This is a genomic window from Streptomyces sp. NBC_01176 (assembly GCF_045039825.1).
Classification (GTDB): domain Bacteria; phylum Actinomycetota; class Actinomycetes; order Streptomycetales; family Streptomycetaceae; genus Streptomyces.
Genome location: NZ_CP108600.1, coordinates 9308247 through 9365917, shown reverse-complemented (window position 1 = coordinate 9365917; position 57671 = coordinate 9308247). Strand labels below are relative to the sequence as shown.

Here is a 57671-nt window from a genome sequence, read left to right as displayed (position 1 = left end):
ACGCGCCGACGGGGTCGAGGAGTTGCGCCGGCGCGGTCTGATCCGCCGTTCGGAGCTGCTCGCGATGGGCGTACGGCCGCCGGCCGACCCGGTCGCCGGGGAATGGCTGGCGGACCCGGCCCACTGGTCGGCTCTGCGCGATCGCCTCGGCGACGCGGTCGAGGAACACGCCGCCCGCAACCCCCTGGATCCCGGCATGCCCCTGGAGGCGGCGCGCCAGCTGCTCGGCCTGCCCGAACGCAGCCTGGTGGACGCGCTGTTGGCACAGTCGCCGGGGTTGCGGCACGGCGACGGCCGTGTCTACGGCAGCCACGCTCGTCCCACACTCCCACCCCGGGCCGAGGCAGCCGTCGAGGCCGTGCGAGCGGACCTCACCCGTGCTCCGTTCCGCGCCCCTGAGGCCGAAAGGCTGCGCGAACTCGGCCTCACACCCAAGCTGTTGGCCGCCGCCGAGGCCGCTGGAGCTCTGCTGCGGATCGGCGACGGCATCGTGCTGATGCCGGGGGCGGACGCGCAGGCGGCTGCCGTCCTCGCGCGGCTGGAACAGCCGTTCACCACGAGCCGGGCGCGCCAGGCGCTGGACACCACGCGCCGGGTCGCCGTCCCGCTGCTCGAGTACCTGGACGAGCACGGCCGGACCGTTCGCCTGGACGGAGCGCTGCGCCGCTGCCTCGACGCTGACTCGGACGCCCAGTGAAGGGGACGGGACCCGTCGCTCGGCGGAGACGGACGGGAATCGAACCCGCCTGCCCGAGTTGCTCGGACACCTCGGTTTTGAAGACCGGGAGGGCCACCAGGCACCCTTACGTCTCCCCGCCGGCCGTCACTGGGGCGATGCCCCGGCCATCCGGCCATGGAACCGTCGTCTCACCCCGCAAGTCAACGCGCCACACGGCGCTCCCCCTCACCTGCAAGGATCGATGAAGCCATGACGAGCACGCGGACCGGCGTCCAGCAGGCACAGGGGAAGGAGACCGTGCGGCTCACGCAGTACGCACACGGTGGCGGCTGCGCCTGCAAGATTCCGCCGGGCGAACTCGAGGAGCTCGTGGCGGGACTGGCATCCCCGGGAGCGGTCGGTGGCGGCGACCTGCTCGTGGGCCTGGACCACGGCGACGACGCCGCGGTCGTCCGTCTGCCGGGCGGCCCCGGTGCGCTCGCCGCCGTCGCCACCGCGGACTTCTTCACGCCGGTGGTCGACGACCCCTACGACTGGGGCCGCATCGCCGCAGCGAACGCGCTCTCCGACGTCTACGCCATGGGCGGCACCCCGCTCGTGGCGGTCAACCTGCTGTGCTGGCCCCGCGACGTGCTGCCGTTCGAGCTGGCGCGGGAGGTGCTGCGTGGCGGAATGGACGTCGCGGCGACGGCGGGCTGCGTGGTGGCGGGCGGCCACAGCGTCGACGACCCGGAACCCAAGTACGGCATGGCGGTGACCGGCACCGTCGATCCGGCGCGGCTGCTGCGCAACGACGCGGGGCGGCCGGGGACGCCGCTGTCGCTGACCAAGCCGCTGGGCCTCGGAGTGCTCAACAACCGGCACAAGACGACGGGCGAGATCTTCCCCCAGGCGGTGGAGACGATGGCCGCGCTCAACCGTGACGCGGCGCGGGCCGCACTGGCCGCGGGAGCGGTCTGCGCCACCGACGTCACCGGCTTCGGGCTGCTGGGCCATCTGTACAAGCTGGCGCGCGCCTCGGGGGTGACCGCCGTCGTCGACTCGGCCGCGGTGCCGTTCCTGGACGGCGCCCGGGACGCCGCCCGCGCCGGGCACATCAGCGGCGGCACCCGCCGCAACCTCGCATGGGTCGCCCCGTTCACGGATTTCGGCCGCACCGACGAACTGACCCGGCTCCTCCTCGCCGACGCCCAGACCTCCGGTGGCCTCCTCGTCGCGGGCGAGGTTCCGGGCGCCGCGGTGATCGGGGAACTGGTGCCGGCGGGACCGTGCCGATTGGTCGTGCGCTGACCGGAATTGCTGTGCCGAGCGGCACTTCTCCGGGCGGTCCCGGCAGGTCGGCCGCTGACGACGACGGGGCGGTTTCCATGTGGGCACGTGTGGACGGCAGGCGGTCCTTCGAGCTCGGCACGGCCGACGCGATGCGGACCAGGCTCAACCGGTTGGTCCTGTCGGGCAGGAAGACCGCGTCCACCGGGCTGCTGGCGGTCTACGCGGAAGAGGCCGAGGGCGTCGAATATCCCGGCGGGACGCCGGCCCTGCTGGACGAGCAGGGTGCCGCCGTCGCACTGATCGAGGTGACCAGGGTGGCGTTGATGCCGTTCGACGAGGTGACGTGGGAGCACGTGGAGGCCGAGGGCGAAGGTCATGCCTCGGTGGACGAGTGGCGTGCGGGCCATCGTCGGTACTGGGACCGCATGGGCACTCCCGTCGACGACCGCACGATGGTCGTGTGCGTGGGGTTCCGGCTGATCGAGGGCTCGGGCATGTCGGACACCGCGGGTTCGGCCGCCTGAGTCCCCGCTTCCGCGGATTCTGCTTCTACGGCTGCGCGGGCGGACCGAGCGACGACCGGACGCGCGGCCTCGGCGGGACACGATGGCTCACGGCCGCGCAATTGTGTCGTGCACAACTTACTTGCGCACAAGAATATTGCTCGCTATGTTTCTCCTGTCGCCACGGGCCGGAACGCCCAGGTCGACCGACCGATGTCCAGCGCCACGCCCCAAAGGGGAGTCACCATGAACCTCAAGACCGCGATCCGTCCCACCCGCAGGCGCGCCGCTGTGCTGGGAGCCGTCGCCGGTGCGGCGGCACTCACCCTGACCGCCGCCACGGGCCCGGCGAGCGCGGCCAGGGCCGAGCACCGTCCCTCCGAGGCGAAGCCCACGGTCGTGCTGGTGCACGGCGCCTTCGCGGACTCCTCCAGCTGGAACGGCGTGATCGAGCGTCTGCGGCGCGACGGGTATCCGGTGATCGCCGCCGCGAACCCGTTGCGCGGGCCGGCCAGTGACGCCGCGTACGTCCACAGCGTGCTGAAGCGCGTGACCGGACCGGTCGTTCTCGTCGGCCACTCCTACGGCGGCTCGGTGATCAGCGAGGCCGCCGCAGACTCCCCCCAGGTCAAGGCGCTGGTCTACGTCGCCGCCTTCGCCCCCGACAAGGGCGAGAGCGCGCTGGAACTGTCCGACAAGTTCCCCGGCAGCACCCTCGGTGCCGCCCTCGACCCGGTGCCCTTCCCGCTCCCCGGCGGCGGCACCGGCACCGACCTGTACATCAAGGCCGACAAGTTCCACCACCAGTTCGCCGCCGACGTGCCCAAGCCGGTCACCGACCTGATGGCCGCCACCCAGCGCCCGGTCGCCGCCTCCGCCCTGGACGAGAAGGCCACCACGGCCGCCTGGAAGACCATCCCCTCCTGGGACCTCGTCACCACCCAGGACTACAACATCCCGCCGGCCGCGCAGCGCTTCATGGCCCGGCGCGCCCACGCGCACACCGTCGAGATCAAGGCGTCCCACGCGGTCTCGGTCTCCCACCCGGGCGCCGTCACCCGCCTGATAGAGCAGGCCGCCCGGACCACCACCCACTGAGACCGGCCCTCCCCCTGACAACGCCCGTGGGCGACCCGGCAGGACCGGATCGCCCACAGGCAGAAGAGGGCGCGGCGCCGCTCAGCAGTAGAGGTTGTTGCCCGGAGCGACCCCGAGGATCGCCGTGAACTGCTGGTACGCGCTCACCCGGCTCTGCACCTGCGCGGGGTTGCGGCCGTCGCACTCCAGCGAGCCGTTGATGGAGCGGATCGTCTGGCCGAAGCCCGCCTGGTTCACCATGGCGTTGTGCGGCGTCATCGAGCCGGGCCCCGACTGCGTGTTCCAGTACCAGAGCCCGGTCTTCCAGGCGACGGCCGCGTCCTGCTCGACCCGCCACGGGTTGCCCAGCAGGTCGATGCCGAGGGCGTCACCGGCGGCCTTGTAGTTGAAGTTCCAGCTGAGCTGGATCGGGCCGCGGCCGTAGTACGCGGCCTGCCCGGCCGGGCAGCCGTAGGGCTGACCGGGGTCGCAGTAGTGCGGGTAGTTGGCGGTGTTCTGTTCCACCACGTAGACCAGCCCGCCGGTCTCGTGGTTGACGTTGGCGAGGAAGGCCGCGGCCTCCTGCTTCTTGACCGTGTCGCTCCCGCTGTTCGCGAACCCCGGGTAGGAACTCAGCGCCTGGACGAGACCGCTGTAGGTGTAGAAGCCGTTCCGGCCCGGGAACATCTGGTTGAACTGCGCCTCGCTGACGACGAACCCGGACGGGTTGGTGCCGCCACCGCCACTCGCGGGGGCGTTCCACTTCTGGTTGGCCGCGCCCGTGCAGGTCCATATCTGCAGCCGGCTGCCGTTCGCGGAGTTGTTGTCGCGGACGTCCAGACACTTGTTGGCCGCGGGGTTGACGATGTCGTGGGCCGCGGTGACCACCCACTGCTGGTTGGCGCCGCCGGAGCAGTCCCACAGCTGGACCGCGGCGCCGTCCGCGGTGCCGCGGTCGACGACGTCGAGGCACTTCCCGAGCGCCCGCAGGGTCCCGTCGCCGGAGTTCGACCAGCTCTGCGCGCCGGTCCCGTTGCAGTCGTAGAGCTGTATCGCGGTGCCGTTGGCGCTGTTCGCGGCGGCCACGTCCACGCATTTCCCGGCGAGCCCGGAGATCTGGCCACTGGCCGCGTGCGCGGGCGGCGCGGCGAGGAACAGTGCGGAGAGGATCACCGTGAGGAGGGCTGTCACCAGGGAACGACCCACGGTGACCCGTCTGAAGGAGAAGTGTCCGGCAGGGCTGATGAGCATCGGGGCATCGCTCCTAATACGGCCGGAGGCCGCGGCGGTGGGGAGGGAGCTGTGCGGGAAGGTGCCGCGCCCGGAGCGGACTCCGGACGCGGCACCTCATCAGGTCTAGACCATGACAGGCTGACGGGACCACGTCAACAATCGTGCGCGGGCCCCTTTCCGAGACACCGTCAAGGCCGCCTCGGAGCACCCCGGATGACCGGCCATCAGGTGATCACGGTCGGGCAGGGTGACGATCCTCGCCGTCCGCGGCGGTCGAGAGCCACACGCACGCGTCCACCGGCAATGTGCCACGGTCCGGCAGTGCCGTGCTCGCCAGCACCGGCCGGCCGAGCAGCCCCAGCCGGCCCAAGTCGAGAGCTTCGGAACCGAGGTTGACCACGCAGGTCAACTCGCCCCGGGAGAAGGCCAGGTAAGGTGCATCGGCCGGCGAGTGCCAGCGCAGGGTGCCGTGCGCGGCGACCGGGTGCTCCCGGCGCAGCCGAAGGGCTCGCCGGTAGAGGGACATGGTGGAGTCCGGGTCCTCACGCTGGGCGGCAACGGTGTACCGGCTCCAGCCCTCGGGCTGCGGCAGCCAGCAGACATCGGGCGCGGCCGTGGTGAACCCGTACGGCGGCCGGTCTCCGCTCCAGGGGATCGGCACACGGGCGCCGTCGCGTCCTCGGTCCGTGCCGCCGGAGCGGTGCCACAGCGGGTCCCGGATGCGGTCGTCGGGCAGCTGAGCCTGCGGCAGTCCCAGCTCCTCCCCCTGATAGAGGTAGACGGCGCCGGGCAGGGCGAGCATCAGCAAGGCGGCCGATCCGGCGCGCAGTTCACTGCCCAGGCGAGTCGCGGGCCGTGGAGCGTCGTGGCTGGACATCACCCAGGTCACGGGGGCGTCGACGGCGGCAGTCGCGGCGAGCGAATCGTCGATCACCCGGCGCAGCTCGGATGCCCCCCAAGGCGCCTCCAGGAAAGCGAAGTTGAAGGCCTGCTGCATCTCGTCCGCGCGCACGTACCGGGCCAGGCGGGCGGGTTCGAAGACCGCGGACTCCGCGACGAGCACACGCTCCCCTGGGGCCACCGCGCCCGGCGGGGCGGGGTGGGTGTCGAGCAGGGTGCGCCACTCCCGGTACAGGGGATGCAGTTCCTCCTGGTCGTAGTACGGCATCAGGTGGTTGCGCGCGGGGTCCTGGTGCTGTCCGGGCCCGGCGTCGGGCAGGCCCTCCGCCTTGAACAGGGCGTGGGCCACGTCGATACGGAAGCCGTCCACGCCCTGGTCGAGCCAGAAGCGCAGGACCCTGGAGAACTCGGCACGCACATGGGGGTCGCGCCAGTTGAAGTCGGGTTGCTCCGGCGCGTGGAGATGGAGGTACCACTGGCCGTCGGGCACCCGGGTCCAGGCCGGCCCGCCGAAGGCCGACTCCCAGTCGTTGGGCGGTTCGGCACCGTCCGGGCCCTTGCCGCTACGGAAGAGGTACCGCTCGCGCGCCGCGGATCCGGGGCCGGCCGCCAGTGCCTCACGGAACCAGGGATGGGCGTCCGAACTGTGGTTGGGCACCACGTCGACGATGACCTTGAGGCCCAGGGCGTGGGCGCGCACCGTGAGGGCCGTGAAGTCCGCCAGGGTCCCGAGGTCTTCGGCGACGGCCGTGTGGTCGGCGATGTCGTAGCCGCCGTCGGCCAGCGGCGACGGGTAGAAGGGCGTGATCCAGATCGCGTCCGCCCCGAGGTCCCTGACGTGGTCGAGGTGGCCGGTGATGCCCGGCAGATCCCCGGTCCCGTCGCCGTCGCTGTCGGCGAAGGAGCGGGGATACACCTCGTAACAGACGGCGTCGCGCCACCAGTTCATGCCGTACGACTCCGTTCTCCCCCTGTGACGACCCGCTGGGTGCGCCCGCTGACCGTCGCCGTCGTGGCGGCCTCGGCGACCGCGACGGCGCTCACTCCCGCACGCGCGTCGGCGACCGGTGTGCCGCCGGTCTCGGCACACCGCACCAGATCCGCCATGGCCGCGCGCACGCTCTCGGCGTAGACGTACGGTTTGCGTTCCTCGCCGCCCAGATCCACGACCACGTCGACGCGGTGCGGCACCGCACGACTGACGCCTCTGCCCCGGGCGGGTGCCGCTCCCCCGACGTCGCGGTGCACCGTGACGGACACGCGGTCGTCCGGGTGCGGCCTGAAGCCGGGAACGTGCAGCAACTCGGTCGACCTGACGGGAAGTTGTTCCCAGACCTGGACACCGGCATCGTCCGTCCAGGCCGTGATCACGGCGTGTGTCGGGATCCACCCGGTGATGCGCGACTCGGCGAAGCCGTGGTCCAGGCGCATCAGTTGACGCTCGCAGCGATGGGCGTGGGTGAAGGAGTGCAGGTGCGTGGCGAGGACGCCACCCGGGTGCACCACGTCCGCGACGACCATGTCGACCGGGCCGCCCGGACGTCGTACCGCCGTGGCCCTCACCTCCTGCGGCTCGCTCCCGACCAGGGCCCGGGCCGCGTCGAAGAAGTGGACGCCGTGCTCGACGAAGATGCCGCCGCTGCGTTCCGGATCCCAGAACCAGTGGTCGACGTCGAGATCCTCGTCGGCGGCGTCGTTCTCGAACAGGAAGCGCCGCGGGCTGTCCAACAGGCCCTCGGAGATGAGCTGTTGGACAGCGCGCAGCAGTGGGTTGTAGCGCAGGACGTGGTCCACCACGAGTGTGCCGACCGCGCGCGACGCCTCCTCCCCCACTCGCTCGGCGTCCTGTGCGGTGGTCGCCAGGGGCTTCTCGCAGAAGACGTGCCGGCCCGCGCGCAGCGCGGCGATCGACAACTCGGCGTGGGTGGCGGGCGGAGTCGCCACTGCCACGATGTCGACGTCCGGGCGGCGCAGGAGTGCGTCCGGATCCGGGCAGGGCGTGGCACGGTGGCGCCGGGCGAGGGCGTCCGCGCGCGCCGGGTCGGCGTCGGCCACGGCCGTGACACGCAGCCCCGGCAGGCCGGCCACGGCGTCCAGGACGTACGCCCCGAACGCGCCGCAGCCGATCAGTCCGAGCCCCAGTTCCGCCGTCACGCCGTGCGTTCCAGCAGGGCGACGCCGATGTGCGCGTCGGCCATGCCGTAGAAGACGAACAGCTTGCCGTCGACCTCTTCGATGGCGGTCGGGAAGACGACGTTCGGCACCGTGCCGGAGCGCTCCTCCTCGGTCTCCGGCGCCATCAGCGGCTCCGTCGAGCGGGCCAGGACCCGCGAGGGGTCGGCCGGGTCGAGAATCATGGCGCCCGCCGCGTAGGAGACGTTCTGGTTCTGGACCCAGGGGTCCTCGATGGTGCCGGAGACACCGTGGTGGATGAGCAGCCAGCCCTCGTCGACGCGGATCGGCGCGGGGCCGCCCCCGATCTTCAGGTCTTCCCAGGGGTACGCGGACAGCGCGACGAGCTTGTGGTGGCGCGGACGGGTCAGTGCGCTGATGTCCCGCTCCACCTCGGCCACGGGCACGTACGAGATCCAGATGCCCGGACGTTCGTCCGTCAGCCCCGCCGGCAGGTGGACGCCCTCGCCGGGCCGGAACCAGCCCAGGTCCCACATCGGCCGGTGCAGCATGGCGTACGACGGCTCGCCGCCGGGTCCGGGGACCGGCTCGGGGAAGTGGACGACGTCCTTGTTCGGGAAGAGATTGAGGTCCGTGTCGAGATCGGGCTGGTAGGCGAACTGGACGGGACCCAGGCGGGTCCAGTCGGTGAGGTCCGTGGAGACGGCGAGGGCCGGCTTCGGGCCGAGCGGTCCGTAGGCGACGTACGACATGACGTAGCGGCCCAGGCTGGGGATCCAGGTGACCCGGGGGTCCTCGACGCCGGCGTTGTTCTTGCCTCGCTCCCAGCCCTCGTCGGGCGCGAGGACGACGCCGCGCCGCTCGACGCCGCAGGGGACGCCCTCCTCGTCGAAGAGGACCTTCGCCAGGCCGACGCGCGAGACGTTGCCCTCCGCGACCAGGCGGGGCAGCAGGTGCAGTGTGCCGTCGGGGGTACGGCCGGAGGCCGGGTTGAGGACGCCCTCCGTCTCGTACGGCTGACCGGGCAGGGGCGACATCACCATGCCCTTGCGGACGAGGCGGTACGGGATGGGGTTGTGCGGCGCGGGGTGGTTCATGCGGGGTTCAGCCCTTTACTCCGGAGTCGATGTTGGTGTGGGTGAAATGACGCTGGAACACGAGGAACAGCGCCACGGCGGGGAGAGCCAGTACGCAGGCGCCGGCCAGCAGCGCACCGGTCGGATTGGCGACGGTGCCCTGCAGGTTGGACAGGAAGCCCGCGAGCGAGACGGCCAGCGGCTGCATATCGGTGTTCTTGGTGACGAGGAACGGCCACAGGAACTCGTTCCACGGACCGATGAACGTCAGCAGGACTCCGGTGAGGAGCGCCGGGCGGGCCATGGGCAGTGCGATCGTCCACAGGATGCGCAGTTCGCTCGCGCCGTCGATGCGCGCCGCCTCGAAGAGCGAGGCCGGCAGCTGCAGGAAGAACTGACGGAAGAGGAACACCGCGGTCGAGTTGATCGCGAAGGGCAGGATCATGCCCAGATAGCTGTCACCGAGGCCGTAGTTGCGCACGACCAGCGCGTACAGCGGCAGCATCAGCAGCTGGAACGGGATGGTCTGGACGAGCAGCAGCGTGGCGAACACGGTGCCGCGGCCGCGGAAGGTGAGCCGGGCGAGCGCGTATCCCGCGAGCACGCCGAAGACCAGCGTGCACAGCAGTACTCCACCGGTGACGATGCCGGAGTTCAGCAGTGAACGGCCCAGCGAGATCGCGCCGTTGATCGCCCGGTAGTTGGCGGTGGTGAAGCCACCGGGCATGGCGCCCGACACGTCGCCGGTGGTCGTCTTCTTCAACGAGCCGACGACCATGTAGTAGAAGGGGAAGAGGAAGGCGACCGCTCCGAGCGACAGGGCGGTCAGCTGCAGTATGCGGCCGGTCCGGGCTCTGCCGGTCGTGTGGCTCGGTGTCTGCCGGGTCGCCGGTGCAGGGGTGGCGGACTCGGTGAGGTCGGTGGGGGTGCTCATGGCGTCAGTCGCCCCTCTCGGAGATCTTTCGGGCCAGCAGGGAGACGGCGAGCACGAACACCATGAGGACGATGCCCAGGGCGGCCGCGAAGTCGGGGTGTCCCTGTTCGATGCCCTTCTGGTACATGAGGAGCACGGGCGAGACCGAGGCGTGGTCCGGGCCGCCGCCTCCGGTGAGCAGATAGGGCTCGCTGAACAGGTTGGCGCCCGTGATGATCGCGTAGATCAGGACCAGCGTGGTGGCGGGGCGGACGCCGGGAACGGTGATCGAGAAGAACCGGCGCACGCTTCCCGCGCCGTCCACGGCGGCCGCCTCGTACAGCTCCCGGCTGACGTTCTGGAGTGCGGCCAGGTAGAGCATCACGAAGAAGCCGAGCTGCTTCCAGGTGACGAAGAAGGCGATCATCGGCATCGCCAGATGGGTGTTGACGAGCCAGGAGGGGTCGGGGGCCAGGCCACCGAGTGCGTGGTTGACCAGTCCGTCCGAGCCGAAGAGGAAGGCCCACACGGCGACGAGCGCGACGCTGGCGGTGACGTAGGGCACGTAGTAGGCGGCCCGGAAGAAGGAGCGGAAGGGCAGCTTGGCGTTGAGCGCGGCCGCCAGGACCAGCGAAAGACCCACGGTCAACGGGACGTTGATCACGAGGAAGATCAGGATGTTGAGGAAGGCGCGGCCCACCACGGGATCGGTGAAGACGTCCCGGTAGTTGCTCAGGCCGACCCAGGGCGAGTCCACGCCCGCGCCGGGCGCGGTGAAGTAGAACCGGTGGAAGGAGATCCACACCGTGTAGCCCAGGGGTACGGCGAACACGGCCAGGACGAACAGGACGTAGGGTGCGGCGAACAGGGCACCGATCCGCGAAGTACCGCGCCGGCCGGACCCGTTGGTGTGTGAGAGTGTCATGACGGGACCTCAGTACTCGGCGAGGATTTCGGAGATCTTGCCCGCGGCGTCGCGCAGGGCGGAGTCGACGGGCTGGCGGCCGAAGACGACGGACTTCGTCCAGGCGTCGCGGAACGCCTGCCACATGTCGATGGAACCCGCGACGTTGGGCACGTCGACGACCCGACGCGTCTGATCGGCGAACACCTTGTAGCCGGGATTCTTGGCGAACCAGCTCGCGTAGGTGTCGGTCAGGTCGGGCCGCAGCGGCATCTGGCCGGTCGCGGCGAGGAACTTGCCGTCCTGGGACCGCGAGGTGGCGAACTTCATCACGTCCCAGGCGGTCGCGCGGTTCTTGCAGGCGGTGAACATCGCGACGGACTTGAGGTCGCTGAAGGTGTGCACCGCGGAGGCGGGACGGCCGTCGGAGGTGGGTACGGGGACGACGCCCCAGTCGACGCTGTCCTTGTACGTGGCGATCGCCCACGGCCCGACGGTGGCCATCGCCGCCTTCCCGTCACCGAACGCGTCGCCGGGGTACGCCTCCTGCGGCGCCAGCTTCTGCGCGTACAGGCTGCGCCAGAACGCGGCGGCCTTGCGGCCCGCCGGGGAGTCGAACTGCGGCTTGCCGTTCTCGACCAGGGGCTTGCCGCCGCTCTCGGAGATGAAGGCGGGGTAGAAGTCGAACCAGGACTGGAAGAACTCGCTGCTCGGGGCCGGCCAGATGGCCGCCTTCGCCGCCCCGCTGTGGACCAGGGTGCGGGAGGTGTCCAGGAACTGGTCGTAGGTCGCGAGCTTCGGGTGCTCGGGGTCGAGTCCGGCCTGTTCGAAGAGCTTCTTGTTGTAGAGGATCATCACCGGGTTGCTCTTCCAGGGCAGTTGGCGGAACGCCCCGTCCTCGGACCGGTACTGGTCGGCCAGCGAGCCGCTGCGTGACTCGATGTAGCTCTTCGCGCCGGGGAAGTCGTCGAGATCGACGAGCCCGGCCTGTTTCTGGAACTGCGGGACGGACGCGGGCGAGGTGTTGAACACCAGACACGCCGTGTTGCCCGCGATCACCGAGGCGCTGATGGCCTCCTCGGAGGTCTTGCCCGCGGGAATGTTCTGCGCGGTGACGTGCTGATCGGGGTGCAGCTTGTTCCAGTCCGCGACCATCTGTCTGCCCCAGGTCGCCTCCTGGGCGTTGTTGGACAGCCAGACGGTGATGGGCCCATGCGCCTCGGCCGCCGCCGCGGCGTCGGGTCCGGACCGGGCGCAGGCCGCGAGTGCGCCCGCCATCGCCAGCGCGAGCAGCGCGGACGCCGTTCTCCTGAACATGATCTCTCCGTACTCTTCGCGTCCGGCCCCGTTGCCGGACGCGGTCCCCGTGGGGCGCCCCGCTCCTCCGCTACGCGGTCGGGGCCGGGCCCACAGATCCCCGGGGCAGGAACTCGGCGGGCGGCAGCACGACGTCGGGCGCGCTGCCGTCCCTGACAACCAGATCAAGGGCCCTGGCCGCCGCGATGCCCCAGCCCTCGGCGTTCGCGCGGGCGGAGGACAGCGGTGGGTGCGTGAAGCGGGCCAGTGGTGTGTCGTCGTAGCCGATCACCGACAGGTCGCCGGGCACGGACACCCCCAGCTCCTGCGCCACGGCGAGACCGGCGGTGGCCGCCAGATCGTTGGCGAAGACGATCGCCGTCGGCGGCTCGGGCAGGGCGAGCAGATCGCGGGTGGCCGCGGCACCGCCCTGCGCCGTGAAGCCGCCGGAACGCACCAGGTCGGTCACCAGCCCGTGCGCGGACATCGCGTCCTGCCATGCGCGGCGGCGCCGCTGGGCATGACGGAACTCCGACGGTCCCTCCACATGGGCGATACGACGGTGCCCCAGTGCGGCGAGGTGCCCCACGGCCGTCTCGAACGCCGGAAGGTCGTCCAGTTCCACCGCGCACAGTCCCTCGGCCCATTCGGGACGCCCGAGCACCACGGCGGGCAGACCGACGGCCCGCACCAGGGCGGGGCGCGGGTCGCCGACCCGCAGGTCGGTGACGAACACGCCGTCGACCCTGCGGTCGGCGGCCAGCCGCTCGTACACGGCCTGCTCGCGGCTCAGGTCGGTGACGTGCAGGACGAGCCCGTCACCCCGTTCCGACAGCACGGACTCGATCCCGGCGATGAAGGCCGGGAAGAACGGGTCGGCGCCGAGCAGCCCGGGCTCGCGGGTCACGACCAGTCCCAGCGCGCCCGCCTTGCCGCGGGAGAGCGCCTGGGCGGGCCGGCTCGGCCGCCAGCCGAGCTCGTCGATGGCGGCGCGGATCCTCGCGGTGGTTTCCGCCGAGAGCCCGGGGCGGTCGTTGAGCACGAACGACACGGCGCTGCGGGAGACACCGGCCCGCCGAGCGACGTCGGCGATGGTGGGGCGGTGGGCCATGGCTCCTCCAGACAGCGTCTAAACCGATTTAAATTGCTGTGCGGCGAAATTAAACCGGTTTAGGTGGGAGGTCAAGAGTTCTGGGCGGCAGATCTCGGAACGACGTGCGAGGGGCTGGGGGCGGCCTCTCCGGGGCGGGCGGCGCTCGGCGGGTGCGCGGGGCGGTCCGGTACCGGGTTCCGGGTTCGGGCTAGCGGCGGGGCACCAGATTCGCCGGGGTGCGATGTGCCGGAGTGCCGGCGGTGCCGGAGTGCCGGGGTGCCGGCGGTGCCGGAGTGCCGGGGTGCCGGAGTGCCGGGGTGCCGGAGTGCCGGAGTGCCGGAGTGCCGGAGTGCCGGAGTGCCGGAGTGCCGGGGTGCCGGGGTGCCGGGGTGCCGGGGTGCCGGGGTGCCGGCGGCGCCAGGTTCGCAGGGGCGCCGGGCCGCGATCACCGGCCGCCGGGGCGAACGGCGGCAGGGCCCGGCTCGAAGGTCCCACGAAGGAGCTCGACCACGCGGGACAAAGCGCGCCAGGTGGCGCAAGCCGAGGGAACCGGGCCGAACACGTCAAGTGATGAAGGAGCACCGCGACTTGAGCTCGCCCGATCGGTCGGAGTCCGAACGGGCCTGAATGCGCGGTACGTGTCGCTGTCGCCGCTGCCAGCGTCGCTCCGCCCTCGACCCGTGAACTCCGTTGATTTCGGCTTCAGTTGTTGACGTCGGACAGAGGTGGGGATACAACCCGAGAGAGCGCTCTCACGCCTGCAGTTGCTCCAACCCCCACGCACGCCGGCTCGGCCTGAGGAGATCCCGTGCAGACTTCCGCCAGCGCACTCGCCACCAGACCACCCACCGGTGTCCTACGTTCCCGCACCGCTCTCGGTCTGGTCATCGCCCTGCTCGTCGCCTGCGTCGCCGCCCTGACGCCGACGTCCGCGCACGCCGCCGACCAGCTCCTGTCCCAGGGGCGCCCCGCCACGGCCTCCTCGACGGAGAACGGCTCCTTCCCCGCGTCGGCCGCGGTCGACGGCAACCCCGACACGCGCTGGTCCTCGGCGTTCGCGGACCCGCAATGGCTCCAGGTCGACCTCGGCTCCGTCCAGCAGATCACCCGCGTCGCTCTCAACTGGGAGGCCGCCTACGCCAAGGCCTACCAGATCCAGACCTCCACGGACGCGAACACCTGGACCACCGTCTACTCCACCACCACCTCCACCGGCGGCGCCCAGAATCTCGGCGTCACCGGGAGCGGCCGCTATGTGCGTGTCTCCGGAACCGTGCGAGCCACCCCGTACGGCTACTCCCTGTGGGAGTTCCAGGTCTACGGGCCCGGCAGCACCACCCCGCCGGACAGCTTCTGGGGCAGCACCAGCGACATCCCCCCGGCGAGCAACGCCGTCGAAGTGAAGATCCTCAACCGCACCAACGGCAAGTACCCCGACAGCCAGGTGTACTGGAGCTTCAACGGGCAGGTCCACTCCATCGCCGAACAGCCCTACCTCGACATGCCGGCGAACTCGGCGGGCCGCATGTACTTCTACCTCGGGTCGCCCAACGGCCCCTACTACGACTTCATCGAGTTCACCGTTGGCAACAACGTCTTCAACGGCAACACCACCCGGGTCGACGCCTTCGGCCTCAAGCTGGCCATGCGTCTGCACGCCAAGGACGGCTACGACGTCGAGGTCGGCGAGAACCGGCAGACCTTCGCCGAGGACCGCGCCACGACCATACAGCGCTTCACCGACGCGGTTCCGGACCAGTTCAAGGTGCTGGCCCGGACCCAGGCTCCGTACCGGATCATCGCGCCCGGCAGCGATCCGAGCTTCCGCGCGGGCGGCGTCAACGCCAACTACTTCACGTCCTACGCCCAGTCCGTCGGCGTCAACGCGGCCACCTCCGACATCTTCGGCTGCGCCGCCTCCCTCGCCGCCAATCCCGACATGTGCGCCGCCCTCAACCGTCACGTGGCTACGCTGCCGGCCTCCCAACAGTCCGACCCCGCCCAGTACTACAAGGCGGCACCCGCGAACTACTACGCCAAGTTCTGGCACGACAACGCCATCAACCACCTCGCCTACGGCTTCCCCTACGACGACGTGGCGGGCCAGTCCTCCTTCGTCTCCCACGGAAACCCGCAATGGCTTCTGGTCGCCGTCGGCTGGTAGCCGCCCCGGTGGCATGTCGGTCGTCCGCACCCGCCTGACGGCGTGACCCTTCCTCGGCTCCGACGGATCCGGCCCCCGGTTCCCGCTCAGTTGAACGCGGCCGCGAACATGCCGGGTTCGTAGGAACCTCCCCGCTGGTGCACGATCACGGCGAGCCGGTTGGCCGCGTTGATCAGGGCGACCAGGGAGACCAGCGCGGCGAGCTGGTCGTCGTCGTAGTGCTCGCGCACCCCGGCCCAGGTCTCGTCGGACACGCCGTGGTGGGCGTCGCCGAGCCGGGTGCCCTCCTCGGCGAGCGCCAACGCGGCCCGCTCCGCCTCGGTGAACACGGTGGATTCGCGCCAGGCGGCGACCAGGTGGAGCCGTACGGCGCTTTCACCGGCGGCCGTGGCCTCCTTGGTGTGCAGGTCGACGCACCAACCGCAGCCGTTGATCTGGCTGGCGCGCAACGAGACCAGTTCCTGCGTGGACTTCGGCAGGGGCGACTGGTGGATCACCAGGGCCGCGTTGGCGAACCGCTTGCCGAACTTGGCGGCGATCTCGTTGTCGAACATGTTGAATCGGGCGTCCATGATGTTGTCCTCACTCGTGGCGATGCACTGAACGAACACGAGATGCCGACGGCCCGATCCCTGTGACGGGACATTTGTGTGACGTGCGCCACCCCTCGGGGATGTCACAGAGCCACGGAGTCCGGTGTCTTGTGTGCGTGGCACCACCACGAGGACCAACAACAGGCGGGAGCAGCCGGTGCGGAGCGAGCGAAGCGGACCCACGGACGACACGGGCGAACAGCCGGCCGGCGGCGGACGGGCGGACCTCGCCACCGAGACGTTCGTCGCCCATCGCAACCTGCTGTTCACCGTCGCCTACGAGATGCTCGGCTCGGCCGCCGACGCGGAGGACGTCCTGCAGGAAACCTGGCTGCGGTGGGCGGGTGTCGATCTGGGCACGGTGCGGGACCAGCGTGCGTACCTGGTCCGGATCACCACACGGCAGGCGCTGAGCCGACTGCGTACGCTGGGCCGTCGCAAGGAGTCCTACGTCGGCCCGTGGCTGCCCGCGCCCCTGCTCACCGCACCCGACGTGGCCGAGGACGTCGAACTGGCCGACAGCGTCTCGATGGCGATGCTGCTGGTGATGGAGACGCTGACGCCCACCGAGCGGGCGGTGTTCGTGCTGCGCGAGGTCTTCGACCTCGGATACGACGAGATCGCCGAGGCCGTCGACAAGAGTCCGGCCGCGGTGCGCCAGGTCGCGCACCGGGCACGGACACACGTCGCGGAGCGCAGGCCGCGTGAGATCGTCTCCCCGGCCGCGACCAGGGACGCGCTCGACGCCTTCCAACGGGCGACGGAGACGGGCGACCTGCAGAGGCTGCTCGACATCCTCGCGCCGGACGTGGTCTTCCTCGGCGACGGCGGCGGAGTGAAGCAGGCTGTCCTGCGCCCCGTCGTAGGCGCCGAGAAGGTGGCCCGCCTGCTGACCGCCGGAGGGAGCAGGACCGCCGTGGCATCGCTGCGACCGGCGCAGGTCAACGCCTATCCGGCGCTGATCCTGCGGCTCGACGGCGCGATCGACACGGTCTTGGCGGTGCGCATCGACGACGGCCTCATCACCGGTCTGTACGCCGTGCGCAATCCCGAGAAGCTGTCGCACATGCAGCAGGAGACGTTCCTGCGCCGCTGAGCGCAGACGGGAAGGATCAGCCAGCCCTCAGGGCGGGAATCGGTCACTGGCCGACACACAGGCTTGCTACGTTCTTGATCGGCTTTCGCAGGCGGCGGTCGGTGACTTGGAGGTTTCGGTGGAGGGTGCTGCGCCGTTGGACCTGGTCGGGGTCGACGCGGAGGCGGAGAGGGCCTATCGCCACCTGCTGTCGCGCGGTGGCGGCACCGTCGACGACGTGACGACGGCGCTCGGGGTGACGTACCAGGAAGGGCTGGCACTGGTCGAACGGCTGCACCGCTTCGGACTGGTCACCCGGCGCACCTCGGGAGAGTTCCTCACCGTGGATCCGCGGCACGCACTGCGGGCGCTGGTGGAGTCACGCGAACGGCAACTCGCCTCCGTGCGCGATGCGGCGGGCTCCCTCGGGGCGATCTTCGACAGCGCGAGACGGGCCAGGAACGGTGGTCACGGGACCCTGGTGATCAGCGGACCTGAAGCGGTGGGCGACCGCTACTACCGGTTGAAGCAGGCCGCGCGCGCCGAGATCTGCTCCCTCGACCGTCCTCCGTTCCTGCTGGCCCCGAACGGACCGCTCGACGAGGCGGTGGTGGGCCGTGGGGTCCGGGTTCGCGCCGTCTACGCGGCCTCCAGCTTCGTCGCCGACGGCGGGTGGCCGGAACTGGGCAGTCTGGTGTCGAGGGGGGAGGAAGCCAGGATCACGCCGACGCTGCCGATCAAGCTCTCGATGGCCGACCGCTCGGCCGCGATGGTGTCCCTCAGTCTCGCCGCCGGGAACACCGAGTGCCTCTACACCGAGGCGCCTCCATTGCTGGAGGCGCTCGCGGAACTCTTCGAGCGCTACTGGGCGGCCGCGTCCCCGCTGGCACGCGACGCCGGTCCCGATGCGCCGCTGCCGCCGCCGGCCGGTCCCCCGGAGGAGGACCGCGAACCCACGGACGAGGAACGGAATCTCCTGGCCCTGTTCGCGGCCGGCGTCAAGGACGAGGCGATCGCCCGCCAGTTCGGGATATCGTCACGGACGCTGCGAAGGCGCATACAGGACCTCTACGCGGAATTGGGCACGACCAGTCGGTTCGGCGCCGGCGTCGCGGCGGCGCGCCGCAACTGGGTCTGACCGCACGGTTGTCCTCTCACCCACACTCGGACGAACCCTCCAGGTGATAAATCAACCAGCTTTCCACAGGGAATTGACGGCACGTCAATGTGCCTGAAAAGGGGCCCGGACCCTGTGGGAGAGGTGGCCGCCCGACGGTGTCCTCCCGGCGAATTCCCTTGATTGCGCCGCCACTTGTCCACTTGAGGACAATGGCACTCAAGGGACATGGCGAGTTCTTTACAGCGAGGCGGATGAATGACTGACTACGGACATCTTTCGCACGCCTAGCTCTTGAGGTTCCCTTGCGCATACCTCCGTCGCCCAGACGCGGGCTGACCGTCGCGGTCGCCGTGCTCGTGGCACTGACGACCACCGGTCCGGCCGTGTCGGCCGAGACGCCCCTCTCTTCCACCACATCCGCCGCCGGACGTCCGCAGGCCACGGGTACCGTCACGCTGATCACCGGTGACAAGGTCGCGGTGACCGTCAGCAACGGCCGTACCAGCGCGACCGTTACCGATCCGCGGGGCAGGCCCGGCGGAGCCCATGTCATGTCGGTCGGCTCCGACACCTACGTGTACCCCGACGCGGCGCTGCCCTACATCGCGTCAGGAGTGCTCGACGAGCGGCTGTTCAACGTCGACGAACTGCTCAGGGACGGCTACGACGACAGCCACAGCGACCGACTGCCGCTGATCGTCACCTACACCGACGCCGCCGCCCGCTCCCGCAGCGCCAAGACCCCGGACGGCGCGCGCAGGACCCTGACGCTGAGCAGCATCCAGGGCGCCGCGATATCCGCCGAGCACGCGCGGACGGAGGACTTCTGGGCCTCCCTCACCGGCACCGCGGGGACCCGGTCGGCAGCGCGCTCGGCCGCGGACACGCGACCGTCCGGGCGGCTGACGGACGGGATCGCCAAGGTGTGGCTGGACGGCAAGGCCAAGGCGACGCTGTCCGACACCACCGCGCAGATCGGCGCGCCCGAGGTCTGGGCGGGCGGGGACACCGGTCAGGGCGTGGACGTCGCCGTGCTGGACACGGGAATCGACGCCGCGCACCCCGACTTCGCGGGACGGATCGCCGCGTCGGAGAGCTTCGTGCCCGGGCAGGACGTCACCGACCGGCACGGCCACGGCACCCACGTCGCCTCGACCGTCGCCGGCACGGGCGCCGCGTCCGGCGGCAAGGAGAAGGGCGTCGCCCCGGGCGCCTCGCTGCACATCGGCAAGGTCCTGGACAACGATGGCAGCGGCCAGGACTCCTGGATCCTGGCCGGCATGGAGTGGGCGGCCCGCGACCAGCACGCGAAGGTCGTCAGCATGAGCCTCGGCGGTGATCCCACCGACGGCACCGACCCACTGAGCGAGGCCGTCAACCGGCTCAGCGAGGAGACCGGGGCGTTGTTCGTCATCGCCGCGGGCAACTCCGGCCCCGAGGCGTACACCATCGGGGCGCCCGGTGCGGCGGACGCCGCGCTGACGGTCGGCGCGGTGAACGGTCCTGGCAAGGGTGTGGACCAGCTGGCGGAGTTCTCCAGCCGCGGGCCGCGCGTCGGCGACAACGCCGTCAAGCCCGACCTGACCGCCCCCGGCGTCGACATTCTCGCGGCCCGTTCGCAGTACGCTCCGGAGGGTGAGGGCGCCTATCAGACCATGAGCGGCACCTCCATGGCGACGCCCCATGTCGCGGGCGCCGCCGCCCTGTTGGCGGCGAAGCACCCGGACTGGAACGGGCGGCGGCTCAAGGACGCGTTGGTCAGCACCACCGCCAGTACACGGCAGTCCAGCCCCTACCAGGGCGGCAGCGGGCGGCTCGACATCGCCGCGGCCGTGAAGGCCACCGTGGTCGCCTCCGGTTCCGCGTTCGCCCAGGTCCACTACCCGTACACGCCCGGCCAGACGGTGCGCAGGGACGTCACCTACAGCAACGTCGCGGCCGAGCCGGTCACCCTGGATCTGGGTCTCGTCGCGGACGACATCCCCGACGGGCTGTTCACCCTGACCGACTCCCGGCTGACGGTGCCCGCGCACGGCACCGCGACCGTCGGGGTGCTCACCCACCTCGACCAGGCCGCGGACAACGGCGCCTACACCAGTCAGCTCACCGCCGGCGGCCCCGACGGCACGGTTCTCGCCCGCACCCCGGTCGGCGTGAACAAGGAGGGCCGGCGCGTCAAGCTGTCGGTCACGGCGAAGGACCGCAAGGGCAAGGGGCTGCCGGGCACCCTCGTGCTCAAGGACATCGACCGCAACACCGTTCCCAAGGTGTACACCGTCGACTCCTCCGGCGCCCTCGACCTCAGCCTGGTGCCGAGCACCTACGCGGCCTGGATGTACGCCGATGTCCCCGGTATCGACGGCACGCACACACTGGGCCTCGGCCTGTTCTCCGCACCGCAGGTCGACCTCGGCAACGACCGGTCGCTCCACTTCGACGCCGCCGACCTCCACCGGGCCGCGGCGCTCACCCCGCAGCCGACCTCGAACAGCTTCATGCGGGTGGACCAGTACCGGGCGAACGGCGACGTGCTCCCGTTCCTGGACAGCTACATGCCCGAGTACTGGCGCTATGACAGCCTCTGGGCGGCCCCGACGCCCAAGGTGACGCGGGGCTCGTACACCTTCGCGACGCGCTGGCGGCAGATCCAGCGGCCACTCACGTTCTCCCTGGGCTCCCAGACGTACGAGAGCGCCGTCGTGCAGAGCATGTCCCCCGTGCTGCCCGAGGGCAGCACCACGTACCGGGCCGTCTGGGCCGGGGACGGTTCGACCGCGGACTTCCGCAAACTCAGGATCCGCGGCCAGGTGGCGGTCGTCCGCCGCAGCGACACCGTGTCCGCCCCGGACCAGGCCGCGGCCGCGGCGAAGGCCGGAGCCAAGCTGCTGCTGGTCCTCAACGACGGCTACGGAAAGCTGGATCCGTGGGCCGACCTGCCCGACGCCGCGCCGCTGCCGGTGGCCTCGCTCGGCACCGACGACAGTATCCGTCTGCGGAGCGGGCTCCACTGGCCCGGAGTGGGACTGCTGAAGGTGGTTTCGCACCCTCAACCGCACTACCTGTACGACCTGGTGCGGCACTACGACGGCGCGGTTCCCCGGAGTCTGACCTACCGGCCGGGTCCGGGCGAACTCGCCAGGATCGACGAGTCGTTCCGCGACACCAAGCAGGGCAAGGCCGTGCAGGTACGGTACGACCTGACCGTCGACTCCGGTCTGCCGTTGAACAGCAATGCCACCCCCGTCCCCGCCCAGGGCACCCTCACCTCGTGGGTGACAGCGGATCCCGGCGTCTCATGGGTGACCCAGGCCGCGGTCAGCGACCTCGGCCAGCAGGGACCGCCACACTCGTACAAGGGGCGCGGCACGTCCCGGGAGGTCTGGCTCTCCCCCGTCCAGCACCCGCGGCTCCTCGACGACAGCGCCCACCGCGCCCCCTTCAGGATCGGTGACGTCATCAGCACGTCGTCGATCACCGCGTGGGGGGACTCCGACAGCCACGCGGGCGTCGTCTGGGCCGACGGGGACACCTCGAAGGTCTCCCTGTACCAGGGTGACCAACTGCTCGGCGAAGACGCCAACGAACGGATCGTCACCGTCGAAGGCGTGCCGACGGATCCGCTGCCGTACCGGATCGTGGTGGAGGGGAAGCGCGACCTGCCGGGCCGGCCGTACTCGACCCGGACCCGTACCGAATGGGGATTCACCTCCGGCACCACGGACCACAGGGTCCTCAGCCCCCTGCCGCTCATCCAGCTGGACTACGCGGTGGCCACCGACCTCTCCGGCCGGGCGAGCCGACGGAGCACGCTGGCCGTCACTCCCTCGCACTTCAAGGGCGCGACGGGCGCCGCCCCGGTCCGCACCGTGAGCCTGGAGGTCTCCTACGACGACGGCGCCACTTGGCACCGGACGACGCCGCGCCACTCGGGCGCGGACTGGAAGACGTCGATCGACGCGCCCTCCAAGGCGAGGTTCGCCAGCCTGCGTACGACAGCGCGGGACGCGGGCGGCAACAGCGTCAGCCAGACCGTGATCCGCGCCTTCGGCCTCAAGTAGGCGAGCGGGGCGGCCGGCACGACCTGTGGGGCCCCTGTTCGCGCCTCCGCGAACAGGGGCTCCTCGGCGTCGATGTCCGGCACCGTGACGCCGCCACCCCCTGAGTCCTGCTCGTGAAGCGCCGGTGTGACGGTCGCGCTCGACGGGAACTGCATCCATACGACTGAATCGCCACCCGGCCGGGAACATCGGGGTCGAGGGCGCGGTTGATCACAGTATGGCTTCTGAGACACGCGCGGAATTCGGCCGGATCGGCATCTGGAGCGGTGCTCTGCACCGGTCGCGGGTCGACGACGCGGGCAGGGAAGCGATCGCGGAAGCGGTCGCCGAGCTCGAAGACCTGGGGTACGGCACTCTCTGGCTCGGCGGCAGCCCCTCACCCGACGACGCCGCCGCTGTCGTCGACGCCACCCGCACGGTCACCGTGGCCACCGGCATCCTGAGCATCTGGGAGCACACGGCCGAGGAGGTCACGGCTCGGATCGCGGAGCTCGACGCCAGCGCACGTGGACGGTTCGTCCTCGGCCTGGGCGTCAGCCACGGTCAGTTGGCCCCGCGCTACGCGAAGCCGTACAGCGCGATGGTGGCCTACCTGGACGCCCTCGACGCCGCCACCCCGCCCGTGGATCGTGGTCGCCGGATCCTGGCGGCGCTCGGCCCGAAGATGCTGAAGCTCGCGGCCGACCGGTCCCTGGGTGCGCACCCCTATCTCGTCACCACCGAGCACACGGCGGAGGCGCGCGAGGCACTCGGTCCCGGCGCGCTGCTCGCCCCGGAACTGTCGGTCGTGCTCGACACCGACCTCGACCGGGCACGTACCACCGCGCGGACCATGCTGGCGAGGTACCTCCAACTGCCCAACTACACCAATAACATGCTGCGCCTGGGGTTCACGGAGAGCGACTTCGAGGACGGTGGAAGCACACGGCTCCTGGACTCCCTCTTCGCCTTGGGCGACGCCGAGCGCGTGCGAGCCCGGACCCGGGAGTACTTCGACGCCGGCGCCGACCACATCGCTCTCCAGGTACTGACCGCCGATGAGAGCGGAGCCGGTCTGCCGCGGGCCGAGTGGCGTGAGCTGGCCGCGGTGTTCGCCGACGAGCTGTAGAGAGCGGTTCGCACGGGCGGGAGGGACGCTGGTCCCGCTCCCGCCCGTGCGTGCCGGAAGGCCGCGGAGCAACTGATCACGTCGACGCCGTCTCCCGTGCGAGCGGCATCTCGTGCTTCCTGTGTCTGCGGTGATCTTGCCCTACTCGATCCAGCCCGCGGCGCCATCCATCGGCGAGCGTTGACACGGTCGAGTCCTGACGGGTTCGCCATGCGGACGGGCACTTGCCCTCCCGGACATACTCGGTATACATACTGAGTATGTCGATCCGTCATGGCCTGCTGGCCCTCCTTGAACCGGGGCCGCGCTACGGCTTCCAGCTCCGCAGCGAGTTCGAGTCCCGCACCGGCTCCACCTGGCCGCTCAACGTCGGGCAGGTGTACACCACGCTCGCCCGGCTGGAACGGGACGGACTGGTGATGCCCGCCGGCGAGGACGAGGGCGGTCACGCCCTCTACGCGATCACCGACGCCGGGCGGGCGGAGCTCCGGGAGTGGTTCGCCAGCCCCGTCGACCGGGCCAATCCGCCGCGGAACGAGCTGGCGATCAAGCTCGCGATGGCCATCGGATCCCCCGAAGTCGACGTGCGAGCGGTGATCCAGGCCCAGCGCGCGCACACCATCAAGGCGATGCAGGACTACACCCGGCTGAAAGCCCAGGCACTGAAGGCGGCACCCCGGGGCGAGGAGCGGCCGGACCGCGACGACGTGGCCTGGCAGCTGGTCCTGGACCAGATGATCTTCCAGGCGGAAGCCGAAGCGCGCTGGCTCGACCACTGCGAGACGCGCCTGATGCGACTCGCCGCGTCGGCCGCACCGTCAGCGGGTTCGTCCAGGGCGACGCCGGAACCGGGATCCGCCGATGAGCCGGGAGGGGACGGCGACGACGCGGGTGCCGCTCAGGGCGGCCGGCCACGCGGTGGGCCCGGCCGCTTCAGAGCGGGGCGGTAGGGCCCGCCGGTGTCCAGGCCAGGGCCGCCGCTGGGCCCTGCGTCGCGAAGACACCACCGCATCACCGCACCACCGCACCACGCCACCGCGCCACCGCGCCACCGGCGAGAACACCTGGACCGGGCGGCTGACGTCCGCCCGTCTCCCATTCATCCGCATGTCGCGCACGACCGGGGAAGAGAGCGACCCATGTCCAGTCAGAACACACCGTCCATATCGCCGCCCTCGTCCGGACCTGGTCCGGGCGGGGGCGGCGACGGGGCCGCCGCCCCCGTACTGCTCCTCGAAGGGCTGACCCGGGTGCACGGCTCCGGAGCCACCGAGGTGCAGGCGCTGCGCGGCATCGACCTGGCCATCCACCCCGGTGAACTGGTCGCCGTCATGGGCCCCTCGGGATCGGGCAAGTCCACCCTGCTGACCATCGCGGGCGGACTGGACCTGCCGACGTCCGGACGAGTGATCGTCGAAGGCACCGATCTGACCCGCGCGAGCCGCAAGGAGATCGCGGCGCTGCGCCGGCGCAGCATCGGCTACGTCTTCCAGGACTACAACCTGATCCCGGCGCTCACGGCCGCGGAGAACGTCGCGCTCCCCCGCGAACTCGACGGCGTCAGCAGTCGCTCGGCCCGTGGTGAAGCGCTCGCCGCGCTGGCGGAGCTGGGCCTGGAGCATCTCGCGGACCGGTTCCCCGACGAGATGTCGGGCGGCCAGCAGCAGCGAGTCGCGGTCGCCCGGGCGCTGGTGGGCGACCGCCGGCTGGTCCTCGCCGACGAACCGACCGGCGCGCTGGACTCGGAGACCGGTGACGCGGTGCTGGCGCTGTTGCGGAACCGGTGTGACGCCGGGGCGGCCGGCGTCCTCGTCACCCACGAGGCGCGGCTCGCCGCCTGGGCGGACCGGGTGGTGTTCCTGCGCGACGGCTCGGTGGTGGACATGACGCTGCGGTCCTCCGCGGAGTCGCTGCTCACCGAGGAGACGGCACGGTGACCACCCCCGAGAACGGGCGTGCCGGTGCCCCGGCAGGCTCCGCGCGGCCCCGACGCTCTCCGGGAGCGGGCCGGTTCCACAGCTGGCGGGTCGCGGTCCGCATCGCCCGCCGCGACGCCTGGCGTGCCAGGGGCCGCAGCCTGATGGTCCTCGCGATGATCGCCGTTCCGGTCGTCGGCGTGAGCGCCGCCGACGTCACCATCCGCAGCTCCCAGCTGACCCGCCAGCAGACGATCACCCGTGACATCGGAGCCGCCGATGCGCGGCTGGAGGACGGTGAGCAGGGGCCGCAGGCTCTGCAGCAGTCGCCGCAGGTCGACGCGATCATGCCGGCGCGGCGGACGGATACGGGCACAGTGCCGGCCGACAGCAGGGTGGTGGCCGTTCAAGACGTCGATCCCAAGGCAGCGGTGCCCGCGGGAGCCCGGTTCATCACCGACCGGACCGTCCGCGCCGGCATGCTCACCAAGTCCGGGATGGCGGACACCGAGGTCCGCGAGCTGAACGCGTCCGACCCCCTCGCTGCCGGGATCACGGACCTGACCCGGGGCCGCTACGCCACGGCGCCGGACGAGATGATCGCGACCAACGCGTTCCTCGAACACAGCGGGCTGCACGTCGGATCGGCGGTCCGGGCTTTCGGACTGGACCGCGCCTACCGCATCGTCGGCGCCTACGACCTGCCGAGCAGGCTGGGCACCGACCAACTCGACGCCCTCCCGGGCGCGTTCATCGACCGGTACCGTGCGGCACGCGAGGCGACCGGCTCGGACTCGGGTGACACACGGCAGACCTCCTACCTGGTCAAGGTGGCGGGCGGCTTCACCTGGGACATGGTGCGGAGCGCCAACGCCCGCGGGGTGGTGGTTCACTCGCGGACGGTGATGCTCCGTCCGCCCGCCGACTCCGAGGTACCGCTCTACCGCAACCCCGATTTCCATCGGCCTCCCCCGTCCGCGGACCACGCGGCGCTGACCGCCGGCGCGACCATCGGGGGCATGGCCCTGCTGGAGGTCTGTCTGCTGGCCGGCCCCGCCTTCGCGGTCGGTGCGCGGCGCTCGCGCCGCCATCTCGGACTCGTCGCCGCCAACGGCGGCGACCGGCGTCACATCCGGGCGATCGTGCTCTCCGGCGGCCTGGTGATCGGATCCGTGGCAGCCGTCACCGGTACCGTGCTCGGCCTCGTGCTGACGCTGGTGCTGCGGACGAGGCTGGAGGAGTACGCCGGCAGCAGGTTCGGCGGAATCGTGCTGAGGCCGGCCGAACTGCTGGGCGCCGCCGGTCTCGCGGTGCTCACCGGACTGATCGCCGCGATCGTTCCCGCGGTCAACGCCTCCCGGCAGAACGTACTGTCCGCGCTCACCGGACGGCGCGGGACACGGAAGGCCACGCGGCTCCTGCCGGTGGCGGGGATCGTGGCCGTCTGCCTGGGTGCGGTGATCGCCGTCCACGGCTCGGTCCGCAGCGGAAGCGCCTACGTCGTGGCCGGCGGTTCCGCGATCGCCGAGCTGGGCCTGGTGGCCCTCACTCCCCTGATCGTCGGTGGCTTCGGCCGGCTCGGCCGATGGCTGGCCCTCGCTCCGCGGCTCGCCCTGCGGGACGCGGTACGCCACCGCGGCCGCACCGCGCCCGCCGTGGCCGCGGTCATGGCGGCCGTGGCCGGTACGGTCGCGATCGCCACGTACTCGGCCAGCCGGCACCAGCAGGACCAGGACGCGTACATCCCCAGGGCGCCCCGCGGAGTGCTCGCCATCTCCCTGCCCTCGCGGGAGGGCCGCGACCTGGCCGCGGTGCGGGACAGCGTGGAGGGGGTCGTCCCGGTCCGCGAGCAGGCGGAGGTGTTCCGTCCGAGCGCGGGCGACCGGATCTGCGACGCGTACACCTCGCAACCGGGCTGCGGATCGGTCGAGCCGGTGAGGCCCGCGGCCAACGACTGCCCGGCCACCGACCCCGACGCCGTCCGGGAGTTCAGCCCGTCCCGGTTCCAGGCCTTGGCGAACGACTGGCGCTGCAAGGGAGACCCCGCCACGTCGGCGATCGTCGTGGAACAGGGACTCGTGATCGGCGGGCCGAAGGTACTGCAGGCGCTCGGGGTCAAGGATCCGGCCGCGCGGCAGGCGCTCGACCACGGCAAGGCGGTGCTCTTCGACCGCAGCCTGAACAGTCACGGCTCCCTCGAGCTCCGGGTGACCCCCGACCAGTCGAAGACCGCGAACACGGTCAAGAAACTGCCGGCGCAGGTGAGTTCCGCCCGGGCGTACGGGGTCAAGGTGCTGATGTCGGAGAGGGCCGCCGAATCCCTCGGCCTGAAGGCGGTACCGCTGGGCGCGTACTTCACCACCTCGCGGATGCCCTCGGCTGCCGAGCAGCAGGAACTGAAACACGACGTCACGAAGCTGGGAATCGACGCCCACGTCTACCTCGAACGCGGATACACCAGCAGGAACAGCCTGATACAGGCGGCGCTGGCGGTGTTCGCGGGCCTGGTGACGATCGGCGCGGCCGGTGTCGCGACGGGCCTGGCCCAGGCCGACGCCGAGGCGGACCTCAGAACACTCGCCGCCGTGGGCGCCCCCTCCCGGATCCGGCGCACGCTCTCCGGACTGCAGTGCGGGGCCATCGCCGTGATGGGTGTGCTGCTCGGAACGGCGGCGGGCATCCTGCCCGCTGTCGCACTACGGCGCGTCGACCGTCAACAGGCCCTGGCCATCGCCCGACAGGCGGCGATCGACAGCCCGGGAGCCGTACACGTCAACGTGCCCGTGGTGGTGCCCTGGATGACGCTCGGGATGCTCCTGGTCCTGGTACCGCTGGGCGCGACGCTGCTCGCCGCCCTGATCACCCGCTCCCACCGCACACTGGGCCGCAGGGCGGAGGCGTAGACGACACGCGGGACAGCACGGCGACCGCGGGGGTGTCAGGCCGGGCCTGACACCCCTGTTCCGTGACTCCGGAGCAGCGTGAACCGCGGTCTGCATGCTGCCCCGGGACCTGCTCCCGCCCGCCAAGAAGTGCTCTGGGCAAGGCGATCAGCGGTGGGAGACGTCACGCAGCCATCGCGCGTGCCGCCGCACCCGTGATGCGTCGACGGGGAAGTAACTGGACCAGGCCTCGTCCAGGGACGTCCAGGTCGCGGGCTGTCCGCTTTCGGCGGCCAAAGGCGTCGCAACGTCCACGATCGCGACGAAGGACAGCCCAAGGGTCGCCGGCCACCGCGGGTGGTAGGAGCGCACGGTGGCCGCGGCGGGTTCCCGCAGCAGCTCCGCCTCGACACCGGTCTCCTCGAAGAGCTCGCGGCGTGCTCCCTCTCGGGGAGTCTCCCCCGGCTCGACCCGGCCGCCCGGGGGGACCCAGCCGCGCCACCGGTGATGGACCAGCAGCACCCGGGCGAGGTCCTCGTCGAAGACCCACACCTCTGCGGCAAGAGGCCCCGCAGGCCCCTGGCCGGCAGAAGTGAGCCACTGTGCGGCGCCGTCGGACTCCGTTCTCGCCAGACGGACATCGGTGGTCGCGGCCTGTACGACCCGGGGGTCGAACGCGTCACGCATCACCGGGACAACGTAGCGCCGGGGTCCGACACCGGGCGGCGCCCGACAGCATCCGGGACGCCTGCGCGACGCTCCGGCGCGGGTCCCCGGTCATGCACCGGTCGGTCACGCACCCGTCGGTCACGCACCGGTCGGTCACGCACCGGTCGGTCACGCACCCGTCGGTCACGCACCCGTCGGTCACGCACCCGTCGGTCACGCACCCGTCGGCCGCACCCATCAACCTGGACCGGTCAGTCGTTCTCCGGCGGTCGTACCGGTTCGTGCCGCCGCGCGGACCGGCGGCGAGCGTCGTCGTGGGCGGCGCGCAGAAGACTCACGACCGTGTCCGCCGTCCGGTCCCCGGGAGTGACGACACAGATCCAGCCGTACGCTCCGTAGACCGGGTGCGGCATCACACGGTCCACGGCCCTGTGGTCGCGGGGGCGGCCGTCGAGCGTGCGCGGGTCCTCCCCCACGAGCTCGCGGAACCTCGCGCGGCCGACGTGGATGTTGACGCGCCAGCGGTCCGGCGGATCGAGGTCGGAAGCGGTGTCGCCGGGGTGGTTCCGGGTGACGATCGTCCCGTACGGCTGGACGTTGTGCGGCACGCTGCCGTCGGGGGCGTAGTAGAAGAACGCGTCTCCCCACGCGATCCGGGGAAAGGCGCCCTCCGGCTCCGGGACGACCACGAGCGCGCCGTCGAAGTCCCGTACGGTCCTGATGATCTGTTCCATACTCATGGTTCAAGGATGACCTTCAAGTGCTTGTGTGGGGTTGGCCGATGGACGCGCCGGCGGGCGGTACGCGACGGGCACGGCTCAGGACGCTCGACGTCGCCGGAGAGTCGGGGTACTCGGTACAGCAGGTCCGCGACCTGGAGCGGCTGGGGGTCATTCCCCCGGCGGCTCGGGCGGACAACGGCTACCGCTCCTACACTCCGGTTCACGTGCACGCGCTGCGCGCCTACCGGGGGCTCGCGGGCGCCGTCGGACCGGTCGAGGCCCGGCGGATGCTCGCGGAGCTGCGGACCGGCCCGGTCGAGACGGCGGCCGCGGCCGTCGACGCGGTCCACGTTCGGCTCGCGCGGGAGCGGGAGGAAGTCCTGCGCGCGCAACAGGCGTTGCGCGCGATCCGGAGCGAGGCCGACACCCCCGGAGGCGAGCGGGACGGCGACGCGATGACGATCACGCAGCTCGCCGAAGCACTTCATGTGCGTCCCTCGACCCTGCGGTTCTGGGAGCAGGAGGGGCTTGTGACGCCCGAGCGTGTGACGTCCTTGCGCGCACGTCGCTACGGTCCTGCCGCCATCGGGGCCGCCCGGATCGTCGCGGCCCTGCGCGGCGCCGGTCACGGTATCCCGGCCGTGCGCGAGATCATGAGCTCCCTGCACCGGCTCGACGGCGCGGAGGACGCCCTGCTCGTCCTGCGGCACCGTCTTGACCGGATCGCCGCCAGGAGTGTGGCGCTGCTGCGCGCGGGCGCGGATCTGGCAGCCGTCGTCATGTCCGCCGAGGAGCCGGCGGCTCCTGGTCGGTCATGCCCCGTCACGCCCGCGTGAGTGCGTCTTCGGCCAAAGGGGCCAAAGCGGCCAGGGCGGCCGGGCCGGCCCGCGCGTCGGCGACGAGCTCGGCTTCGCGGCCGCGCCACCGGTGCGGTCGGGGACGGGCCGGCGTGCGGGCGGTGTGCTTCGACGGCCGCCGGGAGCCACGGACGATGTCCGGCACGCCGCGACGACATGGACGCCCAGGTCCACGCCGTGCCTCGCCCCCTCACTACGGGTTCGCCGAGCCCCCGAGGCCCTCCTCCTCGCCGGTCTCCAGGCTCTGTTCCGTCCAGACCACCTTGCCGCGTGAGGTGTAGCGGGTGCCCCAGCGCTGGGTGAGCTGGGAGATCAGGAAGAGGCCGCGGCCGCCCTCGTCCGTGGTGGCCGCGCGTCGCACGTGGGGTGAGGTGCTGCTGGCGTCGGAGACCTCGCAGATGAGGGTGCGGTCCCGCAGCAGGCGTAGCTCGATGGGGGGCGATGCGTACCGGATGGCGTTGGTGATCAGTTCGCTGAGGATCAGTTCCGTGGTGAACACCGCGTCGTCCAGTCCCCATTCCGTGAGCCGGCGTTCGACCGCGGCGCGTGTCTCGGCGACCGTCGCGGGGTCGGCCGGTACGTCCCAGGAGGCGAGGTGCTCGTCGTCGAGGGCGCGTGTGCGGGCCACCAGGAGGGCGATGTCGTCGCCTGGGTGGCCGAGCCGGTCGGGCACGAGGGCGTCGAGCACGGCGTCGCAGGTCTCCTGCGGTGACCGGCCCGGGCGGGCGAGTACCTGCAGCAGCCATTCCTGCCCGGTGGCAGGCTTCGGGTTGTGGTGCTTGAGCAGGCCGTCCGTGTAGAGGACGAGCCGGCTGTTCTCCGGGACGTCGACGGTGAGGCTCTCGAAGGGCTGGCCCCCCAGGCCCAGGGGCGGGCACTCGCGTACGCGGGGGAAGTCCGCGGTGCCGTCCGGGAGGATCAGGACCGGCGGCGGGTGGCCGGCCCGGGCCATGACGCACTGCCTGCGGACCGGGTCGTAGACCACGTACAGGCAGGTGGCCCCGGTGAGTACGGAACCGTCCGCGTCCCCGGCGCGGCCGGGTCGCCGCTCCCCACCGGCCGGGCGTCCCTCGTCGCGGTCGAGGCGGACGACCAGATCGTCGAGGCGGCCCATGAGTTCTTCGGGTACCAGATCGAGGTCCGAGAAGTTGTGGACGGCGGTGCGCAGGCGGCCCATGGCGACGGCTGCGTGCAGGCCGTGCCCGGTCACGTCACCCGCGACGAGGGCGACACGCGCGCTGGAGAGCGGGATGACGTCGAACCAGCCGCCGGCCGTCGTCGCCTGTCCGGGCAGATAGCGGTGCGCCGCGTCCACGGCGTTCTGCTCGGGCAGGCCGTGCGGCAGCAGACTGCGCTGGAGTGAGACGGCGGTGGCGTGTTCGCGGGCGTAGCGCCGGGCGTTGTCGATGCAGACGGCCGTGTGGTTGACCAGTTCCTCGGCGAGTGACAGGTCCTCCGTGTCGAAGGTGCCGTCACCGTCGGAGCCGGGAGCCTTCGCGCGGTAGAGACCGACCACTCCGAGCACCGCGCCCCGCGCGAGCAGCGGTACGGCGATCATCGCGTGGTCGGGGAGGTCGGGGGAGGTGAGCGGGCCCGGGGTGCGGAGCGGGCCGGTGGCGGGCTCACCGGCCGGCTCCGGTTCGGCCACGGGCCTTTTGACCTTGAGGCTTCGGGCCTGCGGCGAGGCGGGAGGGAAGTGGACGAGGTCCCCCACGGCGTGCGACGAGGGAGCGCCGGGCAGCGGCGACTGTGCCGTGCGGCGCAGCGGCCCGGTGTCGTCACCGTGCGGCTCCTCCCCGTGCAGCACGGAGTCCGAGAGATCCACGATCGCCTGGGTGGCGAACCGCGGCACGACGGCGGCGACCAGTTCCTCGGCGATCCGGCTCACGTCGAGGGTGGTGCCGATGGTCATGCCGGCGTCGTAGAGCAGTCGGAGGCGCTCGCGGGCGACGTCGGCCTGACCTGCCAGGGAGCGCAGTTCGGTGGTGTCGCGCAGGGTGGTGACCGTGCCCAGTACGCGGCCGTCCCAGAAGGTGGGCTGCTGGTTCACGGCCAACAGGCGGTCCCCAGCGGGGTGGACCTCGTCGGTGGCGACCCGGCCGGAGGTGAGCAGCCGGGTGAGCGCGGGGCCGAGGGCGAGATCGCCCGCGTGTCGCCCCGGGACATCGGGCGGCAGACCGAGCAGCCGGTGCGCCTCGTCGTTGGCCAGCAGCAGACGGCGCTCGCCGTCGGCGATCAGGACACCTTCGCGGACCGCGTGCAGCACCGCGTCGTGGTGCTCGTACATGCGTGTGATCTCGGTGGGCCCGAGGCCGTGGGTCTGCCGCCGCAGCCGGCTGCTCAGCCAGGTGATCCCTCCCGTGGACAGGGCGAGCGCGATACCGGCGGCCCCGAGCAGGGGCGGCAGCTGCCGGTCGACCTGGTGGATCACGCTGGCGACCGGCACGCCGGTCATGACGGTGCCCACCACGGTGTGCCGTGTGTCGAAGACGGGGACCACGGCGCGGATCGACGGGGAGTGAAGACTGCTGCCGATGACCTCGTCGGTGAAGGTGTGGCCCACGCTGGCGGGCCACACGGTGGCGTTGGAGGGCAGGCCGATCGCGCGGGGGTCCGGGTGGCTGTACCGGATGCCCTTGGGATTGGTCACCACGATGTAGGCGACCCGGGCCTCACGGCGGGTGGCCTCGGCCAGGGGTTGCAGCGTCGTGCTCGGACGGTCGGACTTCAGCGCGTCCAGTACGGCCGGGGAGTGGGCGAAGGTCTCGGCGACCGCGAGCGCGCGGGTGCGGGCCTCCTGCGTGGCCTCCCTGCGGTCCTGCAGCACCAGGACCGTGGTCGCGGCGGCTATCAGCAGCACCGCGATGGTCGCGGCCAGCGCGAGCATCTGGCCCGCGATGCTGTGCGGGAGGAGGCTGAAGCGCCTGCGCCGGGGGGTGGCCGGGTCCGGGTCGGGATCAGCGCCCCGGTCCAGACGTGCGCGCCGCCCGGAAAACCTGCGTCCGATCAGGCTGAGCGGCGTCCGGGACCTGTCGGCTGCCCGAGGCATACAGCCATGGTCGTACGCCCTATGGGTAAAGGTCCAACTATAGGAACGTTCGTACGGATTCTTGATGTCACGGACGCCGGTCACGGCCATCGGGCCACCACGGTGGGGCCCCTGATCCTCCGGGCCGATGCGCCGGGGGCGCCAGGTCGTCGAGGTGCGCGCCGGTGTGCGTCGCGACCGGGGTGGAGCCGCGCCGTGACGCGAATCCGGCTTATCGTGCTCATATGGGTGATGTTCGGTGCGGCTGGTGCGACAAGCCGCTGCCGGATGAGGCCGGACCCAACCGGCGGTACTGCGGACCGGCCCACCGGCAGGCTGCCTGGCGGGCGCGACGCCGCTGGGAGGCCGCGGCCCAGGCGCGCCACGCGCTCGTCCTGGCCGACGCGGAGCTGCTGTCCCGGGCACGGACGATGTCCCAGGAGGCGGCCACCCAGGATCCGGAGCGGATGGCCACGGCGACGGGCCACTGTGCCGCGGCGGGGGGCCACAGCGCCGCGGCGGCGGAGATCCTCGGGCTGGCCGAGCAGCTGGTGCGGTCCGCGGTACTGGCCGACCGGCAGGGCGGGGCCGACTGGGCGCGGATCGGCGCGGGCCTCGGGATGAGCGGCGCGGCGGCCCGGCACCGCTACGGACGGATGTGCGCCCGCGGGCAGGACGGGCAGAGGGCGCGCGGACCGTCCCCGCCCGTCGGCTCCACCGGTTCCACGGACCCGGAACCGCTCGGCGCGCTGCTGCTCCCGGCGGTGCGGGACACCGGCGCTTCCGTGAGCGGGATCTACCTGTTTCCACCGGGCCGGCCGGTGCTGCACCTGGCGGTGACGACCGGGGGCACGACGGTCGCACTGTGGGAAAGGGTGGACCCGGCGGCCGAGGGACCCGTGGCCGAGGCGGTACGCGAGCAGCGCCTGGTGTGGGTCGCCGGCCATGCGGAGCTGGCCCACCGCTATCCGCGGGCGGCGCTCACCCTGCCCTATCCCGTGGCGGTGGCAGCCGCACCGGTGACCACCGGTGCCACCATGTGGGGCGCGCTGGCGTTCCTGTGGCCCGGTACGCATCCGCGCCTGCTGAGCAGCCGCGAACGCGACGCGGTCACCACCGCCTGCCACCGCGTCGGCTCGTTCCTGCGGCAGGCCGCCGCCGACGGGCGGCCGGTCCTTCCCACGGAGCGTCCGCACGTACCGGACCCGCCCCGGGCCCGTACGCCCGGACCGGCGGAGGCGCTGGCCGCCGTCGATCTCGTCGACCGCCTCCCGGAGGGCTGTCTGGCGCTCGACCTCGACAACCGGATCACGTTCGTCGACGCCACCGCCCGCGATCTGGTCGGCGAAAGCATTCCCGGCCTGCTCGGGAGATCGTTGTGCGAGGCCCTGCCGTGGCTGGACGAACCGGTCCTCCAGGACCACCAGCGAGCCGCGGCCATCAGCCGCCGGCCCGCCGTCTTCACGGCCCTGGGTCCCCAGGGCCGATGGCTGGACTTCGAACTGCACCCCGACGTCTCCGGCACCACCGTCCGTGTCACACCCGCCGACGACGCCGGCCCGGCGGACCACGCGCGGCGGGGCGGCCGGGACCACGCCCTCGGCCCGACGCGGGCACGCGTGCTGTACGACCTGATGCATCTGGCCGCCTCACTCACCGAAGCCGTCAGTGTGCAGGACGTGGTGGAGCTGGCGGCCGACCAGATCATGCCCACCTTCGACGCGCAGGGCTTCGTGCTGTCCGTGGCCGAGGACGGCCGGCTGCAGATCGTCGGCTCCCGTGGATACCGGGACGAGGTGCTCCGGCCCTTCGACGGACCTCCGCTCACCGACCGGTCGGCTCCGACCGTGTACGCCCTCACCGCCGGAGTCCCTCTCTTCTTCGGCTCCCCCCAGGACATGGAGAGGTTCCACCCAGACATCCCGCGGCTGACCGGAAGGGCGGCCTGGGCCTTCCTGCCCCTGGTCGTCTCGCGCCGCCCGGTCGGCTGCTGGGTGCTGTCCTTCGACCGTCCCCGCCCGTTCGGCCCCGACGAGCGTGCCGTCCTGACCTCGCTGGCCGGGCTGATCGCCCAGGCCCTCGACCGAGCCCGCCTCTACGACGCCAAGCACCAGCTCGCCCACGACCTGCAAAGTGGCCTGCTCCCCACGACCCTGCCCGCGGTGCCAGGCCTGGAGGTCGCGGCCCGGTACCTGCCCGCGGCCCGTGGCATGGATGTCGGAGGCGACTTCTACGACCTCATCCGTCTGGACGCCACCACCGTCGCCGCCGCCATCGGTGACGTCCAGGGGCACAACGTGCACGCCGCCGCCCTGATGGGACAGATCCGCACGGCCGTCCATGTCACCGCGGGGGCGTCACCCGACGAGGTCCTCGCCCGCGCGAACCGTCTGCTCACCGACTTCGACCCGGGCCTCTTCGCCAGCTGCCTGTACGCGCATCTCGATCTCGCGCGCCATCGCGCCCGTCTGGCCACGGCGGGTCACCCACCGCCGCTCCTGCGCGATGCCGGCGGACGTACCGAGGTCCTCGATCTGCCGCCGGGGCTCCTGCTCGGCATCGACCCGGCCGCCGAGTACCGGACCACCGAGATCCCCCTGCCGCCCGACTCGCTGCTGGCTCTGTACACCGACGGCCTGATCGAAACCCCCGGCGGCGACATCGGAGAGGCCGCCGCCGACCTCGCGGATCACCTCGCCCGCACCGCGGACCAGCCCATCGGCACCCTCGCCGACGCCCTCGTCCGGCACACTCCCCACACCGACCCGCGCAGCGACGACGTGGCCCTGCTCCTGCTCCGCGCGACGGACGCGGCCTGACGGACGAACCGGCCGTCGGGCGCCGAACGGACCGCCGCCCCCGGATCGTGTCGCGATCCTCCGGCGGGGCGCCGTCGCTCCAGCACGCGGTGAGGCCCGGTCCGCCGCCTCGGGGAGCGACGGACCGGGCCTGCGTCCACGGTGCCACACCCGCTCCTGACGCGCTCGCCCGCCGGGCGACGGCGGCGCGGGACGGCGCGGCTCCCGAGCGGAACGGAATCCGGGCGGAGCCGCATACGGAACCCGGGGCACGTCGAAACGGGGGGCCATGCGCCAGAGCGTGACCGACCTGCACGATCCCACGGGTCGACGACCGGTACGACGCCCACAAGTCGGCGATCCGCACGATGTCCACGAGCCGGCGATCGCCACGATGCCCACCGGTCACCGCGCGCGGGACACCCGTGCCCGCCGCCTCGCCCGTACGAGCGAGGTCCCCGGCGTGCCGGACCGGTCGGCCCCGTGCCGCTCAGGACGGTGCCGGGTGCTTCGCGGGTGTCAGTTCGGCCAGGAGGAGCGTCCGGTCGTCCGCGCCGCCGCCGGGCGACGCCGTCTTGTGCAACAGCCGCTGGCCGAGTGATTCCAACGCGTCCGGGCCCTCGTCGCCCACGGGTTCGGCGCCGTCCGTGCCGAGGAGGCCGGCGAGGCGGGCGATGCCCTGCTCTATGTCGGTGTCGCGGGACTCGACCAGACCGTCGCTGTAGAGGAGCAGCAGTATCGGTTCGGGCACCCGGACGACGGTCGGTTCGTAGCTGCCCATGCCGAGTCCGAGGGGCAGCCCCGCGCTGGTGAGTGTGACGGGTCGGGCGCGTCCGTCCGCAGTGCGGATCAGTGGGGGAGGATGGCCGGCTCCGACGAAGGTGCAGAGCTGCTTCCGCGCGTCCCACTCGGCGTACATGCAGGTGGCGAAGGAGGCACCCGGCGTGTCACAGGCCAGCTCGTCCAGCCGGCGCATCAGCTCGGCCGGGGTGATGTCCAGCCCCGCGAGGGTGCGGACGGCCGTGCGCAGCTGGATCATGGCGACGGCCGATTCCGGCCCGTGCCCCATGGCGTCCCCGACGATCAGACTGACGCGGCCCTCGGACCGCGGCAGTACGTCGAACCAGTCGCCGCCGATGATGTTGTCCTGCCCGGCCGGGAGATAGCCGTGGGCGATACGACACCCCTCGAACGTCTGTGAGGTCGCGGGCGACAGGCTCTGCCGGATGGCCAGTGCCATGCGGCGTTCGCGTTCGTAGCGCCGCGCGTTGTCCAGCGCCACACAGGCCCGCGCGGCCAGCGATTCCACGGCGCTGGCGTCCCCGGGCAGGAAGGGCGCCCGGTCCGGGCCGCGCGTGCACGCGATGAACCCGACCGCGATGCCCCGCAGATGCAGCGGGACGACGAGGAACGACGCCGTCCGCAGCAGGGCGTCCATCCGGACGTCGTCGCCCCCGGCGGTGCTGAGCCGTTCGGACGTGTGGGCGTCGACCGAGTCGAGCAACTGTGTCGTACGGGTGGCGATGCAGCGCGTGTACGGGGTCTCGCGGGGAAAGACGATCACCTCGCCGACGGGCAGCGTCCCCTCCCAGTCCTCGGGCGCGTCCGTCCCGATGCGCAGGGCCAGTCGCCGGGCCTCGATCTTGGCCGGATCCGCGGAGGGGTAGGCGTTCTCCTCCAGCAGCCACCGCTCCAGCAGGTAGACCGATGCCGCGTCGCAGAACCCGGGAGCCAGTGCCTGGACGACATGGCTGCCGGTCAGGTGCAGGTTGAGTTCCGAGCCGATGGCGTCGGCCGCGCCCGAGAAGACCGGCCGAAGGCGCGCGAACGCGGCCGCCGCGTCGTCCGCGTGACTGTGTGCTTCGTTCCGCAGGGCGGTGCCTTCCACTGGAGGGGGTCGATTCGCGTGGCATGGACACACCTCGCCGCGCCTGGTCGGCAACTATATGATGGGGCGTCAAGATCACTTCCAGAACGGGGAGTTGCGGTGTCAGGTAGCGAAGGTCTGCCTCAGGGCGTCGACCCGGACAAGGCGAGCGTTGCCCGGATGTACGACGCAATGCTGGGCGGCCAGCACAATTTCGCCATAGACCGGGAGGCGTTGGCGGCGTTCACGGCCATCGACCCGCAGGTGCGCACCCTGGCCCGGGCCAACCGCGCCTTTCTCGGGCGGGCCGTGCGATTCCTGGTCGACGCCGGGGTACGGCAGTTCATCGACCTCGGATCGGGCATCCCGACCCAGGGCAACGTCCACGAGGTGGCGCAGGCGGCCTGCCCGGGAGCCCGGGTGGTCTACGTGGACAGCGATCCGGTCGCCGTGGCGCACAGTGCCGCGTTGCTCGCCGACAATCCGGACACGGACATCGTGGACGCCGACATCCGTCGCCCGGCCGATGTGCTGTCCTCGCCGCAGGTGCAGAAGCTGATCGACTTCGATCAGCCCGTCGCCGTGCTGATGATCACGATCCTGCACTTCATCGCGCCCGAGGAGGACCCCGCCGGCATCGTGGCCGCGTTCCGGGACGCCCTTCCCGAGGGGAGTTGGCTGGCGCTGACGCACGCGACGAACCAGGACCGCCCGGACACCGCCGCCGCCGTGGGGAAGTTGTACCGTTCCCGGGCCACCTCGCCGGTCACCGCCCGGTCCCACGGCGAGATCCTCGGGCTCTTCGACGGGTTCGACCTCGTGGAGCCCGGCCTGGTCTACGTACCCCTGTGGCGCCCCGATGCGGACGACCACGTCCCGGATAACCCGTCGGAGTACTGGGTGTACTCGGGCGTCGGCCGCAAACGTCCGGCGGCCGGCTGAGCCGGTCCCCCGCGAGCCTCTCGGCGGCCGGTCCCGGGACCCCGACAGGGTCGTCCGCCGGATCGTCAACTCCCGCCACCAGCCCGGTCGTCGGCCCGGTCCCGGCCGCCTCTGATGCCCGCCGGCCCCGATGGTGTGCTCCACCCGCGTGCGGAACTCCCGCTCCCTCCGCCGAGGTCCACCCGCGCCGGGCGGACGGCCCTCCGGCGCGGTGGTCAGGGGATGACGGCGTCGATGCAGCCTCCGTCGACCCGCAGGGCGCCCCCCGTGGTGGCCGAGGCCTGGTCCGAACTCAGGTACACCACCATGTTGGCGATCTCCTCGGGAGCGATCAGACGCCGCAGCAGCGACTGCGGTCGGTGCTCTCTCATGAAGACCCGCTCCGCCTCCTCCCAGGGCAGGTCACGGCCGACCAGTTCGTACACGAACTCCTCGACGCCGGCGGTGTGGGTGGGCCCGGCGAGGACCGAGTTGACGGTTACGCCCGTTCCGGCGGCCTTCTTCGCGAAGCCGCGGCCGACGGCCAGGAGAGCGGTCTTCGTCATGCCGTAGTGGATCATCTCTTCGGGGATGGCCACCGCCGATTCACTGGCGATGTACTGGATGCGGCCCCAGTCGCTCTCGATCATCCGTGGCAGGTACGCACGGGTGAGGCGGACCGCGGCGAGCACGTTCACCTCGAAGTACCGGCGCCATTCCGCGTCGGTGATGTCCAGCGGGTCCTGGGAGCCGAAGACGCCCAGGTTGTTGACGAGGACGTCGACGTCCGGCAGGACGTCGAGAGCCCGCGCGGCGCCCTCCTCGGAGGCGACGTCCGCGTCGATGGCGACGAAGTCACCGTCGGGCACCTCCTCCCGCAGTTGCCCGAGCGCCGCGTCGACCCTCTCCTTGTCGCGGCCGTTGACGCCCACCCGCGCCCCCGCATCCGCGAGGCCGGCCGCGATGGCGGCCCCGATGCCCTGCGTCGACCCTGTCACCAGGGCGGTCCGTCCCGTGAGATCGATACGCATGTACGACTCCCTTGCTGTGGCCGGCCGAGGTGCCGGTGCGGGGTCCAGGCCATGGAGCACGGCTCTCCGCCGCGCGTGGGCCGCCGTACCTCCGTGTGACGCGACGTCGGTACGTCGTGACCACGCCGGTACGGAACGGCGCCGACGCCCCTCGCCCACCCACGCCCGGGCCCCTCGGGACAGGCATCCGCCGCGGCGCGGTGCGGTCCACGGCTCCCGGCCGCGGGGCCGGGCGGTGGACGGCTGAACGGCGGCCGTTGGCCGGCGCCGTGGACACCCGGGCTGAGGTCACGCGGCCTCATCCCTGTTCGCCGTCCGCCGGCGTTCAGTCCGCCAGCATCGTGTGCAACGCGTCGAGACCGTCGCGGTAGACGCCGGTGAACAGGGCCACCATCTCGTCGTCGCTCGCCCCTTGCGGGTAGAAACGGCCGGACCACTGCACTTCGGCACTGTCGGGCTCGCCGGGCACGGTGTGCACCCGGAGCGTCGCGAGATAGCCGGCGACGGGGAACGGCGCCTCCACGATGGTGTACGAGTAGGACCGGTCCCCCTCGCTGAATCCGACCAGTCGCTCGACGACGACCTCGCCGTCCCCCATGGTCAGCCGACGGACGCGGCCGCCCTCCAGTGGCGTGCTCTCGGGGATCCGCGGAGCCCAGTCGGGCAGGGAACCGAAGCCGCCGATCAACTGCCATACGCGCCCGGGGGACGCGGGGACAACCCTGCTCACCGAGGTCGATGCCATTGCTTCTGCTCCAGGACTCGTCGGTCTGCGGGGGCGGGAGTGCTCGCGACAGTCGGGCCGGCCGGCTTCACATCTTTCACAGATCATCATAAAAGGCATCGGCGAAGAGAGGCATGCGGAGCCCTTCGCGCGGCACGCGGAGCCCTCGCGCCACGCCGATCCGGCAGGGTGTGACCGCCTCGGCGGGCGCCCGCCGAGAGTCTCCGGCCGCCCGGCCCGGGCCCCCGAGCACGCGTGGTGGACGCAACGGGGAGCCGGAGAGAGTACCGTGGCGTCACCGAGCGCACCTCGCATGCCGTTATCCGTTTCGGCGTCGCCCTCGGGGAACGGCAGACGCCGGAGCTGTGCGCTCCGGCCGGAAATGAGCCGCCCCATGCCTTCTGGCTCGTACTCTCGCGCCGTCTTCCGTATTCCGTCCGGCGCCCCGCGGTAGCGGACTTCCTGGTCCCCGAGGTGTTCCGGCACCTCGCCCCCTTGAGCCGATGACCGACGAAGAGGATGCGGCACTCATGTACTCACAGGACGCGATCTCCGGCCATCGCCGGGGCCGCCCCGAACCGACCGCCGAGATGGTCTCCGGACTGGCCTGCCTCATCTGCGGCACGGACTACCGGAACGCACCGGACGCGGACGCCGTGGTGGTCTCGCACCGCGACGACAGACAACTGCTCGCCTGTCACGGAACATGCGCCCGGCTGGCGAGCGGGTCGGTCACCGGGCTGGAGGAGACACCCCTCCCGCTGGCCGAGCGCCTGCGCAGACACGAGGCCCATCAGCGCTGAGACGCGGAGCGACGTGGCATCCCGGACGCACTGTCCGGCGGTGGACACGGCCCACGCGTACCCGGACCCCCCGGCTGCGACCGGCGCCCTCCCGCGCCGCGGGCGCCGCGCGCGCAGGCGACACCGAACGCATTTTTATGACAGTTACATGACAAGGAAGCGCATGACCCTCATGAGTCTCGGAGTCCTGGCCTCCTCCCGCAAGGAGAACGAGTTCCGGCTGCCGCTGCACCCCGCCCACCTCGAACGGATCGCCCCGGACGTCCGCGAGAGGATCTTCCTGGAACACGGCTACGGCCGGCGGTTCGGCATCGACGACGATGCCCTGGAGCCGCTCGTGGCGGGCCTGCGCTCCCGCGAGCGGCTCCTCGCCGAGTGCGAGGTGCTGCTGCTGCCCAAACCGACGCACGACGACATCGCCGAGCTGCGCGAGGGCCAGGTGCTGTGGGGATGGCCGCACTGCGTGCAGGACGGGAAGACGACCCAGCTCGCCATCGACCGGCGGCTGACCCTCGTCGCCTGGGAGGCGATGAACCACTGGACGTCCACGGGCGCGTTCAGCGTCCATGTGTTCCACAAGAACAACGAGCTCGCGGGCTACTGCTCGGTGCTGCACGCCCTGCAGCTCGGTGGCGTGACCGGCAGCTACGGACGTCGGCTGCGCGCCGTGGTCATCAGCTTCGGCGCCACGGCACGTGGAGCGGTCACGGGACTGGGTGCCATGGGGGTCTCCGACGTCACGGTGCTCACCCAGCGCGCCGCCGCGGCGGTGGCCTCGCCCATGCCGTCGGTCGTGATGGGCCACTTCGAGGAGCGGGCGGACGACCCGTCGCGGCTGCAGGCCCTCACCACGGCGGGTCCCGTGCCCCTCGCGGAGTACCTGGCAGGGTTCGACATCATCGTCAACTGCATCCGGCAGGACACCGACGCGCCTCTGATGTTCGTCACCGACGAGGAACTCGCCCTGTTCCGCCCGGGCACCTTCTTCGTCGACGTCGCCTGCGACGAGGGCATGGGCTTCGCCTGGGCCCGTCCGACCACCTTCGGCGACCCCATGCCCACGGTGGGACCGGACTGCCACTACTACGCGGTGGACCACAGCCCGTCCCACCTGTGGAACTCGGCCACCTGGGAAATCAGCGAGGCGCTCCTCCCCTACCTGCGCAAGGTCATGAGCGGCCCCGCCGCCTGGGAGGCCGACGCCACGGTCAGGAACGCCATCGAGATCCGCGACGGCGTCGTACGGAACCCGAAGATCCTCTCGTTCCAGCACCGTACGGCCGCGTACCCCCATGCCCCCCAGGTCCCGGCTCCGACGCTGCGTCCCGCCACCCAGCCGGCCTGACGCCCGGGGTGTTCGGCACCGACCGTACGGTCGGTGCCGGCCACGGCGCGCTCACCGGCCGGGCCCTCCCGGAATCAGGCTTCGGCGCGCTTCGGCAACCGCCAGTTCGGGCGCGGGAAGTGGCAGGTGTAGCCCTCGGGGTACTTCCGCAGGTAGTCCTGGTGCTCCGGCTCGGCCTCCCAGAAGGCGCCGGCCGGCACGACCTCGGTCACGACCTTCCCCGGCCACAGCCCCGAGGCGTCGACATCGGCGATGGTGTCCTCGGCGACCCGTCGCTGCTCGTCGTCGAGATAGAAGATCGCGGAGCGGTAGCTGAGGCCGATGTCGCCCCCCTGCCGGTTCTTCGTGCTCGGGTCGTGGATCTGGAAGAAGTACTCCAGGATGGCGCGGTAGTCCGTCACGGCGGGATCGAAGGTGATCTCGATCGACTCGGCGTGGGTGCCGTGATTGCGGTAGGTCGCGTGGGCCACGTCGCCACCGCTGTATCCCACCCGCGTGGCCAGGACACCCGGAAGCGTCCGGATCAGTTCCTGCATTCCCCAGAAGCAGCCACCCGCCAGCAACGCCTTTTCCTCAGTGGCGCTCATAGCTCTTCACATCCCTTTTCGTCTCTTCGCACGAGCCGCGTACGGACCGTGCGAACTCAACGGCGCGATCACCGGCCGTTCCCCCACGGACAGACGTCGAAGACGTGCCCGAAAATTCCCGTCGGCCCGCACCGCCTGGCGGTACGCCGTCCGGCGACCGCCCGCAACCTGCACCCGAAGTGCATCACGGGGCGCGCATCGCACCCTTGACGGAGGTCGCCGTCGGCGCACGCCCGGCGGTCGGCCGGTCGGTACGGCACTCGCCGCCCCTCGCGGCGCCCCGGGTCAGGGCGACCGGCGCAGCCCCGCGATGAGGAGTTCGACCAGTCGGCGCGCGTCATAGCCGGGATCGGCGTCCGCGCCGATGCAGAGGTTCCCGACGCCGCGCATGAGCACGATCGCGTCCATGTCCGAGCGGATCTCGCCGGCGGCGGCCGCGGCTTCGAGCAGCCGGCCGCACACGGGCACCAGACGGTCGAGGAAGTAGTCGTGCAGCGTGTCGAAGCCGGCGGCGTCGGACTGCAGCACGGCGGCCAGTCCGTGCTTGGTGACCAGGAAGTCGACGAAGAGGTTGATCCACCGCCCCAGCGCGACATGGGGGGTGGGGCTGCTCGCCAGCAGGGCCGGACCGGCCTCGGCGCAGGCTTCGACCTGGTGCCGGTAGACCGCGATGATGAGATCCGCCCGCGTCGGGAAGTGGCGGTAGATCGTGCCGGTCCCGACCCCGGCCTTGGCGGCGATGTCACGCACCGGCGCCTCCACTCCCGAGGTCACGAAGATCGCGGCGGCGGCGTCGAGCAGGGTCTCCTCGTTGCGCCGGGCGTCCGCCCGCTTGGGCCGGGCCGTACGCCCCGCCTCCCCGTCACTGTCACTCACCGCGCCGTCCTCTCCACCACCGGGCTTGCTATCCGGAACGACGTTCCGTATCTTCAAACGGGACAAGGTTCCGTTTGCCCATCATCCCAGAGCCGCGCCCGACCGCCAAACCGTGCGCGGCCGGCCGCTGACCCGTCGGAGAGGCCCGGCGTCGGCTGTGCGGGAAGCCCGTCGTGGGCGAACGCGAACGCGGGGGCGACCCGCGTCGGCACGACATGAAACCGGCCCGCGCCCGACCCGGCGCAGACCTCCGGCGCACCGAAGACCCCCACCGAACCAACCGCGCGAAGAACCTGAACGGAAGGCACCTCCATGCCCGAAACATCCATGGCGACCGACCCGGCCGGCACGCTCACGCCCACTCCGGTCGTCTCCGTGAAGCCGGTCGTGCTGCCGGCGCCCGGCCGCGGTGAGGGCCTGCAGGTCCGGGTGTCCGCGCCCACGACCGGGCACGACCTGCCCGTCATCGTCTTCTCGCACGGCTACAGCTGGTCGATGGACGGTTATGCCCCACTGGCGGACTTCTGGGCTGCGCGCGGCTTCGTGGTCCTGCAGCCCACCCATCTCGACTCGCGGACGCTCGATCTGCCCGCCGACGACCCCCGTACGCCACTGATCTGGCGTTTCCGGGTCGAGGACATGAAGCGCGTCATCGACCGGCTCGACCTGCTGGAAGCCTCCGTGCCGGGCCTCGAAGGGCGCCTGGACCGGAGTCGCGTCGCCGTGGCCGGTCACTCCTGGGGGGCCCAGACGGCGAGCATGCTGCTGGGCGCGCGGGTGCTCGACTCCGAAGGTGTCCCCGGGGAGGACATGTCCGACCCGCGGGTCTCGGCGGGTGTGCTGCTCGCCGCGCCCGGCCGGGGCGGGGACGACCTGTCTCCGTTCGCGGCCGAGCACTTCCCCTTCATGAACCCGTCCTTCGACGACATGACCCCGCCGGTTCTCGTGGTCGCGGGGGACGGCGACCAGTCCGCGCTGTCCGTCCGGGGACCGGACTGGTTCACCGACCCGTACTTCCTGAGCCCGGCCGACAAGAGCCTGCTGACTCTGTTCGGCGCGGAGCACTCGCTCGGCGGGATCCCCGGGTACAGCGTCGCGGAAACCACCGACGAGAGTCCCGGACGAGTCGCCCTGATACAGCAGTTCACCTGGGCGTTCCTGCGCAGCGCGCTCCACCCCGGGGACACGAGCTGGCCGACGGTCCGCTCCGCGCTGGAGGCCGATCCCAAGCCGCTGGGTGAGGTGCGGAGCAAGTAGCGAGGCAGGTCGTGCCACCGGCGCCGACCGAGCACCGCATCCTGTGCCTGCGGCCCGGCGGGCCCGCCGGGCGGCCCTCGGCGCGCAACGCGAGACCCGGGGGGCGGAGCGCCGTGTTCTTGGCGCTCCGCCCCCGAGTCACGGGCGGTCGCCGGTGCCGCCGCCGGTGGGCGCGGCGGTCTGCTGACGGCCTCCCGGACGCGGTGCGCCGGCCGCGTCGTCGACGCTGTCGTGGGCAGCGGCCGCCACCGCTTCGGCCGTGATGCCGAACTCCGTGTACAGACGCTGGTAATCCGCCGATGCGCCGTAGTGCTCCAGGCTGACGATGCGTCCCGCGTCCCCGACCACGTCGCGCCAGCCCTGTCCCACGGCGGCCTCGACACTGACCCGTGCCCGTACCGCGGGAGGCAGCACCTCGTCCTGGTAGTCCCGGGATTGGGCGGCGAACCACTCCCGGCACGGCATGGACACCACCCGTGCCCTCAGACCGTCACGGGCCAGGAGGGCGCGGGCGTCCAGGGCGATCTGCACCTCGGAGCCGGTCGCGACGAGGATGACGTCCGGCATCGCACCGTCGGCGCCATCGCCGCCCTCGGCAAGGACGTAACCACCGTGGGCCGCACCGGAGGCCGCGGCGAACTCCCCGCTGTCGCGGTCCAGGACCGGCAGGTTCTGACGGGTCAGGATCATCCCGGCGGGGCGGTCGGTGTGTTCCAGGACGGTGCGCCAGCAGACGGCGGTCTCGTTCGCGTCGGCGGGACGCACCACGTCCAGACCGGGGATGGCGCGCAGCGCGGCGAGGTGTTCGACGGGCTGGTGGGTGGGGCCGTCCTCGCCGAGGCCGATGGAGTCGTGGGTCCACACGTAGGTGGCGGGCAACCGCATCAGCGCCGCCAACCGCACGGCGGGACGCATGTAGTCGGAGAAGGTGAGGAAGGTACCGCCGTACGGGCGGGTCAGGCTCTGCAGGGCGATGCCGTTGAGCACCGCGCCCATGACGTGCTCTCGGATCCCGAAGTGCAGCGTGCGCCCGTAGGGGCCGCCCTTCCACTCCCTGGTCTGCCGGTCGGCCGGCACGAAGGACGGTTCGCCCTCCATCGTGGTGTTGTTGCTCCCGGCCAGGTCGGCCGAGCCTCCCCAGAGTTCGGGCAGGACGCCCGCGAGCGCCGTGAGGACCTGGCCGGACGCCTTCCGGGTGGCCATGCCCTTCGGGTCGGCCGGGAACTCGGGCAGGGCGTCCGTCCACCCCTTGGGGAGCTCCTGCGCCCGGAGCCGGTCCAGCAGTGTCGCGCGGTCCGGGTTGGCCTCCCGCCACGCGTCGAACGCCTCCTGCCACCGGGCATGCGCCTCACGGCCGCGGTCGGAGGCGGCCCGGGTCCGCGCCAGGACCTCGTCCTCGACGACGAACGTGCGCTCAGGGTCGAAGCCCAGCAACTCCTTGGTCGCGGCGACCTCCTCGTCGCCGAGCGCCGAACCGTGGGCCTTCCCGGTGTTCTGCTTGGTCGGGGCCGGCCAGCCGATCAGGGTGCGCAGCATGATCAGCGAGGGGCGCCCCGTTTCCGTCCTGGCGGCCTCGATCGCGGCCAGCAGCGCGTCGACGTCCTCCACGTAGTCGCCGGTGCGGGTCCAGTCCACCGTCTGCACGTGCCAGCCGTACGCGGCGTAGCGGGCGGGGACGTCCTCGCTGAAGGAGACGTCGGTGTCGTCCTCGATGGAGATGTGGTTGGAGTCGTAGAACACCACCAGGTTCCCCAGCTCCTGATGGCCGGCCAGCGACCCGGCCTCGGCGGTGACGCCCTCCATCATGTCGCCGTCCGAGGCGATCACGTACACGTGGTGGTCGAAGGGCGAGGTACCGGGCGCGGCGTCCGGGTCGAGCAGGCCGCGCTCACGGCGCGCGGCCATCGCCATGCCCACCGCGCTGGCCATGCCCTGGCCCAGTGGGCCGGTGGTGATCTCGACACCGGCCGTGTGGCGGTGTTCCGGATGTCCGGGGGTGGCCGAACCCCAGGTGCGGTACGCCTGGAGGTCGGACAGCTCGAGACCGTATCCGGCCAGGTAGAGCTGGATGTACAGGGTCAGGCTCGAATGCCCGCAGGACAGCACGAACCGGTCCCTGCCGAGCCACCGGTCGTCACTCGGGTCGTGCCTCATCACCTTCTGGAACAGCAGATACGCCAGAGGGGCGAGGCTCATCGCCGTCCCGGGATGGCCGTTCCCGACCTTCTGCACCGCGTCCGCGGCCAGCAGGCGGACGGTGTCCACCGCCCGCACGTCCACCGGGTCCCAGCCCGCCCGGTCGGCCACCGGCAGGCCCAGGCCGCGATCACGTCCGGCGATCACGCTCGCGGTGTTCGACGGCTCGCTCACCATGGGGTTCTCCTCAACACGTCGTGGATTCACAAAGTAGGCGACTTCCTCGCCGGCGGCGCTCCGACGCCCACCGCCCGCTCCGGCGCGCCGGAGCTCCCCGGAGGGCCGGTGCGGCCGACTGCACAGGCCCGGCGAAACGGGCACGGTGGAACGCCTACCCGGGCCCCGCCGCCACACGCCCCACGACTCGGGGACCCGCGGCCCTCGCGAACCCGGTCCGTGGACGAGGTGACACACGAACCGTCGCGGGCCGCCGCGAGACGGGCCGGGGATCTACTCCGCCGGGCCCGAGGAGTCGCCGAGTCCGAGCTCGTGCTCCAACTGGCTGCGAATCTCACCGGGCAGCCGGCCCGTTCGCGCCCACTCGACGATCAGTTCGGCCACGTGCCGCAGCTTGACGTTGGTGTTCTGGGAGATGCTCCGCAGCGTGTCCCAGCCCTGGTCCGGAGTCAGGCGGCCGACCGCCAGGATGACGCCGATGGCCTGATCGACAACGGCGTGCGACCGCACGGCCTGCTTGAGCTGGAGGTTCTCGTCCTCCAGGCGCAGCACCTCGTCCGCCGAGGCCTCGAAGGGCGAGGGGAACTGCTGCGTCATGTCCGCTTCGGACGTCAACGTCGCCTCCTTGGTCCGGGGAGTCCGGCGCTACTTCGTCTCATCTCTTGCCCCCGAATCCGACGCCGTCACTCCGGCGTCGCGGGCGGCCGGCGCTGCGCCTCAGACGCGCGAGGAGCGCGCCGGCGACGTCACCGGTCGCCTTCCGTGGCACGTGCGTGCGGCGTCGTCCTTCCCGACTGCCGGTCGCCGGCGCTGCCGTGCTCGGCGTCGTGCCGGCCGAGGAGGGCCAGCAGGTCCGCCACCGTGGGCCCGGAGTCCGCCGGGTGCCGCAGGAGGGTTCCCTCCTCGATCTGGTACTCGTTCGAGCGTCCTTGCCGGGTATGGGTGAGGTACCCGCCCCCCTCCAGGTCGGAAATGATCTTCTGCACGGCCCGCTCGGTGAGCTGGCAGCGCGCGGCGATGTCGCGGATACGCGTGGTGCGGTCCTCGGCGATGGCGGCCAGCACGCGGGCATGGTTGGTGAGGAACGTCCAGCCTGTGTGGGACTCGGGTACTCCCTGCATCATCCCAGAGTAGACGCAGCATTCACGTATAAGAAAGGGTGAAAATCTTTTCCTGTATCTCTTGACGGGTGACGAGCGGGGCACCGACCCTTGGGGGGTTCCCGTCCACGGCGATCCAGCGTCGTGGACTTCGGCCCTGGCACGCCCCACCGAGCCCTGTCACACGGAAGGGATGACCCCGATGGAGTCCCCACGGCTGTCGGTAACCCGCTCCACCACTGCCGAGGGCATCGCCGTACTGGCCCTGCGCGGCGAGATCGACTTCACCACCGGCACCGAGATCCAGCGTGCGCTCCTCGGTCCCGACGGCGAGGCGGCCGCCCGCACCGTGGTGGAGCTGAGTCAGGTGACCTTCATGGACTCCAGCGGCATCAACGCGCTCATCGGGGCCCACCACGCGGCTACCGCCCTGCAGGGCTGGGTGCGCCTGGCGGCCCCCTCCCCCGCGATCCTGCGCGTCCTCCGGATCGTCGGCCTCGACAGCGTGATCACCTGCTACCCCACGCTCCAACAGGCGTTGACCGTCGGCGCGCGGGGCAGCCGGACCGGCGCCGACCGTGATCGACCGGTCGGTCCGGCGGGCGACTGAGACGAGGGCCTGCGACGGCCTCGCGCCGTGACGCCGCCGCCCGGGCCGAGGCGGGCACGAACCGCGCGGCGTGCCCGCAGCCCGTGTCCGGCCCGGCGAAATCACGGGGCGGGTCCCGGTTCAGCCTTCGTGGCTCGGGAGGATCTCCTTGACCTTGGCGATGGCGAAGCCCCATCCCTGGGACACGGTCGGTTTGCCCGGCACCGCCACCTCCTGCGGATTGGTCAGTACGTCCAGCAGGACCGGCCCGGGGGTGTCGAGCGCCCGGCGCACACTGTCGTCGAGATCGGCCGGGTCGGTGACGCGGATGCCGGTGAGGCCGAGCGCGGTGGCCACCGCGGCGAAGTCGGGGTTGTCGAGCTCCGTACCGAACTCCGGCAGGCCCGCCTGTTCCTGCTCGAGTTTGACCATGCCCAGGCGGCGGTTGTCGAAGACCACGAGCTTCACCGGCAGCCGGTACGTCTTGATCGTCATGAGGTCGCCGAGCAGCATGCTCAGTCCGCCGTCGCCGCAGAAGGCGACGATCTGGCGGTCGGGCGCCCAGAGTTGGGCCCCGAGGGCCTGGGGCATGGCGTTGGCCATCGAGCCGAGGTTGTACGAGCCGATCAGGCGCCTGCTCCCCCGCATGCCGACGAAGCGCGAGAGCCAGACGGTGGCCATTCCGGTGTCGGAGGTGAAGACGGCGTCGTCGGCGGCGTGGGCGTCCACCGCGGCGGCCAGCGCCTCGGGGCGGATCTCGTGGTCGCGGTTGTCCAGGGCGGCCCTCAGCTTTCCGGTCCAGCGGCGCTCGTGACCCGGGTCCGCCAGCCGCCGCTGCCCTTCCTGCCAGTGGGCGAACCGTTCCCTCGCGTCGTCCAGGTGGCCCCGGTCCGCGGTCGCCTTCAACAGCGGCAGCAGGGCCCGCAGCGTCGCGCCCACGTCGCCCGTCAGACCCACGTCCACGGGGACCCGGCGGCCCAGGTGCTCCTCACGGGTGTCGACCTGGACGACCTTGCACCCCTTCGGGTACCAGTCCCGGTACGGGAAATCGGTGCCCAGCATCAGGAGCGCGTCGCCGCTGTCGAGCGCGTGGGCAGCGGCGGGGTTGCCTATCAGGCCGGTCTGGCCGACCTGGAACTCGTTGTCCCCCTCGAACCCCTCCTTCGCCTTGAGGGTGAGCACCATGGGCGCCGCGAGTGCCTCGGCCGTCCGCAGGACCTCCGCCCGGGCGGCGCGGGCTCCGCGGCCGACGAGCAGGGTGACCCGGTCGGCGGCGTTGAGGAGTTCGGCGGCCCGCGCGAGCGCGGGGTCGTCCGGGCGGGTGACGGGGCGGTCGAGAGCGAAGCGGGCGGCCCGGTCGTCGCTGAGTTCCTGGTCGCCGAGGTCGCCGGGCACGGTGAGCACCGCCACTCCCCCCTGGCTCACGGCGGCGCGGACGGCGGACTCCAGCATCCGGGGCATCTGGTCGGGGGAGGTGACGGTGGCCCGGTAGACGGCCACGTCACGGAAGAGCAGGTCGTTGTCGACCTCCTGGAAGTAGTCGCTGCCGACCTCCGCGAGGGGCACCTGACCACAGATCGCGAGAACGGGGGTCCGGCTCTTCGCCGCGTCGTAGAGCCCGTTGAGAAGGTGCACGGAGCCGGGCCCCACCGTCCCCATGCACACTCCCAGCGTCCCCGAGAGCTGGGACTGGGCTCCGGCGGCGAAGGCCGCGGCTTCTTCGTGCCGGCAGCCGACCCAGTTCAGGTCCTCGGTGGTACGGATCGCGTCGGTCAGCGGGTTCAAGGCGTCGCCGACCACGCCGAAGACGTGCTGGACGCCCAGTTCCTCGAGTGCGTCGACGATCACACGGGCGACGGTTCGTGCCACGGGAGTGCCCTTCGGTTCGGTGCGGCCCCTCGGAACGGGTGCCGGGTGCAGCGGGTGGAGTGATGAATGCCGGGTTCAGCGGGCGAAGCGGTCCGGGTCGGCCGCCTCCCAGTCGGATGCCCAGCCGGCGGGCGCCGATGCGATCAGCTCACCGGGGGTGAGCCAGTCGTGGAGCTCCGCATAGGAGCGGACGGTGTGCGGATTCACCCGCTGCAGCAGCATGTGGGGCCGCAGATCGCGCGGCTCCTCGACGCCCATCGATGCCATGATCTGGAGCGCGCTCTTGACCGTCGCCCGCTGGTAGCGCAGTACCCGCTGGGACTTGTCGGGAACGTCGACCGCGCGGGCGCGTCGTTCGTCCTGGGTGGCGACGCCGACGGGACAGGTGTTGGTGTGACAGCGCTGGGCCTGTATGCATCCGATCGCGAACATCATGGCGCGGGCGGCGTTCGTGTAATCGGCCCCCTGGAGGAGGCGCTTGACGAGGTCGCTGCCGGTGGCGACCTTGCCGCCGGCACCGATCCGGATCCGGTCGCGGAGCCCGACGCCCACGAGGGCGTTGTGCACGGTCATCAGTCCCTCGCCCAGGGGCAGGCCGACGTTGTCCGCGAACTCGAGGGGCGCCGCGCCCGTTCCGCCCTCCGCGCCGTCGACGACGATGAAGTCGGGCGTGCTGTCCTCCTCCAGCATCGCCTTGCACACGGCGAGGAACTCACGGCGTGAGCCGACGCACAGCTTGAACCCGACGGGCTTGCCGTCGGCCAGTTCACGCATCCGCGCCAGGAAGCGCACCAGTTCGCGCGGTGTCGAGTAGACACGGTGGAACGGCGGCGAGATGACGGTCTCTCCCTGCGGGACGCCGCGGACCCCGGCGATCTCCGCATTCACCTTGGCACCCGGCAGCACTCCGCCGATTCCGGGCTTGGCGCCCTGACTGATCTTCAGCGACACGCACTTGACCTGCTCGTGCGCCGCCTTCTCGGCGAACTGCCGCGGATCGAAGTCCCCGTCGTCCGTGCGGCACCCGAAGTATCCGGTGCCGATCTCCCAGACGAGGTCTCCGCCAGGCCTCAGGTGGTACTCGGAGAGGCCGCCCTCGCCGGTGTCCTGGGCGAAGCCACCCAGTCGTGCCCCGGTGTTGAGGGCGAGTACGGCGTTGGCGGACAGCGAACCGAAGCTCATGGCCGAGACGTTGAGCAGCGCCATGTCGTAGGGGCGGGTGCAGTCGGGTCCGCCGATCCGGACACGCGGCGCCTCGGTGGGCACCGCCCGGGGGGCCATGGACGGGGTGAGGAATTCACTGCCCGTCCGGTACAGGTCGAGTTCGGTGCCGAACGGTTCCTCGGCATCGGTGCCCTTGGCGCGCTCGTAGACGATGCTGCGCGTGTCACGGTCGAAGGGGCGGCCGTCGAAGTTGCGCTCGATGAAGTACTGCTGAAGCTCCGGCCGCAGTGCCTCCAGGGCGAAACGCAGATGCCCGAGCACCGGGTAGTTCCGCAGGACGGAATGCCGGCGCTGCACGAGGTCGTGGACGGCCACTATCGCGAGCAGGAGCAGGGGGGCGGCCGCGGCCCACCACCAGGGCGAGACCAGGACGGCGACGACCGAGACGCCCGTCGCCAGCGAGCCGAGCAGGACAACCAGAAGTATCTTCAGCACCTGATGCGTGTGTCCCGAAGCCGGGACTCCAATCCGTTCGTCCCGTCACACGCGAGCCGCCCGGAATCGGGAACGGGCCCGGACTCGTCGAGTCCGGGCCCACTCACCTGCCGGGGTCACATCATCGGTCCGCCGCCGAGGGGGGTGTGCGGTCCGTAGTAGGCGCCCAGTTCGTCGCGGTAACCGGCGTCACCGAGGTGCTTGTCGCGGTGGAACTCCGGGGCGTTCTTGATCTGCTCCCTGGTGCGGTCGACGAAGATCCTCTTGTCCTCCGGATCGATCTGGATCACGGTGCTCGCCGGGAGGAGGACCTCCTTGCCGAAGATCCAGACCCCGGTGTCCACGACCAGGTAGGCGTCACCGACCTCGTCGGAGTGCTTGTCGACCTTGCCGATTCCGCCGTCGGTCGCCTCGACCTTGTAGCCGGTCAGATCGGCACCGGCCACATGGCCCGAGGTCGACTTGTAACTCCACGCATGTTCAGTCACGCGAAAACAGCTCCTCCGGTAAACGGAGAGCGGGAGGGAATCCCTGCCGCTCCTCCTTTTTCCGTATGCTTTTTCCGTATGCGGTGCGGGACGGTTCTCGTGTTCCGTCCGGCCTCCGAGTGCCCCTGCGGTGGCACTTCATTCATCCGATGCGGGAAGCGACGCCGGATGGCCGCCGTTCGGTGGTGCCGACAGGGAATCCGCGTGCGTGGACGAGGACATGGTGGTGGCCGCCCTCCTCGGAGGAAGGGCGGCCACCACCGTGTCGGGCCGGAACGCCGACCGAACGCCGGCTCCGCTACCAGCGGTACCAGCGACCGCTGCCGCTCTTGGGACGGGCGACGAAGCCGACCAGCCACAGCACCAGTACGACGATGGCGACCCACCAGAGAATCTTCAACGCGAAGCCCGCGCCGAAGAGAAGCAGAACCAGCAGAAGAACGAGAAGCAGGGGAACCATATTATCAACCTCCGAATACCCCTGTGCCCGGAACCTCTCGGCTCGCTCGGCCCTTGGGCGGGGTTCACCCGAATACCGCGGATCGATGACCCGTTCGGCCCATGAACCGCGAAGCCGGCGGGTCCGGGAGTTCGGCATCGGTCACCGCCGCGACGCCGCCCACCCGACCCGACCCGACCCGACCGCGGGCGAACTCCAGCGGTTCCGTCCCCCGGTCACGATCGCGGGCCGACGTCGGCCCGCGGCTCATTCCCGCGGTGACAGACCGTCGTCGACGGACACGTCCTCGGGTTCGAGTGTGATGCCCGAGTTCCTGGCCTGTTCCAGGATCAGGGCGGCGAAGTCCTCGTCGACATGTCCCGCGCCGACCGCGCTCGCGACGAGCTGTGCGGTGGCGGCGGCCAGCGGCATCGGGACCTCCAGCTCGCGGGCCGCGGCGAGCCCCAGCTCCAGGTCCTTGCGCAGCAGCGGCATGGTGAACGTCGGCGTGAAGTCCAGGTTGACCAGGGCGGGCGACTTGTACCGGGTGTAGGCCGAGCCCATCACGGAGTCGTTCAGGAATTCCAGGAAGGCGGCACGGCTGACGCCACCTTTCTCCGCGAGGACGGTGATCTCGGCGAGAGACTGGGTGACGACGCCCAGGAAGACGTTGTGCGCGATCTTGACCAGCCGGGCGGCCTCGTCCTCGCCGACGTAGGTCACGCCGCGCCCCAACGGTGCCAGCAGGGACTCGACCCGGTCGAACACTTCGCGGGAGCCGGACACCGCGATCGTCAGGCCGCCCGCGGCGATCACCTTCGGGTTGCCGCTCACCGGGGCGGCGAGGAAGTCCGTCCCGCGCCGGGCGGCCTCCTCCCGGATCAGCGCGGACGTCCCGGTGGACACCGTGGAACTGTCGATCAGAACACCCGGTGCGGCATCCGGCGAGGTCAGCACCCCGCCGGGGCCCGTGGTGACCGCCTGAAGGTCGGGCGAGGCGGAGACCATCGTGAAGACGACGTCCCGGTCGGCCAGTTCGGCCGGCCGGTCGACGACCGTCGCACCTCTCTCCACGAGCGGTTCGGCCTTGGCGCGCGTCCTGTTGTGGACGGCCACGTCGTACCCCGCGTCGAGCAGCCGGGCGGCGAGCTGGAAGCCCATCCGACCGGTGCCGATCCAGCCGATGCTCGGCGGGTCCTGGGTGCTGTGCGCCATTTCTGTACCTCGTTCCCGGAAGACCGCTCGCCCGATGAGGTCCCGCTCCGCGGGAACCCCTACTCCAGTACGCCGTCGTGCAGTTGGGCGAACAGATCGGTGTTGTGGGTGTAGTCGACGCGGACGTCGACGATCGTCACACCCGGTTCGTCCAGGAACTCGCGGTTCAGGGCGGCCTTGAGCTCGCTCTCGAACTCCTGGATCGAGTGGACCCGGACCCCCTTCGCGCCGAAGGCCCCGGCGTACTGCACGATGTCGTAGTCACCGAGCTGCACCCCCGACTTGCGCCCGTACTTCAAAAGCTCCTGGAAGCCGACCATGTCGTAGGTGTCGTCCCGCATGATGACGTGCGTCAGGCGCAGGCCGAGCCGGGTCGCGGTCTCCAACTCCTGTGCGCTGAAGAGGAATCCGCCGTCCCCGGAGACGGAGACGACCTGGGTCCGGGGCCGCACCAGAGCGGCGGCCATCGCCCAGGGCAGGGCCACCCCCAGAGTCTGCTGGCCGTTGGAGAACAACAGGTGACCGGGCTGGTACACGCGGAAGTGACGCGCCGTGTAGATGTAGTGCGATCCGACGTCACACACCACGGTCGCGTCGTCGTCGACGAGTTCCCTGATCTTCAGGACCACCGCGGCCGGGTTCAGGCCCGCCTCGGTGGCCGGTTCCGCGCGGGCCCGCTCGTCGATGTGCAGCAGTGCGGTGCGCTGCTCGGCGATCGCCGCGTTGGCCTGTTCGCTCAGACGCAGGCCGCCCACCAGCTCGGCCAGCCCGGTCAGCGTCGCGGCCACGTCCCCGCGCAGCTCCAGAGTGGGCTGGTAGTGGTTGTCGATGTCCGCCGGAAGCGCGTCGATGTGCACGACGGTGCGCGTGGGGTCGGTGTTCCACAGCCCCGGGTCGTACTCGACGGCGTCGTAACCGACGGTCACCAGGACGTCGGCCTCCGCGATCACGAGGTCGCCGGGCTGGTTGCGGAACAGGCCCACCCGTCCGAGGAAGTGGTCCTCCAGTTCGCGGGAGACCGCTCCGGCGGCCTGGAACGTCTCCACGACGGGAAGGTCGGTGCCGTCGATGAGCGTGCGCAGTGCCGCACAGGCCTTGGCATCGGCTCCTCTGAGACCGACGAGCAGCGCGGGGCGTTCGGCGTCCCGGATCAGTCGTGCCGCGCGACGGATGTCGTCCTCGGGGGCGGGGCCGAGTGCGGGGACGGGCAGGGGCCGGATGATCTCGGCGGATGTCGGCGCGCCGAGGACGTCGGCGGGCAGCACCACGGCCGTCGCGCCGCGCGGTTCGGTGACCGCGGCGCGCAGCGCGTTGGCGAGGGCCTCGGTCACGTCGTCCGGGTCGTCGACCTCGCCGACGTACTTGGTGAACGGCCTGAGCGCGGCGGTGGCGTCCATGGACTGGTGGGTCCGCTTGAGGCGGTCCGCCCGCGGCACCGCCCCGCACAGGGCGATGACCGGGTACTGCTCGGTGTTCGCGGTGATCAGCCCGGTCAGCAGGTTGGTGGTACCCGGCCCGGAGGTGACCACGGCGGCCCCCGGCGTACCGGTGAGGCGGCCCACGGCGGCTGCCATCAGGGCGGCGTTCTGTTCGTGTCGGCACACCACGAGTTGGGGACCGCCGTCCGCCAGAGCGTCGTAGACGGCGTCGATCTTCGCCCCGGGGACGCCGAAGACGTACCGCACACCATGCGCGGTGAGGGTCTCGATCGCCCGCTGCGCGGAGCGAACGCGCTGTTCGGCCATGGTGGTTGACAGCCTTTCGAAGGAGAGGTCACAGCACGGCTCGGCTCACCCACGGCTCAGCCGCCTTCGGCCTGGTGGATCTGTTGGGCGAGGCTTTCCGACGTCAGGTCCGACGCGAGGAACTGCCGGGTACGGGGCAGGCTCAGATGCAGCTCCGAGCGCGAACTGATCTCGATCACCCCGTGCTCCAGCCGGTAGTCGAGGGCATGGCCACCGTGCCGGTGGTCGCGGTCGATGAAGTGCATGTGGTAGCCGGCGACGGCGATGGCCTGCTCGAAATCGGGGGTCCGAAAGCCGGCCAGGGTGCCCTCCACGTCGCGGAAGGTGCTTTCCTCCTGCCCTTTGGCCGCCTCCGTCAAGGGGGGATACGGGGGTTGCTGCCGCATCACGGTGCGGGTGCGCACCGCACCGAACGTCCCCTTGATCCGCAGCGCGTACATGAGGTTGTCGCTGCTGAGCGCCGCGTCGATCAACGCGGTCAGGGCGGCGCGGTCCGTGCTCGTCGTCACCGGGATGGCCGTGTCGGGCCGGAACCAGGTGACGGCCGCGAAGGGGGTGAGGTCCCCGGCGACGGCGACCTGGGCGCTGCCGTCGGAACGCAGGTGGTGGCAGGTCCCGTCGAGGATCACCATCTCGCCGTCGAGGCGGTTGAACGTACCCAGGCCGAAATCGCCGTGCCTGAGCAGTTCGCCGATCGTCACGTCGCCGTCGTAC

Annotated in this window: 46 protein-coding genes and 1 tRNA gene (2 of these 47 cut by a window edge); 19 read left to right on the top strand and 28 right to left on the bottom strand. The window is 71.4% G+C overall.

Annotated elements, in window-relative coordinates; genetic code table 11:
- Window positions 1–697: the 3' portion of a selenocysteine-specific translation elongation factor gene (gene selB / locus OG199_RS40670; RefSeq protein ID WP_405833936.1), read on the top strand. 1085 nt of this gene lie to the left of the window's left edge; the window shows 697 of its 1782 coding nt (coding positions 1086–1782); the start codon falls outside the window, past its left edge; it ends in the stop codon at window positions 695–697.
- Window positions 698–720: 23 nt separating this feature from the next.
- On the opposite strand, the gene OG199_RS40665 is transcribed toward selB, so the two are convergent.
- Window positions 721–813, bottom strand: a tRNA-Sec gene (locus tag OG199_RS40665).
- 115 nt (window positions 814–928) lie between these two features.
- Here OG199_RS40665 and selD point away from each other — a divergent pair.
- The 3 genes from selD to OG199_RS40650 all read left to right on the top strand — a co-directional run bounded on the left by selD (window position 929) and on the right by OG199_RS40650 (window position 3552).
- Window positions 929–1969: a selenide, water dikinase SelD gene (gene selD, locus OG199_RS40660; protein ID WP_356804237.1), complete on the top strand. Its 1041-nt coding sequence runs from the start codon at window positions 929–931 to the stop codon at window positions 1967–1969.
- 77 nt (window positions 1970–2046) lie between these two features.
- Window positions 2047–2475, top strand: coding sequence for an ASCH domain-containing protein (locus OG199_RS40655; protein ID WP_405833933.1), 429 nt, complete (start codon window positions 2047–2049; stop codon window positions 2473–2475).
- A gap of 225 nt (window positions 2476–2700) precedes the next feature.
- Entirely contained in the window at window positions 2701–3552 is an 852-nt protein-coding gene (locus tag OG199_RS40650; protein WP_356804240.1) for an alpha/beta hydrolase, read from the top strand.
- A gap of 81 nt (window positions 3553–3633) precedes the next feature.
- Here OG199_RS40650 and OG199_RS40645 read toward each other — a convergent pair whose 3' ends face one another.
- The 8 genes from OG199_RS40645 to OG199_RS40610 all read right to left on the bottom strand — a co-directional run bounded on the left by OG199_RS40645 (window position 3634) and on the right by OG199_RS40610 (window position 13097).
- Window positions 3634–4782 carry a glycoside hydrolase family 19 protein gene (locus OG199_RS40645; RefSeq protein WP_401803316.1) on the bottom strand — a complete coding sequence of 383 codons (1149 nt, stop codon included), beginning with the start codon at window positions 4780–4782 and terminating at the stop codon, window positions 3634–3636.
- Window positions 4783–4996: 214 nt separating this feature from the next.
- Window positions 4997–6613: a glycoside hydrolase family 13 protein gene (locus OG199_RS40640; protein ID WP_405833931.1), complete on the bottom strand. Its 1617-nt coding sequence runs from the start codon at window positions 6611–6613 to the stop codon at window positions 4997–4999.
- Window positions 6610–7818, bottom strand: coding sequence for a Gfo/Idh/MocA family protein (locus OG199_RS40635; RefSeq protein ID WP_405833929.1), 1209 nt, complete (start codon window positions 7816–7818; stop codon window positions 6610–6612). Before OG199_RS40635 ends, OG199_RS40640 begins: the two co-directional genes overlap by 4 nt.
- Window positions 7815–8894: a glycosidase gene (locus tag OG199_RS40630; RefSeq protein WP_405833927.1), complete on the bottom strand. Its 1080-nt coding sequence runs from the start codon at window positions 8892–8894 to the stop codon at window positions 7815–7817. Before OG199_RS40630 ends, OG199_RS40635 begins: the two co-directional genes overlap by 4 nt.
- Before the next feature lie 7 nt (window positions 8895–8901).
- Complete coding sequence (locus tag OG199_RS40625) at window positions 8902–9807, bottom strand: carbohydrate ABC transporter permease (protein ID WP_405833925.1); 906 nt, start codon at window positions 9805–9807, stop codon at window positions 8902–8904.
- Window positions 9808–9811: 4 nt separating this feature from the next.
- On the bottom strand, window positions 9812–10711 hold the full coding sequence (locus OG199_RS40620) for a sugar ABC transporter permease (RefSeq protein ID WP_356807805.1): 900 nt from the start codon (window positions 10709–10711) through the stop codon (window positions 9812–9814).
- A gap of 9 nt (window positions 10712–10720) precedes the next feature.
- The gene (locus OG199_RS40615) at window positions 10721–12007 is read right to left on the bottom strand and encodes an extracellular solute-binding protein (RefSeq protein ID WP_405833923.1); all 1287 of its coding nucleotides are present in this window, start codon (window positions 12005–12007) and stop codon (window positions 10721–10723) included.
- A gap of 70 nt (window positions 12008–12077) precedes the next feature.
- The gene (locus OG199_RS40610; RefSeq protein WP_401803327.1) at window positions 12078–13097 is read right to left on the bottom strand and encodes a LacI family DNA-binding transcriptional regulator; all 1020 of its coding nucleotides are present in this window, start codon (window positions 13095–13097) and stop codon (window positions 12078–12080) included.
- Between the two features lie 790 nt (window positions 13098–13887).
- On the opposite strand from OG199_RS40610, the gene OG199_RS40605 reads away from it, so the two are divergent.
- Window positions 13888–15243, top strand: a complete 1356-nt coding sequence (locus tag OG199_RS40605; protein WP_405833920.1) for a beta-1,3-glucanase family protein — start codon at window positions 13888–13890, stop codon at window positions 15241–15243.
- Window positions 15244–15329: 86 nt separating this feature from the next.
- On the opposite strand, the gene OG199_RS40600 is transcribed toward OG199_RS40605, so the two are convergent.
- Complete coding sequence (locus OG199_RS40600; protein WP_405833918.1) at window positions 15330–15815, bottom strand: carboxymuconolactone decarboxylase family protein; 486 nt, start codon at window positions 15813–15815, stop codon at window positions 15330–15332.
- A gap of 178 nt (window positions 15816–15993) precedes the next feature.
- On the opposite strand from OG199_RS40600, the gene OG199_RS40595 reads away from it, so the two are divergent.
- From OG199_RS40595 to OG199_RS40565, 7 genes are all read left to right on the top strand, one after another.
- On the top strand, window positions 15994–16932 hold the full coding sequence (locus tag OG199_RS40595; protein WP_356808028.1) for an RNA polymerase sigma-70 factor: 939 nt from the start codon (window positions 15994–15996) through the stop codon (window positions 16930–16932).
- A gap of 118 nt (window positions 16933–17050) precedes the next feature.
- Window positions 17051–18049, top strand: a complete 999-nt coding sequence (locus OG199_RS40590; protein ID WP_405833916.1) for a LuxR family transcriptional regulator — start codon at window positions 17051–17053, stop codon at window positions 18047–18049.
- 284 nt (window positions 18050–18333) lie between these two features.
- Window positions 18334–22089: a S8 family serine peptidase gene (locus OG199_RS40585; protein ID WP_405833915.1), complete on the top strand. Its 3756-nt coding sequence runs from the start codon at window positions 18334–18336 to the stop codon at window positions 22087–22089.
- Window positions 22090–22306: 217 nt separating this feature from the next.
- Window positions 22307–23197, top strand: a complete 891-nt coding sequence (locus OG199_RS40580; RefSeq protein ID WP_405833913.1) for an LLM class F420-dependent oxidoreductase — start codon at window positions 22307–22309, stop codon at window positions 23195–23197.
- 260 nt (window positions 23198–23457) lie between these two features.
- Complete coding sequence (locus OG199_RS40575) at window positions 23458–24147, top strand: PadR family transcriptional regulator (RefSeq protein WP_405833911.1); 690 nt, start codon at window positions 23458–23460, stop codon at window positions 24145–24147.
- Window positions 24148–24336: 189 nt separating this feature from the next.
- The gene (locus OG199_RS40570; RefSeq protein ID WP_405833909.1) at window positions 24337–25134 is read left to right on the top strand and encodes an ABC transporter ATP-binding protein; all 798 of its coding nucleotides are present in this window, start codon (window positions 24337–24339) and stop codon (window positions 25132–25134) included.
- Window positions 25131–28016 (top strand): FtsX-like permease family protein, encoded by a 2886-nt coding sequence (locus OG199_RS40565; protein ID WP_405833907.1) that lies wholly within the window; start codon window positions 25131–25133, stop codon window positions 28014–28016. The genes OG199_RS40570 and OG199_RS40565 overlap by 4 nt, the downstream gene beginning before the upstream one ends.
- A gap of 147 nt (window positions 28017–28163) precedes the next feature.
- Here OG199_RS40565 and OG199_RS40560 read toward each other — a convergent pair whose 3' ends face one another.
- A complete protein-coding gene (locus tag OG199_RS40560) occupies window positions 28164–28682 on the bottom strand; it encodes an NUDIX domain-containing protein (RefSeq protein WP_405834829.1) in 519 nt (172 codons plus the stop codon).
- Window positions 28683–28915: 233 nt separating this feature from the next.
- Window positions 28916–29398 carry a DUF6194 family protein gene (locus OG199_RS40555; protein WP_405834827.1) on the bottom strand — a complete coding sequence of 161 codons (483 nt, stop codon included), beginning with the start codon at window positions 29396–29398 and terminating at the stop codon, window positions 28916–28918.
- A 47-nt stretch (window positions 29399–29445) separates the two neighbouring features.
- Here OG199_RS40555 and OG199_RS40550 point away from each other — a divergent pair, with 47 nt between their 5' ends.
- Complete coding sequence (locus OG199_RS40550; protein ID WP_405833905.1) at window positions 29446–30222, top strand: MerR family transcriptional regulator; 777 nt, start codon at window positions 29446–29448, stop codon at window positions 30220–30222.
- A gap of 214 nt (window positions 30223–30436) precedes the next feature.
- Here the strand turns inward: OG199_RS40550 and OG199_RS40545 are convergent, their stop codons facing one another.
- Window positions 30437–33292 carry a SpoIIE family protein phosphatase gene (locus OG199_RS40545; protein ID WP_405833903.1) on the bottom strand — a complete coding sequence of 952 codons (2856 nt, stop codon included), beginning with the start codon at window positions 33290–33292 and terminating at the stop codon, window positions 30437–30439.
- Between the two features lie 224 nt (window positions 33293–33516).
- Here OG199_RS40545 and OG199_RS40540 point away from each other — a divergent pair, with 224 nt between their 5' ends.
- Window positions 33517–36090, top strand: a complete 2574-nt coding sequence (locus tag OG199_RS40540; RefSeq protein WP_405833901.1) for a SpoIIE family protein phosphatase — start codon at window positions 33517–33519, stop codon at window positions 36088–36090.
- Window positions 36091–36559: 469 nt separating this feature from the next.
- On the opposite strand, the gene OG199_RS40535 is transcribed toward OG199_RS40540, so the two are convergent.
- Complete coding sequence (locus OG199_RS40535; RefSeq protein WP_356806180.1) at window positions 36560–37957, bottom strand: GAF domain-containing SpoIIE family protein phosphatase; 1398 nt, start codon at window positions 37955–37957, stop codon at window positions 36560–36562.
- Between the two features lie 99 nt (window positions 37958–38056).
- On the opposite strand from OG199_RS40535, the gene OG199_RS40530 reads away from it, so the two are divergent.
- Entirely contained in the window at window positions 38057–38878 is an 822-nt protein-coding gene (locus OG199_RS40530) for an SAM-dependent methyltransferase (protein WP_405833899.1), read from the top strand.
- 215 nt (window positions 38879–39093) lie between these two features.
- Here the strand turns inward: OG199_RS40530 and OG199_RS40525 are convergent, their stop codons facing one another.
- Window positions 39094–39888, bottom strand: coding sequence for an SDR family NAD(P)-dependent oxidoreductase (locus tag OG199_RS40525; protein ID WP_405833897.1), 795 nt, complete (start codon window positions 39886–39888; stop codon window positions 39094–39096).
- Window positions 39889–40213: 325 nt separating this feature from the next.
- A complete protein-coding gene (locus OG199_RS40520; RefSeq protein WP_356806185.1) occupies window positions 40214–40633 on the bottom strand; it encodes an SRPBCC family protein in 420 nt (139 codons plus the stop codon).
- A gap of 482 nt (window positions 40634–41115) precedes the next feature.
- Here OG199_RS40520 and OG199_RS40515 point away from each other — a divergent pair, with 482 nt between their 5' ends.
- Both OG199_RS40515 and OG199_RS40510 read left to right on the top strand, forming a co-directional pair.
- Window positions 41116–41415, top strand: coding sequence for a hypothetical protein (locus OG199_RS40515; RefSeq protein WP_356806187.1), 300 nt, complete (start codon window positions 41116–41118; stop codon window positions 41413–41415).
- 163 nt (window positions 41416–41578) lie between these two features.
- Complete coding sequence (locus tag OG199_RS40510; protein WP_405833895.1) at window positions 41579–42760, top strand: N(5)-(carboxyethyl)ornithine synthase; 1182 nt, start codon at window positions 41579–41581, stop codon at window positions 42758–42760.
- 74 nt (window positions 42761–42834) lie between these two features.
- On the opposite strand, the gene msrA is transcribed toward OG199_RS40510, so the two are convergent.
- The gene (msrA, locus tag OG199_RS40505; RefSeq protein ID WP_356805544.1) at window positions 42835–43347 is read right to left on the bottom strand and encodes a peptide-methionine (S)-S-oxide reductase MsrA; all 513 of its coding nucleotides are present in this window, start codon (window positions 43345–43347) and stop codon (window positions 42835–42837) included.
- A gap of 285 nt (window positions 43348–43632) precedes the next feature.
- The gene (locus OG199_RS40500) at window positions 43633–44223 is read right to left on the bottom strand and encodes a TetR/AcrR family transcriptional regulator (RefSeq protein ID WP_356805542.1); all 591 of its coding nucleotides are present in this window, start codon (window positions 44221–44223) and stop codon (window positions 43633–43635) included.
- Window positions 44224–44535: 312 nt separating this feature from the next.
- Between OG199_RS40500 and OG199_RS40495 the strand changes: the two genes are divergently transcribed.
- On the top strand, window positions 44536–45480 hold the full coding sequence (locus OG199_RS40495; protein ID WP_405833893.1) for an alpha/beta hydrolase family protein: 945 nt from the start codon (window positions 44536–44538) through the stop codon (window positions 45478–45480).
- A 138-nt stretch (window positions 45481–45618) separates the two neighbouring features.
- On the opposite strand, the gene tkt is transcribed toward OG199_RS40495, so the two are convergent.
- From tkt to OG199_RS40480, 3 genes are all read right to left on the bottom strand, one after another.
- Entirely contained in the window at window positions 45619–47853 is a 2235-nt protein-coding gene (gene tkt, locus OG199_RS40490; RefSeq protein WP_405833891.1) for a transketolase, read from the bottom strand.
- Between the two features lie 273 nt (window positions 47854–48126).
- Window positions 48127–48468 (bottom strand): ANTAR domain-containing protein, encoded by a 342-nt coding sequence (locus OG199_RS40485; protein ID WP_356805538.1) that lies wholly within the window; start codon window positions 48466–48468, stop codon window positions 48127–48129.
- A gap of 131 nt (window positions 48469–48599) precedes the next feature.
- On the bottom strand, window positions 48600–48974 hold the full coding sequence (locus OG199_RS40480) for an ArsR family transcriptional regulator (protein ID WP_356805548.1): 375 nt from the start codon (window positions 48972–48974) through the stop codon (window positions 48600–48602).
- 181 nt (window positions 48975–49155) lie between these two features.
- Here OG199_RS40480 and OG199_RS40475 point away from each other — a divergent pair, with 181 nt between their 5' ends.
- A complete protein-coding gene (locus OG199_RS40475) occupies window positions 49156–49563 on the top strand; it encodes an STAS domain-containing protein (protein WP_356805536.1) in 408 nt (135 codons plus the stop codon).
- 120 nt (window positions 49564–49683) lie between these two features.
- On the opposite strand, the gene OG199_RS40470 is transcribed toward OG199_RS40475, so the two are convergent.
- From OG199_RS40470 to budA, 7 genes are all read right to left on the bottom strand, one after another.
- Window positions 49684–51411, bottom strand: coding sequence for a thiamine pyrophosphate-dependent enzyme (locus tag OG199_RS40470; protein WP_405833888.1), 1728 nt, complete (start codon window positions 51409–51411; stop codon window positions 49684–49686).
- A 75-nt stretch (window positions 51412–51486) separates the two neighbouring features.
- A complete protein-coding gene (locus OG199_RS40465; protein ID WP_405833887.1) occupies window positions 51487–53070 on the bottom strand; it encodes an FMN-binding glutamate synthase family protein in 1584 nt (527 codons plus the stop codon).
- Between the two features lie 116 nt (window positions 53071–53186).
- A complete protein-coding gene (locus OG199_RS40460) occupies window positions 53187–53558 on the bottom strand; it encodes a PRC-barrel domain-containing protein (RefSeq protein WP_405833885.1) in 372 nt (123 codons plus the stop codon).
- A 298-nt stretch (window positions 53559–53856) separates the two neighbouring features.
- Window positions 53857–54018, bottom strand: coding sequence for a hydrophobic protein (locus OG199_RS40455; protein ID WP_168525801.1), 162 nt, complete (start codon window positions 54016–54018; stop codon window positions 53857–53859).
- A 246-nt stretch (window positions 54019–54264) separates the two neighbouring features.
- A complete protein-coding gene (locus OG199_RS40450) occupies window positions 54265–55212 on the bottom strand; it encodes an NAD(P)-dependent oxidoreductase (protein ID WP_401803374.1) in 948 nt (315 codons plus the stop codon).
- A gap of 59 nt (window positions 55213–55271) precedes the next feature.
- On the bottom strand, window positions 55272–56957 hold the full coding sequence (gene alsS, locus OG199_RS40445) for an acetolactate synthase AlsS (protein WP_405833883.1): 1686 nt from the start codon (window positions 56955–56957) through the stop codon (window positions 55272–55274).
- A gap of 56 nt (window positions 56958–57013) precedes the next feature.
- Window positions 57014–57671, bottom strand: the 3' portion of a protein-coding gene (gene budA, locus OG199_RS40440; RefSeq protein ID WP_405834826.1) for an acetolactate decarboxylase. 80 nt of this gene lie beyond the right edge of the window; 658 of the gene's 738 nt are visible here — the last part of the coding sequence; its start codon lies beyond the right edge, outside the window; the stop codon is at window positions 57014–57016.

Coding starts and splice junctions, on each gene's coding strand:
- OG199_RS40495 (WP_405833893.1), top strand. CDS start 44,536: ATGCCCGAAACATCCATGGCGACCGACCCGGCCGGCACGCTCACGCCC.
- OG199_RS40510 (WP_405833895.1), top strand. CDS start 41,579: ATGACCCTCATGAGTCTCGGAGTCCTGGCCTCCTCCCGCAAGGAGAAC.
- OG199_RS40600 (WP_405833918.1), bottom strand. CDS start 15,815: ATGGACGCCCGATTCAACATGTTCGACAACGAGATCGCCGCCAAGTTC.
- OG199_RS40610 (WP_401803327.1), bottom strand. CDS start 13,097: ATGGCCCACCGCCCCACCATCGCCGACGTCGCTCGGCGGGCCGGTGTC.
- OG199_RS40580 (WP_405833913.1), top strand. CDS start 22,307: ATGGCTTCTGAGACACGCGCGGAATTCGGCCGGATCGGCATCTGGAGC.
- OG199_RS40570 (WP_405833909.1), top strand. CDS start 24,337: ATGTCCAGTCAGAACACACCGTCCATATCGCCGCCCTCGTCCGGACCT.
- OG199_RS40450 (WP_401803374.1), bottom strand. CDS start 55,212: ATGGCGCACAGCACCCAGGACCCGCCGAGCATCGGCTGGATCGGCACC.
- OG199_RS40620 (WP_356807805.1), bottom strand. CDS start 10,711: ATGACACTCTCACACACCAACGGGTCCGGCCGGCGCGGTACTTCGCGG.
- OG199_RS40645 (WP_401803316.1), bottom strand. CDS start 4,782: ATGCTCATCAGCCCTGCCGGACACTTCTCCTTCAGACGGGTCACCGTG.
- OG199_RS40540 (WP_405833901.1), top strand. CDS start 33,517: ATGGGTGATGTTCGGTGCGGCTGGTGCGACAAGCCGCTGCCGGATGAG.
- OG199_RS40515 (WP_356806187.1), top strand. CDS start 41,116: ATGACCGACGAAGAGGATGCGGCACTCATGTACTCACAGGACGCGATC.
- OG199_RS40625 (WP_405833925.1), bottom strand. CDS start 9,807: ATGAGCACCCCCACCGACCTCACCGAGTCCGCCACCCCTGCACCGGCG.
- OG199_RS40630 (WP_405833927.1), bottom strand. CDS start 8,894: ATGAACCACCCCGCGCCGCACAACCCCATCCCGTACCGCCTCGTCCGC.
- alsS (WP_405833883.1), bottom strand. CDS start 56,957: ATGGCCGAACAGCGCGTTCGCTCCGCGCAGCGGGCGATCGAGACCCTC.
- OG199_RS40520 (WP_356806185.1), bottom strand. CDS start 40,633: ATGGCATCGACCTCGGTGAGCAGGGTTGTCCCCGCGTCCCCCGGGCGC.
- OG199_RS40545 (WP_405833903.1), bottom strand. CDS start 33,292: ATGCCTCGGGCAGCCGACAGGTCCCGGACGCCGCTCAGCCTGATCGGA.
- OG199_RS40560 (WP_405834829.1), bottom strand. CDS start 28,682: ATGCGTGACGCGTTCGACCCCCGGGTCGTACAGGCCGCGACCACCGAT.
- selD (WP_356804237.1), top strand. CDS start 929: ATGACGAGCACGCGGACCGGCGTCCAGCAGGCACAGGGGAAGGAGACC.
- OG199_RS40525 (WP_405833897.1), bottom strand. CDS start 39,888: ATGCGTATCGATCTCACGGGACGGACCGCCCTGGTGACAGGGTCGACG.
- msrA (WP_356805544.1), bottom strand. CDS start 43,347: ATGAGCGCCACTGAGGAAAAGGCGTTGCTGGCGGGTGGCTGCTTCTGG.
- OG199_RS40615 (WP_405833923.1), bottom strand. CDS start 12,007: ATGTTCAGGAGAACGGCGTCCGCGCTGCTCGCGCTGGCGATGGCGGGC.
- OG199_RS40480 (WP_356805548.1), bottom strand. CDS start 48,974: ATGCAGGGAGTACCCGAGTCCCACACAGGCTGGACGTTCCTCACCAAC.
- OG199_RS40455 (WP_168525801.1), bottom strand. CDS start 54,018: ATGGTTCCCCTGCTTCTCGTTCTTCTGCTGGTTCTGCTTCTCTTCGGC.
- OG199_RS40550 (WP_405833905.1), top strand. CDS start 29,446: ATGGACGCGCCGGCGGGCGGTACGCGACGGGCACGGCTCAGGACGCTC.
- OG199_RS40640 (WP_405833931.1), bottom strand. CDS start 6,613: ATGAACTGGTGGCGCGACGCCGTCTGTTACGAGGTGTATCCCCGCTCC.
- OG199_RS40555 (WP_405834827.1), bottom strand. CDS start 29,398: ATGGAACAGATCATCAGGACCGTACGGGACTTCGACGGCGCGCTCGTG.
- OG199_RS40575 (WP_405833911.1), top strand. CDS start 23,458: ATGTCGATCCGTCATGGCCTGCTGGCCCTCCTTGAACCGGGGCCGCGC.
- OG199_RS40650 (WP_356804240.1), top strand. CDS start 2,701: ATGAACCTCAAGACCGCGATCCGTCCCACCCGCAGGCGCGCCGCTGTG.
- tkt (WP_405833891.1), bottom strand. CDS start 47,853: ATGGTGAGCGAGCCGTCGAACACCGCGAGCGTGATCGCCGGACGTGAT.
- OG199_RS40655 (WP_405833933.1), top strand. CDS start 2,047: ATGTGGGCACGTGTGGACGGCAGGCGGTCCTTCGAGCTCGGCACGGCC.
- OG199_RS40475 (WP_356805536.1), top strand. CDS start 49,156: ATGGAGTCCCCACGGCTGTCGGTAACCCGCTCCACCACTGCCGAGGGC.